Below are 55,726 nucleotides of genomic sequence, written 5' to 3'. Positions count from 1 at the left end.
AGTATGCCTTCGGAGGGGGGGCTCGGGAAAGGGGGCTAAAGGGATCTACGGTAGGTCGGCAAAACGACCTACCGTAGGTCGTCAAGGCGACCCACTGTAGGTCGTCAGTGCGACCTACAGTAGGTTTTATTTGGGGGCTCTCACTAGGCGGTCTCGAGGCGATCAGGTCAGAGGAAAATTTAGCAGGGAAGCACCCGTAGAAACGAGGTGATGAGCAAGCGCATTGCTTCTCCATGCTTTTCCTCCCCGAGGTTCCGCAAAACGAGGGCGGATGATCTGGTGTAGAAGGAGGCTTCTAAAGTACGAGATCTAGGGTCGAGCAAGGAGCGAATACGAAGCGAGACATCCATTCCGACGACGAAGCAAATCCTTCGGTTGGGAGCTCTTCTCTTCGGGGCTCAAGCGGCTCTCCCTATCGCCTCATTCGGTGGGAGAAATAGGATACAGCAAGTGGGCAAATACCTACCGCTCGGTATTTTGCTCTGGTCGGGGGTAAAGGCTTGTATTTCTTCGCCTTTCTTCGTACGTTTGCGTAGACACCGAGCAGACAATACGAGGTGTAGATCTGCTCCCTCAAGCCCAACGGCTAGCCCCATCCACAGCAACAAATAACAACCATTTAGCCATCCAATCGAAACAGCGAAAAACAAGGATAACTAGACTCTAGGACCAATTAAAGAAGTTTATCTATATTTGTAGCAGAGTAGTTCATTACTCAGCTATTAACCATCCTATAAGAAATGCTACAGGAATTCACCCTCAACCGTGGTCGAGCGATCATCAACTTCACCTCGAAGTACTGCGACAATCGCCGCAAGATCCTCACCAGCTACGCCTATGGGCGTGTCGTCGAGTCCTTCATCGCCTCGCTCCGTAAGGACAACCCTGTCATCTATGATGCCTTCATCCTAGGCTTCCGTGATGAAGACGAGCTCATCCGTGACTTCATGGAGGTCATCCGCCTAATAAGCGTCTGCGACGTCGACGAGATACTCGAGGTCAACAATAAGTATGCGCCCTTCTTCAAGGATCGTGACCTCTTCCTCGAAGTCGTCGAACTCCTCTACCACTACTGGCGTCGTATGGAGCGTATCGCCGTCGTCCACAACCAGCGTCAGGGCGATGGGGTGCAGAATGTACGCTTCGTCCAGGCTTACGAACTCTTCAATGAGCTCATCCTCTCCATCTACCGCCGCACGAAGGAAGTCGTCAATGGCTTCGCTAGCAACGTCTATCGTCAGACGACCGCAGGAGCCAACGCGGGGCTCATCCTCTTAGATGCCCCATGGAACTACCCCATGGAGTACAAGGGACTCTCCGCCATCCCCTTCATCAACTCCATCGTCATCAACCCTCCTTACGTCACCTATACGAAGAAGAATACCCGTGACGGTATCTTCCGTGAGCATACGATCAACCCCGTAGCGAACATGATCCTCAACGAGGATGAATGGTTCCTCTACCCAGCCAAGGTGGGTGACCTACTGGCCTTCGTCTACTTCCACAAGGACTTCATGTGCCACGGGCTCGGGCTAGCCAACCTCTTCGAGCTCGCCAAGGAAGATGAGTACGTCGGTAAGAAGCCCGATATGATCTACATCTTCGGCTACCCCGACGGACACGAAGAGAAGCGCACCTTCTACTACAAGGACAAGAAGAACGACATCCTCATCGGCTACGCCAACTACTGCGATGAGATCGACTACTTCGGCTACATGAAGAAGATGCTCCTCACGCTGCACAACCTCAAGCAGATGAGCCGTGGCAACCTCCCCATCCACGGCGCTATGGTCAATATCATCCTCAAGAATGGCCGTGAGGCGAACATCATCATCATGGGCGACAGCGGTGCAGGGAAGAGTGAAAGCCTCGAAGCCTTCCGTACGCTCAATGAGAAGTATATCCGCCACATGCGTGTCATCTTCGACGACATGGGCTTCCTCCGCCTCGGCGAAGATGGTGTCGTCCGTGCCTATGGGACAGAGATCGGTGCCTTCGTCCGTACCGACGACCTCGATCCTACCTATGCCTTCAGTCAGCTTGACCGAGGTATCTACACCAACCCCGACAAGGTCAATGCCCGCGTCACGATCCCCATCTCGACCTACGAACTGATCTCGAAGGGCTTCCCCGTGGACTACTTCCTCTATGCCAATAACTACGAGGATGCAGATAAGAAGATCAGCCTCTTCGATGATAAGGAAGAAGCGATCAAGATCTTCGAAGCGGGTGCTCGCCGTGCCAAGGGGACGACGACCGAGCAGGGACTAGTCACGTCGTACTTCGCCAACCCCTTCGGCCCCGTGCAGGAGCAGGAGCTGGCAGGTCAGCTGATCCGTCAGTTCTTCACAGCCCTCTTCGATAGCCATGTCAAGGTCGGGGAGATGCACACCGGTCTGGCTGTCGAAGGCCTGACGAAGACCGGTCCTCGTGCAGCTGCCGAAGAGCTCTTCAGCATGATCAACGAAGACTAACCCTCGGTGGGGTGAAGGGTCGGATACAGCCCTACCCTTAGCTCCTCAGCTTAGTCTCTAGCAACACATACAGAGAAGCCCCCCAGCATAGGACGACCTATGCTGGGGGGCTTCGTTATATCTAGCTATGCTTAGCCTGCGATGGGAGCGGGCTTATCCCGAAGAGCGGAGATAAGCAGGGAAAGGAGGAGAAGCAAGGTATAGTAGCTTAGCAGAGCACCCAGCGAGAGGGGAAGGTTCACTTGAAGCATGGGAAGCCCTTCTGCCCAGCCGACCCCTTCATACATAAGCCAAGCACCCTCGTCAATCAGCCAGAGGGTGGGCATCGGAGGTACGTAACCCAGCGAGACAACGACCCCAAGTAAGAGCCCTGCTGGGATGAGGAATGTCGCCAGCGGGAGCACCAAGAGCGTCGTCCAGAGATAAGCGATCGAACTGCCACCGAAGAGGTACAGGCACAGAGGGAAGAGTATGGGCTGGACAGCAAGTGTCAGCGCAAGACACCCCCAGAGATAGCGCATGAGTGGATGGTGAAGTTTCCCCAGCATTCCCCAGATCGGACGATAGAAGAGGCGAATACTCACCAGCGCTAAATACGTGAGGAGAAAGCTCGCCCCAAAGAGGCTCAGTGGGCTAAGGGCTAGCTGCAAGAGTGCTGGTAGAGCGATCACTTCAGCGAAGCTCATAGGGCGGCGAAGCATCCGTCCCCCTGCGTAGATCGTCAGCATCCCCGAGGCTCGCAGTGTCGGCACGCTACAGCCCGAGATGAGAGTGAAGCCCCAAGCGACAAGGAGCAGTAGTCCCCAGCGTAAGTGCTCCTTCCTTCGGAGCATCGGGATAGCACGTAGGAGCAAGGCAAATGCCCCAACGATGACAGCTAGATGGAAGCCACTGACCGCTAGAAGATGGGCGACACCGCCACGGACAAACGACTGCCGAAGAGCTCGACCCTCAGCATCGTGTGAGACCAACCCAAGCGTCATCCCAAGGAGGAGGCGCTTCGTCGCAGGGCGAAGAGGAGTCGCCATGAGGCGAGAGGCAAGTTGATCCCGAAGGCGAAGAGCTAACCCTCGAGGGCTAGAGCCAAGGAGCGCCATAGAAGTCGTGGGGCGAACATGAACTACTTCCCCCTCGCCCCTACCGACAGCGCCAAGACTCAAGAGATAGCGCCCATAGTTCGGCCTTCTCTCAAGGAGATCCCGAGTATAGCTCACCCAGCGGAGACGGAAGGCAAGCGTATCCCCCACTTGCAGGGCAGACACATCCTCCCCCGACTCAGAGCGAAGTGAGAGAAGTAGAAGAGACAACGGACCCGAGGCGGAGCATAGCCGAACATTTAGTAGGCGTGCACCCTGCTGACGGCTCATATCCACAGAGCCCCCTTGTGGCACACTCCCTTGTTGCTCACTTCCTTCTACTACACCTCCCGATACTGCGCTCTCGGAAGCTTTGCTGTGTACTTCACTTGTACCCCCGATCACCTCCGAAGGTGCATCTTGTGATTCGACAATAGCCGTGATACGCTCCCCGATAGGGAAGACCCCTTCCGTACTTTGCTCCAGCCTATGGGCATAGTAGAGACGAGATGAGAGCACGAGGAGAAGATAGAGCCCAAGGCGCAAGCCTCGAGTAAGCCGACGCTGTGCTCCAAGCTCCCCTAGAGCACCACCCAGCACACTCGCTAGTGCACCTAGGACAAAAGCACATCCCCCACCGATAGCTAAGCCGAAGCTTAGCCAGCGATGGGGGATGATTTCATACGAGAGGTAGCCCGTGATCAGGAGGGCTAAGAGGCGGACAATGGGGCTAGAGAGCCAATGATCTTGGATCTCTCTTAGCCGTCCTCGCTCGTAGCTTGCTCGGACTCTAGAGGCGAGCGAGCTCCTTGAGACTATGGATGGCCGCCTTGGGGTCTTCATGGGCGAAGACATAGCTCCCTGCCACGAGGACATCGGCACCTGCAGCGACGAGTTCGGCTCCGGTCTTAGCATTGACCCCGCCGTCCACTTCGATGAGCGTCTTGAGACCACGCTCGTCGATCATCTGACGCAGGCGACGCACCTTGTCTACGGTGCGGGGGATGAACTTCTGACCTCCAAAGCCAGGATTGACACTCATCAGTAGCACCATATCCAACTCATCAAGGACGTCGGTGAGGAGTTCTACGGGCGTATGTGGATTGAGTGTCACGGCAGCCTTCATGCCTGCGTCCTTGATCGCTCCGATGGAGCGGTGCAGGTGGGGGCTCACTTCGTAGTGGACATTCATCGTGTCTACCTCGAGGGCTGCGAGCTCACGGACGAACTTCATCGGCTCTACGATCATGAGATGCACATCCAGAGGCTTCTTGATCAAGGGGCGAATAGCCTCAAGGATAGGGAAACCAAAGGAAATGTTGGGTACGAAGACCCCGTCCATGACATCGATATGTAGCCAATCGGCTTCGCTCTCATTAATGAGGCGTACATCCTCCTCCAGACGCAGGAAGTTGGCCGAGAGGAGGGAAGGCGATACGATCGCCTGTCGCTTACTCATTGGGATAGGGAATGAGGGGGGTGAGGGGACTAGAGGAGCGCAGCTAAGAGGCGAAGCTGACGCAGCGTCTCTTGGTGCCGAGGCTGTGTGCGCTCGAAGGCTGTACGGGCAATAAGATCAAGTTTTTCTTTGTCTGTACGGGAGTAGGTTTGTGTCATAAGCAACTGGGGTTAGGGTAATGAATATCAGTGCTTCGAGTGCTCGAGGATGGAGCCTCTCGAAGCACTGATATAACGCTCTCGTGGGGAGCTCTATTGTTTGGCTTGGGGAGCGATCAGAGGGAAAGGAGGAGAGGGAAGGGAGGGGGAAGGAGCGAAAGCTGGAGGGCAAAACTAGCGAGCTAAGGAGCTGGACTAGCTAGTGCCTCACTACTTCAGCAGTTCCTTGATCCCGCCGAGCGAAGAGAGGACACCCGAAGCCTCGTAGGGGAGGTAGATGGTCTTGTTGTCCTTGCCCGAAGTCATCTCCTTCAGCGTCTCCAGATAGCGTACAGCGATGAGGTACTGTGCGGGATTAGCACCCGAGCCCTCGACAGCAAGGGCGATCTTGCGAATAGCTTGTGCTTCAGCTTCGGCAGTGAGCAGCTTAGCTTCAGCTTCTGCCTTAGCATGGAGTACCTGAGCTTGGCGCTCCCCTTCGGCATGGTTGATCGCCTGCTGCATGCGCCCTTCGGACTCACGGATCGTAGCTTCCTTCTGCCCTTCGGCGTTGAGGATCTGCGCACGCTTGTCACGCTCTGCACGCATCTGCTTCTCCATGGCATCACGGATATCGCGTGGAGGATTGATGTCCTGCAGTTCGACACGATTGACCTTGACTCCCCACTTGTTCGTGGCTTCGTCGAGGATGATGCGGAGCTTATTGTTGATGGTATCTCGGCTGGTGAGGGTCTCATCGAGGTCCATCTCACCAATGATATTACGTAGGCTCGTCTGGGTAAGCTTCTCGATCGCGTCGGGGAGGTTCTGGATCTCATACATCGCACGCATGGGATCGACGATCTGGAAGTAGAGGATCGCATTGATCTCCGTGACGACGTTATCCTTGGTGATCACGCTCTGGCGAGGGAAGTCATAGACGGTCTCACGCAGGTCGATGTTCGTGATCTCGGTGAAGCGAACGAAGGTCTGACCGTTGGGCCCAGGGAAGGTGTAGCGCCAACGCATGGGACGGGGACGGTCGATGAAGGGGATGATGATATTCACACCCGACGAAAGGGTGCGGTAGTAGCGCCCCAGACGCTCGATGATGACCGTCTGCGACTGCTGGACGATACAGAGCCCCTTGTAGATGGTGACGACCGCCAGAATGGCGAGGATGCCTGGGATGATCAGCTCGATAGGCATAGGTGTAGCGAGTATTTAAGGATGGAGAGTAGAGTGAATGCTGTGATGGACGGGCTCGACCTCAAGGATGACGCTCTTGTAGCCGACGATGCGCACTTCTTGTCCCACGGGTAGGTCTTGACCCGAGCGAGTGACGGCACGCCAGCTGTCGCCATCGACGGCGACACGTCCGCCAGCATCACCTGCAGGGATGGTCTCCGTGACAAAGACTTGCCTGCCGATGAGGGCATCCATGCCCGTCTTCGCATCGTGCGAGGAGAACCATCGGCACATCAGTGGCTGAAGGAGCCAAAGTGCCGCAAGGCTACCCACACAGAAGCAGATGATCTGCACCAGCCAGCTCCATTCAAAGAGGGCTGCAGGTATAGCCAGCAAGGCCCCCAGCCCAAAGCAGGCCAAGATAAAGCCTGGGGTAATGACCTCCAGTGCAAAGAGTAGCAATGCAGCGACGAGCCACAGCTGCCACACGGGGAAGAGTGAGAGGATCTCAAACATAGTATTTGCCTTAGACTAAAGGAGTAGAAGCAAAGTTAGCCAATCTCCGCTACTATTCCTAGAACACCAGAAGGTAAGGCTGGATGGTGAGAGAATGAAATAGAGAAAGATACTCCATCTATGCGTAGTCCTCAACCCTTAATATTGGAGCAATACCAGAAGGGGCAATATCCTTAAACTTAAATCCTATACATGCGGGCCCACCTTCTTCTCCTTCCATTCTCATATCTTCTTCAATCTTGATCCAACTTCGAAGAAACGCTTGAAACTCCTTGATAATAGGCGAAGAACTTCCATCTAGCTTCAAAATAAATTCAGGGAAGTAACCAATAGATGACGTCGGCCCCCCTCTATCGATATCCCAAATAGGATCTGGCGGCAGGAGCTTATATCCAGAGCGATATGGACGCACAAAATAAGGGATTAGCTGTTCCACATGCTTTTCTATGATAGCCTTCATCTCCTTGTCCATTCTATGATGACATACTGAAGAAATGGCCTGCTGAGGGAATCCAAATTCATCATCACTTCTCTCATAATAATAAGATCGACACTCTCTCCAAAGGAGATAGCAAGCAATGGGATCAAACGGATTCTTCATCTCCACATATCTTAAAAAGATATCCTCTTTTATAGTTCTTAATTCACGTGGAGAAAATGGCATGGGGTATGAGCCTTCCTCATCCTCCACATCCATTGTACTCATACTAAGATAGAGAAGTACCCCCACCTGAATATCGGTGCGACTAAAGACCTCCTCTAGCTTAACTTTTAGCGGCCCCTCATCTACAATATATTCCTTGAGTTCTCTGATCAATCCATCAATCTCTTTACGAGAAAAAAACAATCTAAAAGAATCCACGTAAAAAGCTACAAGAAGGAACCTCTCTACCTTCTCTTTGCTATCAATACGCTCTCGCCTAATCTTATGATAAAAGTCTTCCCCTTGCATATTCTTAAGCTTCTGATTAACATACTGCTTAAGCTCTTCAAAAGGTAAACCTATATATCTTTGAAACTCAGACTCATCGATTTCTCCTCCTAATAATGTCCCATAAAAATACCTATTAACACAAGACTTATGATTAGCCTGTCCATATTCGACCCTCCTTCCTATTCCCCATAGCACCCACATTAGATGTAGGGGGAGATCCACCCTTGCTATCATAAACTCTTTTTTATTATCAGACAAATACTGTTCTACCTTCCCGTACTTCAATATTACATGCACTTCATCTTTAACATCAACCTTCTCCCAAAATCTCTCTCTTAAATCATCATATAGACGAGGATATTGAATTCGTATTAACTCGAAAATAAACCAATCAAAGAGGTCAATATTTCCTTCAAGCTTTTTACGAACCGACAAAAGAGTATTTCTGATACGCTTGACAGCCCTAATCGTAGGGAGATAGTCGACAATTGCAATTGAAGATCTAATACGATTAGCTAAGGTAGCATACATGGGATCGAGCTTTGTAAGGTCATCCATGAAAGCCTTCTCTAATTGCTCGGGAGTAATCTTGGTCAGTGGATATTCGTCTTGCAGAATCTTCTCCATGTAGCTGACCGTTTGTTCGTCAAAGCCCTTTCTCTTGAGCTGAGAGATTACATACACCTTGTCATAGGCGAGGACATAGCTCATACTGGGGAAGGAGGAGATATTACGCACTAGACAAAAGAGTTCAATAATTTCTTCGCTTTCAAGGCGATCTACATCATCAATGAAGATGAATATCTTCCGTCCTAACCTACAGATCTCTTGACTTAAGGAGTCATACTGCTCAGTAATACTCTTCTCATTAGATTCCTGAGGCAAAAGACGTCCTACAAGCTGTAGCCAAGCATTACTCTCTTGCGCCAAGAGGCTCCTAACATAGCGGATAAAGGCCGACGCGAGATCTGAATTGTAGGGAGCAAGGGTGCGACTAAGTTCCTCGAAGAAGACTTGTGTCAGATTAGGAGCCTTACGGTACATCCAAGGATTAAAGGCCATCACAATCACTTCCTGAGAAGGCTTCTTCCTCAGATATTCCCTCATCACTAACATGAAGGAAGTTTTCCCCGCCCCCCATGGAGCCGTTAGCCCCAAAGTAAAGGCACCCTTTGACGTATCTGTTTTGAATATTTTCTCAGCAAGGGACTCAGCCTCACCTCATCTCCCTAATAAATCTTCATCTTCAGGCGTAATGGGCTGATCTATTTGGTAGCCCTCCTTGATAGCATCGATAGGCGCTTGCCTCATTCTTACTCTTAGCTCACGCTGTCTACCTCGCTCTTCTCGATAAGATCTCACTCTAACAATTAGCAGGCAACCAGATACGACTAAGAAAATATCCATGTAGTAGACACCGGGTATCGGAGTCGGGATTATCTCATAGTTTTCAACCTTACCCCAATGATAATAAGCCCATAGTCCAAACAAGATCGCCACAAACGACTTTGAATATTTTTGGCTAAAGAGGTACCACTCATATCCAAGGCTATGAGTACAAACTAGGGCTATAAGGATCCCTATAACACCTAGCCAGACAATAAAACTACCCCAACTAGGATCAAAAAATTGTAGAAGTGAAGCTAGCTTCTCCTCGAAAGTGGGGCGAAAGAAGATATAAAGGATGAGCAAAGCCAAAAGTCGCCAGTGTCTCCGAAGATAAGCCCATAGATTATCTTTTGTCAGCATCAAACGCATCCATCGAGCAACAATAGATAAGAGATGCCACGGTCTTTGGATGTAGGCTAAGAGTGTAGCTAGGGGGCTGGCTTGCTTTTCAGTCTTGCTGGAAGTAGGTGTAGGTATCATCAGTATGGGACGCTATATGTGGGTGGAGGAGCTAAGTATGATCGTGTTATTTTGGGTAAAGTTAGTGTTTTCATAGAGTAATTATGGGCGGAATAGGGGCGATCTAAAGCTGTGTCTGAACTTGACCCATTCATGGGTAACAAGAGGTACCCATAATGGGTAACCGAAGCGACCCATTCATGGGTCGTCGGAGCGACCTATGGTGGGTCGGTAAGACGACCTACCGTGGATCGCATCGACGACCTACAGTAGGTTTTAAGAGCGACCTACGGTAGGTCGCTTTTGGAGGGTTATTGGAGTGGGGGAAGGAGCGCAGGATGAGGGTGTAGAGGTCGGGGTTGTTGGGCTCCGTAGGTAAGCGAGGGAGAAGAGGAAAGTGAGCTGAGGTAAAGGGTGAGGAGGAGGGTGAGAGGAAGACGGGAAGGAACTAGGGAGAAGGATGAAAAAGAAAAAGGGTCGGCACCTTCCCGAGGAGAAGGGCCGACCCTTTGGTGAGGGAGGGGAGGCGGATTATTCGTAGGTCAAGAGGACATTCTCGTAGACCGAGGAGAGATCCTTCGCTAGACGCTTTGGGAAGAAGCGCTCGACATAGGTGCGCCCCTCTTCGATCATCTTACGGCGGAGGGAGATGTCGATCAGTACCCGATCGATGAGCCCTGCGAGCATCGTGGCATCGTTGGGATCGGTGTAGAGACTGCTGGGCCCACCTGCCTCCTCGAGACAGGAGCCCGTAGCGCCGATGACGGGGATACCTGCATTCAGCGCTTCGATCAGTGGGATACCAAAGCCTTCGAAGCGTGAAGGGTAGACGAAGACCTTCGCCCCAGCATAGACCCCAGGCAGAAGGAGACTTCCCACCCCATGCAGTAGATGGACACGGGAGAGCACCCCAAGGCGACGAGCTCGGTCGACGACGGTCTGCACGTAGGGAGTCTTACGTCCGATGGCTACGAGATGAATATCCTTGTCCTGGAGTTGGGCAAGGGCTTCGACGATGAGGGCTAAGTTCTTTCGCTCCTCAATACTACCGACGAAGAGGATGTAGCGCTCGGGGAGGTTGAGGGCTTGGCGTGCGAGTCGTTCGTCCTCGGGAGTCACACGAGCAAAGGCTTCGGAACACCCCTGATAGACGGTGGTCACACGATCTTCATCCACCCCGAAGATATCGATGACATCCCGACGGGTCTGATCGCTCACCGTGATCACGTGGTCCGCATGGCGAGCCGAAGCCCCATACTTCTTGCGGTAGAGCAGACGATCGATGGGCTTGTAGAACTGCGGGTAGCGGATGAACGCTAGATCATGGATGGTGACGACCGTGCCGATGCGCTGTGCCCGATAGAGCCCCACGGGGAGCTCGTTGGTGAGCCCGTGGAAGAGGTCGACCTGATGGGTGCGACATTGGCGAGGGACGGAGAAGTTGCGCCAGATATTCCCCCCAGCGAAGGCCAGCGCCCGATGCGGCGTGATGAGGCGTACCGAGCGATGGGAGAGGAGGGACTTGTAGAGCGCTGGATTGCCCGTGGAGGGAGAGAAGAGCAGGTAGCGATTCTCGGGGCGGAACTCCGTGAGCATGTCCAGCACGAAGCGACTGTAGTTCCCGAGTCCCGTAGCGTTGTGCGTGATACGCTTGGCATCAAAGGCGATATTCATCGACAGGAGGGAGATGAAGGGAGATTCGTGGGGGAGAGGGAGGGCGTTAGGCTTCGGTCTCCGTCTTGTAGCGGAAGAGGAGGGCGAAGAGCACAGTCACCACCGCAGCATAGGCGGCGAAGACATACCAGCTCATGCTCCAGCCAGCGAGGATCGCCGTCGTGTCGTGCTCGGAGTGGACGAAGTGATTGATCACCGCCTGAGCACCGAGCGAACCGAGCGTAGCCCCAATCCCATTGGTCATGATCATGAAGAGCCCCTGCGCACTAGAGCGGATGGAGGGGTCGGTCTCCTTGTCCACAAAGAGCGAACCCGAGACATTGAAGAAGTCGAAGGCTACCCCGTAGACGATCATACTCAGCAGGAAGAGCCAGACACCACTACCTGGGTCACCGAGACCGAGGAGGGCAAAGCGCAGTACCCAAGCCGTCATAGCGATGAGCATCACCCGACGGATACCGAAGCGACGCAGGGCAAATGGGATGAGCAGGATACAGAGCGTCTCAGAGAGCTGGGAGAGGGAGATGAGGATGTTTGCATGCTTCACCCCGAAGGTATCCGCATAGGCAGGTATCTCGCCGAAGGTGCTGATGAAGGGATTGGCAAAGCCATTGGTGATCTGCAGGCTCACACCGAGGAGCATCGAGAAGATGAAGAAGAGCGCCATCTTCCGCTCCTTGAAGAGGACAAAGGCACGTAGGCCGAGGGCTTCCACCAGACTCTTGCTCTGTCCCTTGGGAGCCGTAGGGCAGTGGGGGAGCGTCAGCGAATAGAGCGCTAGGAGGAGACCAATACCGCCGGAGACAGCGAACTGTCCGCTGGTAGCTTCAACACCTACAAGGCTTACAGCAATCATCGTACAGATGAAACCTACCGTCCCAAAGACACGGATCGGTGGGAAGCTCTTCACTAGATCTAGCCCCGCCTGCTCCAGAGAAGAATAGGCGACGGAGTTGCTCAGCGCTAGCGTAGGCATATAGAAGGCGACACTCAGCGAATAGATGGTGAAGAGGATAGGATATTCGGGCTGTGCTGTCTGTGTGTAGGCGAAGAGAGCTAGCATCAGAGCCCCAGCGATCGAGTGGCAGAGCCCTAGGAGACGCTGAGCTGGGATCCAGCGGTCAGCGACGATCCCCATGAGGGCGGGCATGAAGAGCGACACGAAGCCTTGCATGGCATAGAAGTTACCTATCTCGGAGCCGAAGCCTGCAGCGCCGAGATAGCGCCCCATAGAGGTTAGGTAAGCCCCCCAGATAGCGAACTGGAGGAAGTTCATCACCGTCAGGCGTAGCTTGATGGAGGTCTGCATGTGTGTAGTGTAGAGCTAGTGGTATAAAGGAGACGACGACGCCCACAGAGAGCAGGAGACTCTTCGCTGAGGAAGAACGCTGGCCTAATCTCTGTGGGCGGCTTGGATAGGAATTACTTCTGCTGGAGCTGTACGCTCACGAAGCTCACTCGGAGGTCCTTCGAAGCCTTCGAGAGGCGGACGAAGCTAGGACGGATGAGTTCGGAGATCCCCGTGATGGTATTCTGCTGAAGGGTGACCGCTACGGGCACGAGACTCAGCGTGAGGGGAGTCGAGATCGTCCAGCCACTCGCTTCGGTATAGGTCGCATGCTTAGCGAGGTGCTCCGTGACGATACGAGCGATGTTGTTGAACTGGTAGGCGTTGTCCTTCGCCTCGTACTTCTTCGACAGATAGGACTTACCTGCCTGCAGGGTCTGCACCTCAGCAGAGAAGTACGCCTTCACCTGATCTGCGGGCAAGAGGAGGAGGTAGTCGGGGAGGTTCGTCAGCTGACCTTCGGGGCTCTTGACTTGGATGGAGAAGTTGGCATCCGCCAGCATCCAAGAGCGACCGATGAAGCCCGAGGGGACAGGGAGTGTCGTGGGCTTAGGGGTGGTCTTGAGGAGCTTATTGAGCTGGTCTACCGTGAGGATGTACTGCGTCGTCACACCAGCAGGTCCCTTGACATAGGTGTATTCGGCAGAGCTCGCTGTGAGGGTCGACACATCACCACTGCTGAGGGCATTGAGACGAGCCGTAAGCTTGGTATCGACGAAGCTCTTGACATAGCGGACACGCTCGGTAGGCTTGTCCTTCTTGGGCACGCTGTAGTGAACGAGGAGGGCTACTTCGGCGATCTCGAGGAGGAAGCCCTTACCCGTAGCAGGAGCTACATAGAAGCCTGGGAAGATCTCCTTATCGAAGCGAGCCTGCGTAGCGAAGGCATCCTTCAGCGTCGGAGAGATAGAGGCTTCGTAGAGCTTCTTCCCTAGGTCAAGCGTGAGGGGGATGGAGAGGTAGTTGATCGAAGAACCCTTCTGCACGGGCTTCCCTTGCGAGGGTTGAAGGGTCGCAGAGCCAAGGAGGGTAGCCCCCTTGCGATAAGCTCCGAGGGTCTGGCTCGTCGTACCTTGGGCTGAGACGGGAGCAGCGAGCTGATAGACATTGACCTTTATCTCCGAGGTCTTCTCCCCCTCGACTCGGTCGTAGTAGATGCGGAAGTCTACGGAGTCGATGGTGAGCTGGGCATTGCCCGCTTCGGAGAAAGCGACGGGATTAGCCGTACGGATCTGCTTGATGAACTCCCCCGTGACTGTCGAGCCCGTGTGGTCGATCAGTGCTCCTAGGAGCGAACGAGTACCATCTGTATAGAGTGTAGGGGTAGCGATCGTTTGGCCATCAAACTCCAGAGTCGTAGCCTCACCCTCGATCTTGTCGTGTCCAGGCTGGATGCTCTCTCCGATGCGCGAGAGTGTGTCATCGCTACATGAGGAGCTAGCCAGCGTGCCTGCTAGAGCAAAGGCTCCGAAGAAGAGGGGACGGAGTAGTTGCTTCATGGAAGGATCTTTTTGTAGAATTCATTATGAGCCGCTGCACTCTCTTCGAGCGCTGTATAGGGCAGGAAGTGAGCGCCACTCTCCTCGATATGCTGGCGCAGTGTGGGGGAGAGCTCGGGGCTACCCTGCACGACACCATGGGCGTAGTGGATAGCTAGGCGGTTCAGTGCCTCGTAGTCTGTCTTACCGTCGAGGATGGAGAGGGCAGAAGGCTTGAACTTGTCGAACTTCAAGCTCTCGAAGAGCCCCTCTGGGATATCAACGGGAGCAGGCTCATCGTAGACCGAATAGACGATCTTAGCCTTCTTCAGGCAAGGGTCATCGTGGTAGAACTTCTTGAGGTACAGCATCCCCAGAGCAGTGAATGTCCCATGGCAATGGATGATATCTGGGATCCAGCGGAGCTTCTTGATCGCCTCGAGAGCACCTCGGACGAAGAAGATAGAGCGCTCGTCGTTGTCGTTGGTCTGCGCCTTGGGGTCAGCTTCGAAGAGGCTCTTACGCTTGAAGAAATCATCGTTGTCGATAAAGTACACCTGCATACGTGCTGTGGGGAGCGAAGCCACCTTGATGATCAGCGGATGATCATTGTTGTTGATGATCATATTGATCCCCGAGAGACGAATGACTTCATGCAGCTGATTGCGTCGCTCGTTGATCAGACCGAAGCGGGGCATGAAGATACGGATATCATTTCCTAACTCTTGAATCCCCTGCGACAGCTTGCGAGCCGTCATCGAGATGTCCGACTCGGGGAGGTAAGGGAAGATCTCCTGTGAGATGTACAATATTCGTCTTGATTTCATACGTCTATCGATTAAACATTGAGGTGCCTATCCGACATGGGATAGGGCTAAGATACCCGCCGTCTATGGGAGACGGAAGTTATACAAAGATACGGAATTTCCCTCTGAGCTAAGCCTATGCACCTGGAAGCTCCAGCACGAATGCCAAGAGTACAGCACCCCGATAATCTCCTTCGAGCACCAAGGGACAAGAGCGAGAGGAGAAGCGGAGAGCAAATGGCACGACTAATCGGCTCTACCCTAGAGGCGCACCTCGAAGCATTAGACCTCTACACTGCCCCACACGAGGGGACTAGCAGGCGAGCAAAAAGAAACCTACTGTAGGTCGCCTCTGCGACCCACGGTAGGTCGGTCAGGCGACCTACAGTAGGTTTTTTCAGCGACCTACCGTGGGTCGTTTTTCTACCCGTCTTGAGGGTGTACTGAAATGCGCCTAGCGAGCGAGCTCCATCCAGTAGACGGGCTCGTAGTCGGGGAGCAACTCGGGACGGGTCAGACGGATCAGATCCTTGAGGATGAGGTCAGGTCGGTAGACACCCGTCTGCCAGACATCATTACCCCCGAGGGCACTGACCCGCTTATTGGGAACAAGGATCTTCCCCGAGCGGGCTGCCTCGAAGTCCTTGTAGTGGGCATTCAGTGCGAGGAAGTCACTCAGCGTGCGGATCTGGGACATGGGCTGAGCGATCCAGATCTTGTCTCCTCGGTGATGAGCGAAGATGTACTCGAGGCTGACGGGCTTACCCGTGACTACGTCGGGAGTCACCTCGGCACGTAGCCCTGCATCCTGAAGCATATCTGCCACATAGCTATAAGCCCCAGGGAGATACCATGCGCCCTGATAGTCCTGCCCGTAGAGTGTGGGCAGAGCCTCTTCGGCGGAGGGGAGCAAGGCCTTGGCCGCAAGGTAGTCGCGCTCGATCTCGGCGAAGCGCTCTGCAGCAAGCTTATTCTTCCCCACAAGAAGACCGATGAACTTCAGCCACTCGGCACGCCCCAGCAGGGTGCGCTCCTTCCATTCATTGTCCTGCAGGATGTGGATCCCCGCCCCACGGAGCTCCTTGTCTTGATCCTGCTCCCCCATGAGGTCCTGCAGGAGCACTTCGGGGCGAAGGAGGGCGATCCGCTCAATGTCCTTCGCCATCCCCTTGGCGATGGTCTCTACCTTGCCCGCCTCGATGCGATCACGCAGTGGCTTCTCGGAGACATAGTCGGGATCGCCTACCCCCACGAGGAGGTCAACGGCATCAAGTAGTGGGAGAGCTCCGACCTGCGGGGTAGCTAGACAAGCAAGCGACTGGATGGGCACGGGCACGTACTCCGTCGGTTCGGCCGAGAGCTTAGGGCGCTCCTTCCCTCGAGGATAGAGGATGTAGGTCGCCAGCTCATGCCCTTCGTCGGGGTGAATGAGGGTGATACGCTTGTAGTCAGGATGATTCTCCACTCGGATGCCTTGAGCATGGGTGAAGGTGACAGCATAAGCAAAGTCTTCGGAGCTCTGCTGGCTGACGCTGTCGGTCTGGGTGGTCTGACTACCCTTGCCCTGACAAGCAGGGAGCGAAAAGAGAAGCAGAGCCGAGAGACCGACCAGAAGGGTACGGAAGTAAGACATGGGATAAGGCTTGGATAAGGTGAGGGTACTAAATGAGCAAAGCACTGATGCCATCCCTCTAGAGAGGTGTGCATCAGTGCTTCTGCGTGGTAGCCCATAGGGGAATCGAACCCCTCTTTCAAGAATGAAAATCTTGCGTCCTAACCGATAGACGAATGGGCCGCCTAGAGCTATCTACCCTACCGTGTGGTGAAGGCGACAGCGAATGAGTCGTGGCGGTTTAGCCCAGACGAGCGATCTGCTTAGCGAGCTTGCTCTTGAGGTTAGCAGCCTTGTTCTTGTGGATGATATTCTTCCCAGCAAGGCGGTCAAGCATAGAGCTCAGCTGAGGCAGAGCTGCGCGAGCTTCTGCAGCATCCGTCAGTGCACGGAAGCGACGCACTGCGTTACGAGCCGTCTTGGCATAGTAGCGGTTGTGCAAGCGACGTGCATTCGTCTGACGAATTCTCTTAATGGATGACTTATGATTTGCCATTTTGTATCTTCTTTTTTGTTGTTATCGTAGCCCATGGGGGAATCGAACCCCCCTTTCAAGAATGAAAATCTTGCGTCCTAACCGATAGACGAATGGGCCTCCCAAATATTCAACCGATCCACACAATGGGGTTCAGTTGCGAGTGCAAAGGTATAACAAATTCTTGATCCACCAAACATCCGAGACGAATTATCCACAACTCCCTATATAAATAGGTAGCCTACTTCTTCTCGCCCTCTGCCCTCCCAATGCGGCGCAGCGTGCAGACATCAGCCTCCGCCTCCTCCCCGAGGAGATAGTCGGGCACTGCGGGCTCATACGGATCAAAGGCCATCGAGAAGCTCCGATGTACCACGATCTCATCATGCGTCGGATTGATCCTGAGGATCATCTTCGACGCAGTCCCTCGATACTGCTCCTCCGCCCCTCGGTAGGAGAAGACAAAGGCATAGACATCGGGGTAAGCCTCTCGTTCGTCTAGGCCACAGACCAGCCTGTCGCCCATGAGGTAAGGGGTATTCGGGACAAAATCTTCCGTCGGGGTCACACACGCCTCTCCGTCCTTGGTGATCGAGAGCTCCAAGCCAAGGAGATCCATGTATTCTCCTCGATCATTCTTCACCTTCTTGAAGACAGCGATCCGAGCACGCCACTGGTGCCCTTGAGGCCCCACCCCCTTCCACTCTCCAGCGAACTTATCTAAGTCCTGATGCTGGTCCTCAAAGTAATAGTCTGGATAGGCACCGACAAGCCAACCTTCGACTGGAGGCATCTGGTCATAGCTACGCAGGGGGATGATCTGCTTCTGGGCATAACCCTCCGCCCCGAAAGAGAGGAGCGTGAAGAAAAAAAGCAGGAAGAGGGAGAAGCTCCGAGGACGGAGTCGAAGCGGCGAAAAAGTCTTGGAGCGGAGCATAGCTATTGATTGTATCAGACGGTCGTTCCCCTTGGACCTTTGCACTCATAGATCGGCTATGAAAACGCTTCGCCCTAGGGAGGCTCTAAGCACAAAGATAGCATGAGCAAAAAAACGACCTACGGTAGGTCGTCGAAAAAACCTACCGTAGGTCGCAAGGACGACCCACAGTGGGTCGCCTCGACGACCTACTGTGGGTTTCTAAATGGGGGTATCGAAGGCTACTGCATCACCTTGCGATCGGTGAAGAGATAGACCCGATCTCCAGGGCGCACCTTCTCAGGCACGGCGATGGAGCAGACTTGACCCTTGACGGCCTTCTCGACGGACTCCATCTCCACACGGATCTCTTCGATGGTGAGGCGCACGAGCCCCGTAGTGGGCCCCGTGATGATGATCTCATCACCGACCTTGATCTCACCACTCTCGACAGCGAACTCACCAACACCGATCTTGGAGAAGTACTTATTGGTCTTAGCGACATAGATCTTCTGTTTCGTAGCCGAAGAGCCGTAGTTGGAAGTCCATTCCCCTAGACGCTGCCCGAGGTAATAGCCATTCCAGAAGCCTCGGTTGAATACCTGCCCGAGGTGATTATCCCACTTCTCTACATTGGCTTCGGTGAAGTTGCCTGCGCAGTAGGTATCCACAGCCTCACGATAGGCACGCACGACGGTATCGACATACTCGGGACCACGGGCACGGCCTTCGATCTTGAGGACACGCACGCCAGCATCCAGCATCTTGTTGAGGAAGTGGATCGTCTTGAGATCCTTCGGAGACATGATGTATTGGTTGTCGACTTCCAGTTCGATCCCCGTCTCCTTATCCTTGACTTCGTAGGAGCGACGGCAGATCTGCGAGCACGAACCTCGGTTGGCACTCTTGCCCTGCTCATGCAGGCTGAGGTAGCACTTACCCGAGACGGCCATACAGAGCGCACCGTGAGCGAACATCTCGATGCGAATAGGCTGGCCTGCGGGACCTACGATGGGCTCCTCGAGGATCGCCCGATGGATCGCTGCGACTTGATCCATGTTCAGCTCACGAGCCAGCACGACGACATCAGCGAACTGCGCATAGAAGCGAAGGGCTTCGACATTGGTGATATTGAGCTGGGTGGAGAGGTGCACTTCGACACCAATGCTACGAGCATAGAGCATGGGAGCGACATCCGCTGCGATGATGGCAGATACCTTCGCTGCCTTCGCCTCATTGATGATCTCACGCATGAGCTCTAGGTCCTCGTCGTAGATGATGGTATTGACGGTGAGGTAGCTCTTGACATCGTGGTCACGACAGATCGAAGCAATCTTATGAAGGTCTTCGGTCGTGAAGTTATTCGCACTCTTCGAGCGCATATTGAGGCCTTCGATACCGAAGTAGATCGAGTCGGCACCCGCATTGATGGCCGCCATGAGTGACTCATACGACCCTACGGGAGCCATGATCTCGTAGTCTTTCCTATTCATAGGGGAGTAAATAGATGGATCAAGTGAAAGGGGGCCTTCCCACCCTAGGATAAGCTCCTCTCGGAGGATCACAAGGGACGGGACAGGCTAGTAAACCTAGATAAAAACCAACCCTCTGGCGCATCGTAGCGACACCGCTCAGAGGGCTGGTCTCTAGAGAAGGGGATGGATGGTGCCGAAGCTATCGGCGCAGGCGCTCCTCTACACGGGAGCGAAGGGTGCCGGCTAGCTCTTCGACAGGGATACGAGCTAGGACATCCGAAGCAAAGGCATTGCTGAGCATCAGGCGAGCTTCCTCAAGGGAGATGCCTCGCTGACGCATGTAGAAGAGCGCTTCCTCGCTGAGCTGACCCGTGGTCATCCCGTGGGAGCACTTCACATCGTCGGCATAGATCTCCAGCTGGGGCTTCGACTGCATGCGAGCCGAAGGAGAGAGGAGCAGGTTGCGGTTATTCTGATAGGCCTGCGTCTTCTGCGCATCTTGCGCTACGAGGATACGACCCGTGAAGACACCTCGGCTCTCGTCACGGAGGATATACTTGAAGAGCTCATCGGAGGTACAGTGCGGTACTGCGTGCTCGATGAAGGAGAAGTTATCCGTATGTGCACCTCCTGCCGTCAGAGAGAAGCCTGAGACCTTGAGGTCGGCCTCCTCTTCTGCTAGCTTGATGAAGAAGTTATTACGTGTCGTGCCATTAGCAAGCGTTAGCCCACTTAGATCGACGACACTCTGCTTCATCTGACGGACGTAGGTCGAAGTGATACGGATACGCTCTTCGCTAGACTCCTCTCGGTCGATGAGGGCAAAGCGAGCTCGACGCCCTACATAGACTTCGAGGGTGCGCAGTGCCATAGCTCGACCAGCCTCTTCGGGACAATCCTCGAAGTACAGCGTAGCTTCGGCATCATCTTCGACGATGATGAGCGCACGCTCTACGGAGATATGCCCAGCTCGGCTGGGTAGGATGGAACGGAGCTCGATATGCCCAGGCATCTTCGCTCCTCGAGGGATATAGACGACGAAGCCCTCAGCGGTGAAGAGCGTATTGAGTGCTACAAGGGGGTCCGTCTCTGCCGAGGCAATGCGTCCGTAGTACTCCTTGGCCACCTCGGGATAGAGGCGAATGAAGTCAGAGAGAGCACCGATGAAGATCCCTTCAGGGAAGGCTTGAGATGCCCAGTAGGGAGACCCTTCGGAGAGGAGGAACTTCCAGTCGCCAGCGAAGAGCTTCGCCAGATCTGTACGCTGGTAGTCTTCGCTCTTGAAGCGAGGGAGTCCTAGGCGAGCAAAGGTGTCGTAAGCCCCTTCTCGGTAGTGACCGAGGAGCTGGGGGCACTCTCGTAGCTCTTGGCTGTAGGCAGCGTAGAGATCGAGATACTGCTTGGTGATCGCTTCCATAGACCCTTATTCTCCTACCTCGTCCTTGATCCAGTCGTAGCCACGCTTCTCGAGCTCAAGCGCTAGCTCAGGCCCACCAGAGCGCACGATACGTCCCTTGTAGAGGACATGGACGAAGTCAGGGCGAATGTAGTCCAAGAGACGCTGGTAGTGCGTGATGACAATGGTCGAAGTCTCAGGGCTACGAAGCTCATTGACTCCCTTAGCGACGATACGCAGGGCATCGATATCCAGACCACTGTCCGTCTCGTCGAGGATCGCAAGCTTGGGCTCAAGCATCGCCATCTGGAAGATCTCGTTGCGCTTCTTCTCACCACCGGAGAAGCCCTCATTGACCGAGCGGCTAGCTAGCTTGCTATCCAGCTCGACGAGCTCACGCTTCTGCTTCATCAGCTTGAGGAACTCTGCTGCAGGCAGTGGGTCGAGGCCAGCAGCCTTGCGACGCTCGTTCAGGGCTGCACGCATGAAGTTCACCATGCTGACCCCTGGGATCTCCACGGGGTACTGGAAGCTGAGGAAGAGTCCTAGATGAGCACGCTCCTCTGGCTCGAGCTCGAGCAGATCCTGCCCTTCGAAGGTGACTGATCCTTCAGTGACTTCGAAGGTGGGATGCCCTACGAGGACCGAGGAGAGGGTACTCTTCCCCGAGCCGTTGGGTCCCATGATGGCATGGATCTCCCCCTTGCCGACGGTGAGGTTGATCCCCTTTAGTATCTCTTTATCTCCAATGGATGCATGGAGGTTCTCTATCTTAAGCATATATCTATGATATGGGTAGTAATAAGGATGGTGTGGGTATGCTCACCTAGAAGGACTAACCTACGGAGCCTTCAAGTGAGATGGAGAGTAGCTTCTGTGCTTCGACAGCGAACTCCATCGGGAGCTTGTTCATGACTTCCTTGGCGTAGCCATTGACGATGAGGCCTACTGCCTCTTCGACTCCGATACCACGCTGCTGGCAGTAGAAGATCTGATCTTCGCTGATCTTGCTCGTGGTAGCTTCATGCTCGACGATGGCGGTGTCATTATCTACGTGTACGTAGGGGAAGGTATGAGCGCCACAGCGGTCAGAGAGCAGAAGGCTATCGCACTGCGAATGGTTGCGGGCATTCTCTGCGTTCGGACCAGCATATACGAGGCCACGGTAGCTATTCTGACTCTGCCCTGCACTGATCCCCTTGGAGACGATACGGCTACGGGTATTCTTACCGAGGTGGATCATCTTCGTCCCCGTGTCGGCCTGCTGGAAGTTATTCGTCACCGCTACGGAGTAGAACTCTGCTACGGAGTCATCCCCCTCGAGCACACAGCTGGGGTACTTCCAAGTGATCGCCGAACCCGTCTCCACTTGTGTCCAAGAGAGCTTAGAGCGAGCACCACGGCAATGGCCTCGCTTGGTGACGAAGTTGTAGACCCCACCCTTGCCCTCCTTATCACCAGGATACCAGTTCTGCACGGTCGAATACTTCACCTCAGCATCCTGCTCGACGATGATCTCGACGATAGCGGCATGAAGCTGATTCTCATCACGCTGGGGAGCGGTACAACCCTCGAGGTAGGAGACGTAAGCACCTTCGTCGGCGACGATGAGCGTACGCTCAAACTGCCCCGTGTTGATGGCGTTGATACGGAAATAAGTGGAGAGCTCCATCGGACAGCGTGTCCCCTTGGGGATGTAGACGAAGGAGCCGTCACTGAAGACTGCGGAGTTCAGCGCTGCGAAGTAATTGTCAGTGTAGGGTACGACCGCACCTAGATATTTCTTGACGAGGTCGGGGTACTCACGGACGGCTTCGCTGAAGGAGCAGAAGATGATGCCCTTCTCGGCGAGTGTCTCACGGAAGGTCGTCTTGACGGAGACAGAGTCCATCACAGCATCTACGGCGATCCCACTGAGGATCTTCTGCTCCTCTAGGGGAATACCCAGCTTCTCGAAGGTACGCAGGAGCTCGGGATCTACCTCATCGAGGCTCTTGGGTCCCTGCTTCTTCTTCGGAGCAGCGTAATAGATGATGTCTTGGTAATCGATAGGGGGGATCTTCAGCAGGGCCCAGTCGGGTTGCTGAAGCGTCAGCCAGTGACGGAAAGCCTCTAGACGGAATTCGAGGAGCCACTCTGGCTCTTCCTTCTTCGCCGAGATCAGGCGTACGGTCTCTTCGCTGAGTCCCTTGCCGATGGTCTCGGTGTCGATGTCCGTCGTGAAGCCATATTTATAATCGCTCGAGGTGACCTCGTCGATGATCTGATCGTTATCTTGCATGCAATGAATATGGATGGTTATTCCTCTTGATCTGTAAACACGGAGCGAGGGAATTTAGTTGCCACATATCATCTTCGGGTGAGCGAGGAGCAAGAGTCTACCCCTCACATCCCCCTTAGCTACTTGGCGTAGCTGACGCTGCGGGTCTCGCGGATGACGGTGATCTTGACCTGCCCAGGGTAGGTCATCTCATCCTGAATACGCTTAGCGATCTCAGCCGAAAGGGTAGCGATGCTGCTGTCGTCGGTGTTCTCTGCCCCGACGATGACACGTAGCTCACGACCTGCCTGAATAGCGTAGGTCTTCACCACCCCAGGGTAAGAGAGGGCAAGCTGCTCTAGATCATTGAGACGTTTGATATAGGCCTCTACGATCTCACGGCGAGCCCCTGGACGAGCGCCACTGATGGCATCACAGACTTGTACAATAGGAGCGATAAGGCTCTCCATCTCGATCTCGTCGTGGTGAGCGCCGACGGCATTGCAGATATTGGCTTTCTCCTTGTACTTCTCGCAGAGCTTCATCCCAAGGAGAGCGTGTGGGAGTTCGGGCTCGTCATCGGGCACCTTACCTATGTCATGGAGAAGACCTGCACGCTTAGCATGCTTGGGGTTAAGGCCGAGTTCGCTGGCCATGACGGCGCAGAGGTTGGCGGTCTCACGGGAGTGCTGCAGGAGATTCTGCCCGTAGGAGGAGCGATACTTCATCTTCCCGATGAGGCGAATGAGCTCGGGGTGCATGCCATGGATCCCAAGGTCGATGACAGTACGCTTCCCCGTCTCGATGATCTCTTCTTCTATTTGCTTACGCACCTTAGATACCACTTCTTCGATGCGGGCGGGGTGGATACGACCATCCTGCACGAGCTGATGAAGGGCAAGACGTGCCACCTCACGGCGCACGGGGTCGAAGCTAGAGAGGACGATGGCTTCGGGAGTATCGTCGACGATGATCTCGATGCCAGTAGCGGCCTCAAGAGCACGGATATTACGCCCCTCACGGCCGATGATACGGCCCTTGATCTCATCGCTCTCGATGTGGAAGACGGTGACGGAGTTCTCGATCGCCGTCTCGGTAGCGACACGCTGGATGGACTGGATGACGATCTTCTTCGCCTCCTTGTTTGCGGTCATCTTTGCCTCTTCGACGATCTCATTGATATAGCCCTGAGCCTGATCCTTAGCTTCGGCACGCAGGCTCTCGATGAGACGCTCACGAGCTTCGTCGGCGGACAGTTCGCCGAGGGCTTCGAGACGCTTCTGTTCGCTCTGACGGAGCAGCTCCAGTTCGGCCTTCTTCTCTTCGAATTCCGCCTTCTTCACTTCGTACTCTTCCTTCTTGAGCTCGACACCTTCGCTCTGCAGGGCGAGCTTCTCCTTGAGGACATCGATCTCTTGGTTGCGCTTCTCCACGTCGCTCTGACGCTGGGAGAGCTCTTGCTCACGAGCTTTGAGGCGACCCTCGATCTGCTTGAGTTTATTATTGCGCTGAGCGACCTGTTGCTCTAGATCACCCTTGAGCTGGAGGAACTTCTCCTTGACTTCAAGTAGCTTCTTCTGCTTCAGGACCTCGGCTTCGCGCTGCGCTTCGGCGAGTATAGATCGGGTCTTCTGACCGAGCACACGCTCCGTCAGAAGCCACGAGAGGGCAGCGCCGAGCAGGAGCGCGGCGATGCAAATGATGATGATGGTAATTGTTCCCATTCCTTGTCGATAATAAAAGTAGTGCTGAAGGAGAGGGACGCTGTGGCGATCAGGGCGAAGCGAGGGGCGAATCAATAAGCTCGCGAGCCTGGCGGATCAGCTTCTCAAGTTGGCCGTTGAGCTTCTGGAGCTTCGGGGTCAACTCTTGGGTGTGCGCCTCGAGAGAGGCGTGCACCTGCTTGTAGCGGGTAGCGATATCGATAGCAGCCATCGCTAGGTAGCCTTCGTTAGGCACCTCGGAGCGATTGGGATACTTCCGGCGGTAGATACGCAGCGTATTGGCAAGCTCTTCCCCAGCCTCTCGGTAAAGGCGTTCCTCGGAGCGAGGGACACGGAGCGAGAGGCGGGCATGCTCGACAGCGAGGGTAATGCGCTGCTGAGCCTCTAGGCTGGTATCGGGTTCCATATATCGGGAGCAGGGCTCATAGAGTCCCTAGCTATTCGGTCTCTTACTTGATCTCGGGTTCAGACTCGTGTATCGTCTCCGGCTCGGTAGCGAGCTGGCTGATACAGCGATCCAACTGACTGATGATCCCATCGAGGAGCTTCCGAGCCTCCTGTCGGCGATCGTCCTCTGCACGAGGTGTACTGAGGGCCGAGGCAAGGGCTACGGTAGCTTCGTGTCGTCGCGCTGACTGAAGCTCTTCCTGCATCGCACGAAGAGCTTCGTCCCGTTGCAGGAGAAGCTCCTTGAGCTGAGCGATCTTCTCGTTCTGCTCTGCGACAATCCCAACGAGACGTTGGATATTGACTTCTAGGCGCTGGAGCTCTGCGTCTTCTGCTTGGGTCATAGCGTCGTCATTCCTTGTAGGCGCAAAGGTACGTTTTTTTACTGGGAGGAGGGCTAAAAGCGTCTAAGCGAGTGGGATTATCTGCACGCTACCCGAAGTGCGGGAGACACCATCCTACCAGACCCGCTGTAGCGAGGGACTAAAAAGTGACCTACGGTGGGTCGCTCTGAAAACCCACTGTGGGTCGGTCGACCGACCTACCGTGGGTCGCCGAGACGACCTACAGTAGGTTTTTTCGGCGACCCACGGTAGGGTTGTTTTGGGGGCTGCGGGAGAGCAGTCTCAGAGCGGATAGCGAAAATGTACAATCGGCTACCGTCCTCTGCCCCTTCGATAGGTAGAAATCCCCCCTTTTAGGTATTGATGCTCCCCGCAAAAAGCCGTAACATTGTAGTCGATACACCGAGCCCCGCATTCACCCCAAAAGTGTGCGTCGCCCATTCACTCAACTACAAATACAGAAAGACATGGAACAGGAAAACCTCCGACAGCCGTCCACCGACCGCTACCCCTCCGAATGCACCACCATCATCGTCGGTGGTAAGCACACCGCTGATGGCTCCATGATCGTCGCCCGTAGCGAAGACTGGAACGCTGTCCTAGCGAAGAACCTAGAGCTCTATCGAGATACCGAGCAGGGCCCCGAGCGCTTCGTCGCCCTCGATAGCCCCTTCCGCTGCGACCTACCCAAGGAAGCGCTCGGCTACTCCGCCCTTGCCCCCTACCACCTGCACGGACACTGGGGAAGTGCGGGCTTCAATACCGCTGGTGTGGGGATGAGTGCTACCGAAAGTATCTTCAGCAGTGACCGAGCCCTCCAAGCCGACCCCCTCGTCCCCGAAGGTGTGGCTGAGAACTCGGTCTTCAACATCGTCCTGCCCTACATCCGCTCCGCCCGTGAGGGTGTCGAGCGTCTGGGCGCTCTGATCACCGAGCACGGTGTGGCCGAAGGCTTCGGTGTCGGCTTCGTCGACAGTCACGAGATCTGGTATCTGGAGACCGCCTCTGGACACCGCTGGCTCGCTACACGTATGCCCGAAGATCAGTACTTCGTCACGGGCAATCAGAGCCGCTTCCGTCAGTACGATCCTCTGGACAAGGCGAACTACCTCGCCTCGGAGGATCTCATCGAGTTCGCTATCCAGCACGGGCTCTATGACCCCAACCGAGGAGCCTTTGACTTCCACGAAGCCTATATCCGAGATGTAGAGCTCGACACGACTTACAACTATCCTCGTGTCTGGGGCTTGCAGGGGAAGCTCAGCCCATCCATCCCCAACGATGTCACACGGAATACCTTCCCCGTCTTCGCCCAAGCTTCCGAACCCATCTCTCTCTGTAAGCTCCGCGAACTCTTCCGCTTCCACTACGACGGCACCGACCACGACCCCTACCTCCATCAGAATCCCAAGGAGGTCTATCGCCCCGTCTCCATCTTCCGCACGACGCAGACACATATCCTGCAGGTGCGCTCCGAGCTACCACAGGCCATCGGCCGAGTGAACTATGTCGCCCTAGGGATGGCTGACCTCGGTGTCTTCCTCCCCCTCTATCAGGGTGTCCACTCCTATCCCAAGGCATACACCAAGGGCACCAACCACTCGTCGCACGAGTCCGCCTACTGGAAGTTCCGCAAGGTGCAAGCCCTCGGCATGGTGAACTACAACCGCTATGCCCCGCTGATCAAGGAGACCTATGCCGCCTTCGAAGCCGAAGCCGACCAGCGTCAGCGTGAGATGGAAGAGCAGTATCTGGCCATCTACAAGACCCAGCCTCTACGGGCGCAAGACCTACTTCAGGCCTTCTCTGACCAGCTCCTTCGCTCCGCTCTAGATGTCACGGACGAACTGATCGAAACGCTCTTCACTCGCCTAACGGAAGACATCCAAGCCGAGTACGAGTTCCACGGCGCTTAGCCCCTCCTCCCTCCAAAAACCAGAGAGCCGAGACCCTCAGTAGAGTGGGGATCTCGGCTCTGATATTTCAGTACTTAGGCGGGGCGACTACCACAGCTCATGCCAGTGGCGGAAGTGGCTGAGGAGATAGTGAGCACCTCGCTCGATGAGGGTGAAGGGCACCCCTTGCTCCCGCCAATAGGTCTCTTGACTTAGGGGTGGGATGACTCGATCATCGTCGCCGATGAAGGCATGAGACCAGAGACCCTGCGCCTGAGGCTTGGGCACGGGACGAGGGCGGTCACGCTCGATGGTGTAGGGACGAAGGAGTTCGTCGTAGATGACATCCGTGGGGCGCTCACGCACATCTTCGTAGAGGTGACGATAGGTCTTCCCTCCGAGCATACGTCTATCGAAGCGCACCCGATTCTCTTCGGTAATACTCCCGAGCGTCGCCTGATAGATCGTCTCGGGGATACCGTAGACATCATCCATAGGGTAACCCGTCCCAGCTACCGCCGTGCCCGAGACAAGGTGCTCTCTTAGGCGGGGATGCTCCGAGAAGAAGCGGTCGGCCGCCCATACACCCATTGACCATGCCACGAGACGAAGCTCCCTATAAGGGTGGAAGTCAAAGTCCAGCGCATCATCCCGATAGTCCCAGAGGACAAGCAGATCATAGCCCTGCTCCTCGGTCAAATGCTCGATAGCTACGGGACCCAATGCCCAGCCATTGAAGTAGAGGATGAGCCGGCGGGAAGAGGCGGAGGAAGAGCTTGGGATAAAGAGTTGCTTCATGACGGGTTAGGCTTCGCCGTCTTCGTCCTCGGGCTGCTCGAGTGCCAGCATTTCCGCATAGTCTTCCCAGTCGGGATCCTCTTCGCAGTGAATATCCAGAGGAAGGGTAGGATAGGGCTCAAGGCAAGCATTCAGTCGCTCGCCGAAGGTGGGGAGGTGACGTGTGTAGAAGGTCCAATCCTTCTGCCCGCCGCCTGTATAGTTCCCCGTGAGGATGGCGAGCTTGTCCCGCTCCATGATCCGTCGGAGCTTGGGCTCGATGTCTTCGATGAGTCGGGCGGTCTCTTCGTCGGGCATTCCATCGGCCTCGGCGGGATACGGCCAACTAATATCTACACGCACACGGAGCTTCCCGCTGGAGCGGAAGCCTTCGATCCCCTTGCGCACAGTCACGAAGACGAGTGCCCCCGCCTCGGTATGGCTCAGTGTCGTGAACCAGTCATCAGTCAGTATCATAGTTCTTCTCTTTTTGTCAATCTAGCCTAGGGTCTGAAGCCTTCCCTTAGAGGGCTCATCCCGAGGACTTTGCTCGCAAAGATACAGAGAAGCTGGGGAAGTCTCGGGACTGGTGAGCGAAGCCTCGGGAGGAGAGGCTCGGGGAGGGGCAAAATAAAACCTACTGTAGGTCGCCTCGACGACCCACGGTAGGTCGGTCAACCGACCCACAGTAGGTTTTTTCGACGACCTACCGTGGGTCGTTTTTGGGGGGCTTAGAAGAGCCGTATCTACAGGGCTTGGAGCAGCCCTAATTTTGGCTCAGGGACTTCCGCCGCCAGAGAGCAACACTTTCCTTTAGGATCTCGGGGAGGATATTCGGATATTTTTTAGGATCTGAGGCTTAACCATCCAGATATTGTAAGAAAAGCGGTATATTTGCTCATAACTCAATCAGAGACTATGTATTTCGACGAACTAGATCTTGAGGACGAGGTGCTCGATGGCCTAGAGGCCATGAACTTCTTTGAAACGACTCCCGTACAAGAAGCTACGATCCCCCTCCTCCTCGAAGGTCGTGATATGATCGCCTGCGCACAGACAGGCACCGGCAAGACCGCCGCTTACCTCCTACCGATCATCAACCGCCTCAGCCGTGGCGAAGGTGACCCGAGCAAGGTCAACGCCGTCATCATGGCTCCTACCCGTGAGCTCGCTATCCAGATCGAGCAGCAGGTAGAGGGCTTTGCCTACTTCCTCCCCGTCTCTTCCGTGGCTATCTACGGCGGTACCGACGGGATCGCTTGGGAGCAGCAGCGGCGAGGGATGGCGCTAGGTGCTGAGATCGTCATCGCTACCCCTGGGCGACTCCTTGCGCTGATGAACCTCCAGCAGGCAGACCTCTCGGGCGTGTCTTACTTCGTGCTTGACGAGGCGGACCGCATGCTGGATATGGGCTTCCAAGAGGATATCCTCCAGATCCACAATGCCCTGCCGAAGGAGTGCCAGCGGGTGATGTTCTCCGCCACGATGCCCCCCAAGATCAAGAAGTTCGCTCGCACCATCCTCAGAGATCCCGCAGAGGTGGAGCTAGCCATCTCCCGCCCTCCCGAGAGCATCGTCCAGTCAGCCTATGTCTGCTACGAGCGACAGAAGCTCCCCATCCTCACCCAGCTCTTCAAGGAGACCCCTCCCACCCGTACGATCATCTTCTCCAGCTCCAAGCTCAAGGTCAAGGAGCTGGCAGCTGCCCTCTCCCGCCTCAATATCCGTGTCGAGCAGATGCACTCTGACTTGACGCAGGAGAAGCGTGAGGAAGTGATGCGTAGCTTTAAGGCGGGCAATGTCGACCTCCTCGTCGCTACCGATGTCGTAGCCCGAGGCATCGATATCGACAGCATCCGCATGGTCATCAACTACGATATCCCACATGACCCCGAGGACTACGTGCACCGCATCGGTCGTACCGCCCGTGGGGGGAATGACGAGGGTCTGGCGATCACCTTCGTTAGTGAGAAGGAGCAACCCGGCTTTGGACGTATCGAAGAGTTCCTCGAGAAGACCATCTACAAGATCCCCATCGACGCTGACTTTGGCCCCACACCTGCCTATGAGCCTCACCGTCGCCCCGAGCGTGGTCGAGGAGGCCCCTCCCGCCACGGCGGAGGCAGAGGCAAGGGCGGTGGACGCTCCAGCCAGCATGCACCCAAGGACGGCCATCAGCAATCTGGGCAAGAGCAACAGAAGCACCAAAGCCGTAACAAGCGCCCAGGACGTGGCAAACCTCGGCTCCAAGGTTCCTCTGGAAAGAAAGAGCCTCAGCAGTAGTCCTCACCCTCACCTCTAGCATCTATCATCCTTATGACATCCAAACTACTCGATGACCTGAGCCAGGAGACCAAGAAGGGGCTGCACAAGCTCCGTGTCATCAATTACCTCCTCCAGCACAAGACGGCGACGATGACTGACATCGCCAAGGAGCTCTATGTCAGCGTGCCTACTGCCTCCAAGATCCTTCAAGAGCTGCAGGATGGTGGTTGCATTCAGGAGCAAGGGAAGCTCGAGATCGGTGTCGGACGCTTCCCCCTACTCTTCGGGCTCGATCCCGAGGGAGGCTACTTCATCGGCGTGGATATCAAGCGCTCCTGCATCCACATCGGGCTGATCAACCTGCAGAGCGAACTGATCTGTGCCGACTACGACATCCCTTACAGCCTAGAGAATACCCCCGAGGCTCTCGAGGCGATCTGCAAGGAGATCCGTGGCTTCATCACCCGCCATGGCATCCAGCCCAAGGAGATCCTCAACATCAACGTCAACCTCCCTGGGCGTATCAACCCCGTCACTGGTCACAGCTATAGTCTCTTCAACTTCTTCGGCGATCGCCCCCTGTCGGAGATCCTAAGCAGCAAGCTCGCTCTGAGGGTATCTATCGACAACGATACCCGAGGCATAGCGTTCGGCGAATTCACAGCCGGCTGTACTAAGGATAGCAACATCAGCTCCGCTCTCTATGTCAATATCAGCTGGGGGCTAGGGCTCGGGATCATCCTCGACAAGCAGATCTATTTCGGGAAGTCAGGCTTCTCTGGGGAATTTGGTCACATCTCCGCCTTCGACAATCAGATCCTCTGCCACTGCGGTAAGAAGGGCTGTCTCGAGACAGAAGTCAGCGGTCAAGCCATGTGCCGCAAGGTGCAGGAGCGCATCCGTGCTGGTGAGAGCTCCGTGCTCTCTTCGATCGTCGCCTCAGGGCGCCAGCTGAAGATGTCCGACCTCATCAGCGCTTGCGCCCAAGAGGATATGCTCTGCCTACAGGTCCTTAGTGAACTGGGCAGAGAGCTCGGCAAGCAGGTAGCAAACCTCATCAATGTCTTCAACCCCGAGCTCGTCATCATCGGGGGAAGTCTCGCCGATGCAGGAGGCTACTTCACCCAGCAGATCGAGGCTTCCATCCGTATCTATTCGATGAGTGTCGTCACCCGAGATACGCAGATACGCACAGCGACCCTCGGCGACCGAGCAGGGCTCATCGGAGCGTGTATGCTCGCCCGCTCCCGTCGCTTTGCAGAGCCCGCTAAGTAGCTGACTCAACCGCCCTATCTTCGACCGCCTTATAGTCCGACCGCTAAGCTGAGGACTAGGAGAAGGAAAGGCCAACCTAGGGCACGCATAAAAGAGAAGCCCCTTCGTAAGCACAGATGCTTACGAAGGGGCTTTTTCATTCCTTCCCGAGGAGCAAAAAAACGACCTACGGTAGGTCGCTGAAAAAACCTACTGTAGGTCGTCGAGACGACCCACAGTGGGTCGTCTCGACGACCTACTGTGGGTTTTATTTGGATGCTTTAGTAGCCCCCTCTAGGAGGGGATGATTCTGCGGGGAAGAACCCCAAGGAAAAGAGGACTCGGGAGGAGCGGTCTTTTCCCGCTTGTTTTCGCTATCATCCTTCGTCGTGAGGGAAGGCAGTAGAGCGGGGGAATGTAAGGAGAGGAAACGAAGGCTAGCGACGTGGATGCGTGATGAGCTGCATGAATTCCTCGCGGGTCTTCGCCTCACGGAAAGCACCGGTGAAGTCACTTGTCGTCGTGAAGGAATTCTGCTTCTCTACCCCACGCATCTGCATGCACATGTGCTGGGCTTCGATGACGACGATCACCCCAAGAGGATTAAGCGCCTCCTGAATGCAGTCCTTGATCTGCGTCGTCAGACGCTCCTGTACCTGCAGGCGACGTGCGAAGACATCGACGATGCGGGGGAGCTTGGAGAGTCCCGTGATATAGCCGTTAGGGATGTAGCCGATATGTACCTTACCGAAGAAGGGTAGGATATGGTGCTCACAGAGCGAATAGAAGTCAATGTCCTTGACGATGACCATCTGACGGTATTCCTCACGGAACATCGCCGAGCGGAGGATCTCCTTAGGGTCTTGCCGCATCCCTGACGTAAGGAACTCCATCGCCTTGGCTACACGCTCTGGAGTCTTGATGAGCCCTTCACGCTCGGGGTCTTCCCCTAGGAGGCGAAGGATCTCCTGATAGTGGTGACGCAGGGCCTCTTCCCTTGCTTCATCCTGTGGACTACGTAGAGAGAGAGTGGTGGGATCAGGGAGGCTATTCTTCTGGGGCATGAGGTGCTGTATAGTTGAGGATACGGACTTTTTCACGGACGACATACGACTCACGACCCCAAGCAGGAAGGACGGTCACCAGACGAGCACGTGCTTGGCGTGCTTCCTCCTGCGTAGCGAAGTTCCCTACCGTCAGTCGCCAGAAGGGAGCTCGGAAGGTAATGTAGCTGCTGAGCGTAGGAGCGACCTGACGGACAGCCTCTGCACGGGCATAGGCTTCGCTCTTAGCATTGGGGAGGTTGCTATTGAAGACCTGCACTCGATAGCCGTAGAGGATGGAGTAGTTGCCATCTCGACCAAGGATGCCAGGAGTGCGAGGCGCAGGTGCACTGCCGATGATGCTACGAAGCTCCGGATCCTGCAGGATCGTCACAAAGCCTTCGCCGGGATTGATCTGCTCAAGAGCCTCTAGTATATTGCGTGGGCGCATCTTCTCGGGTGAGGTCTGAGCAGATGCGACATGGATAAGAGAGACGGCCAAGAGGAGGAACATCAGTGACCGCAGATATCGTCTTGCCATAGCGTGCTGAGGTTGCGGGTGGTATCTAGGAGAGGGGATAGACTCGGTGCCTACCGTAGAGGATGGTCTAGCAGCAATAGTCCCTCGAGGAAGCTAGCAGTGTAGCCTCCTCGGGGGATATACTGTAGACTCGAGGCTAGTTGAAAGCTTCGATGATGGGGAGGAACTTGTCCACGGCGAGCGAAGCACCACCGATCAGACCGCCATCGACGTCGGGCTGAGAGAAGAGCTCCTTAGCGTTGCCCCCGTTGCAGCTACCGCCATAGAGGATGGTGGTGTTCTCAGCGATCTCAGCACCGTACTTCTTAGCGATGAGGCTACGGATGTGTGCGTGGATCTCCTGAGCCTGAGCCGAAGTAGCGGTGAGACCGGTACCGATAGCCCAAACAGGTTCGTAAGCGAGGACGACCTTCTTGAAGTCCTCTGCAGAGAGGCTGAAGACAGCTTCTTCGAGCTGAGCTTCTACGACTTCGAAGTGCTTAGCAGCTTCACGCTCTTCCTTGACTTCGCCGATGCAGAAGATAGGAGCAAGACCATTGTCTAGAGCTAGACGTACCTTCTCGGTGAGGATAGCGCCATCTTCGTGGTAGTAAGCACGACGCTCGCTGTGACCGAGGATGACGTAGCGAGCACCCGTAGAGGCGACCATCGCTGCAGACACTTCACCGGTATAAGCACCTTCGGCCTTGTTGGCACAGTTCTCTGCAGCGATAGCTACAGGGCTACCTTCAGCTTCCTTAGCGATAGATGCTAGATGGATGAAAGGTGCGCCGATGATGACATCACAAGCGAGGCTCTTGCCTGCGAGTGCTGCCTTGAGTTCGTTGATGAAGGAGACACCTTCGGTGAGGGTCTTGTTCATCTTCCAATTCCCAGCTACGATATTCTTTCTCATTGCTTAGTAATAGAGATTTATTGAGGTAAATGTAAACGTTTCTTCAGGTGAAGATGGATCGTCAGATGAAGCTTCCTAGCCCAGAAGCGGAGGAAGCCTAGGAGGAGAAGCCCAGCCCACGCCCAGAGGAGGTAGGTACGTGTCGCTCGGGGCGAAGGGAGGGGAGCTTCGGTATCTTGAAGCCCCTTGAGATAGCGGCTTACGTTCTCCACTGAGGGGAAGTCTGCGTAAGCACGCTTGTCGATGATCCGCCCATCACGAAGGACGAGAAGTCCAGGCTGTGAGCGGATGATGGTACGGATAGGAGTGGCATCCAGCTGGAGCATCGGATAGGAGGCTCCCGTCTGATAGCGCCATTCGGCGATCTCTTCGCTCGTGGAGGCACTGACTCCGTAGAAGCGATACCCCAGAGCAAGGCTCTCTTGGTAGAGCTCTGCCATCTCATCGAGGACACTCTGGCTAGCGGTACGCCACGAAGGAGCAAGGAGGAGGAGCGTAATGCCCTCCCAATCGAGGAGCTCCTGAGTGACGGACTGCCCCGTGCTATCGATGGGGGAGAAGTCGTACTTCGGCTGATAGTCTGCTAGACGTGTGTCCTGCTGAGCTTCGACAAAGGTCCAGCTACTATCGGGGAGATTAGCGGCGTCAAATGCCTTCGTCTTCCCATCCTTCTTATAGAGATACTTCGTCGAGCCGATCAGCGCCTTCTGGAGCTCTTCCTCTTCGCTGACAATGGCTCGACGTAGGTCCGTACCTATAGTATAAGGGCGGAAGTCTCGGTAGGGTAGATGACGATAGTTCTCCGCCATGAAGTAGATGATCCCGACGATGGCAAGGATAGCAGGTACCCAGCGCTCTCGTCGAGAGTACAGATGCCTTAGAGCACGAGCATCTCTGAGGACAAGGAAGGAGAGGGGGAGGAGGACGATGTTCTTCAGGAAGGTCTCCAGCGGAGTCAGGTGAATGGCATCCCCGAAGCAACCGCAGTCGGAGACAGGATGAGCCAGTACCGAGTAGAGCGACACCGCCGTCATCACCACCATGAAGAGCAGGGAGAGACGGGCGCAGAGCTTACGGTAGACACCCATAAGCAGGAAAGCTCCGAGCAGGAACTCGGAGCCACAGAGGATGAAGGATAAGGCTAAGGTGAAGACTTCACCCTTAGGTCCGTGCACATCGAGGATAGGGGTAATGTACTGTCCTATCTTCAGTGCTGTGCCCACGGGATCTACGGCCTTGAGGAGTCCAGAGAGGACAAAGACCAGACCAACGATCACTCGGGCGACCTCTGCAAGGGTATATCTTGGATGGATCACGCTTCGGAGCTATTGAGCTTAATCAGGCAGAAGAGGGCATAGTTCACCATATCCATATAGTTGGCTTCGATGCCCTCGGAGACGAAGGTCTCCCCTCGTAGGTCTTCGATCTGCTTCGTGCGGTGCACCTTCGAGAGGATGAGGTCGGTCATGGAGGTGACACGCATGTTGCGCCAGACCTCGCCGTAGTCGTGGTTCTTAGCAAGCATGAGCTGGAGGGTCTTCTCCGCATAACGGTCGTACTCACGGAGAGCCTCCTCGGGAGACAAATCTGGAGAAGATACTGCGCCTCGCTCCAGCTGGATCATACCGATGATCCCATAATTGACGATCCCGACGAACTCGGGCTCTACCCCTTCGTCGACAGCTGCATAGCCGTTGACCTGCAGGCTACGTATGCGCTCAGCCTTGATATAGATCTGATCGGTCAAGGACTCTGGGCGCAGGATACGCCAAGCGGAGCCATAGTCGTGGAGCTTCTTCTCGAAGAGCTCCCGACAGTGGCTAAGGATGGCACGGCATTCTTGCTCCGTATTGTGCTTGCTTAGTTCCATAGAACTACAAAGTTAGTCTACTTCGCGCTATTTGTCCCATTCGCATGGAGGGAGTGCCCTAAGACCTCCCAGCGAATGCGAGATTATCAGCCCGTGGATCTATTCGATCACCTCATCGAGGAGGGCAAAGGCGAGCACCTCTGTGATCTCATCGACGTAGTGGAAGGTCAAGCCTTCGAGGTAATTGTCCTTGATCTCAAGGATGTCCTTCTCATTCTCACGGCAGAGGATGATGTCGGTGATCCCCGAGCGCTTAGCGGCGAGGATCTTCTCCTTGATCCCTCCGACGGGAAGGACCTTACCTCTCAGGGTGATCTCACCCGTCATAGCCAGATGAGCACGCACCCTGCGACGGGTGATCGCCGACACAAGCGAAGTGACCATCGTGATCCCTGCGCTAGGGCCGTCCTTGGGGATAGCTCCTTCGGGCACGTGGATATGGATCTCCTTATCCTTGAGTTGCTCCAGATCAATGCCTAGCTGGGGAGCGTGGGCACGGATATAGCTGAGGGCGATCGTCGCAGACTCCTTCATGACATCACCGAGGCTACCGGTGAGGATGAGCTTGCCATTCTGTCCAGGCTGAAGGCTACTCTCGATGAAGAGGATCTCTCCACCAACGCTGGTCCAAGCAAGCCCTACGACGACACCGGGGTGCTCGTTGCCTTGGTACTTGTCTCGTGAATAGATGGTCTTCCCTAGGTACTCACGGACGAGCTCGGGGGTGATCTCTGCGGGGAGCTGCTCTTCGGCAGCGACAGCCCAAGCGAGCTTACGCATGACTGCGGCGATCTTCTTCGTCAAGGAGCGGACACCACTCTCACGGGTGTACTCCTCGATGATGAGGTCAAGCGCACCAGGGGCGAAGTGAATATCCTCGAGCTTCAGACCATGCTCCTTCGCTTCCTTGGGGACAAGGTGCTGCTCGGCGATCTTCAGCTTCTCTTCGGCGATGTATCCCGTGACTTCGATGAGCTCCATACGGTCACGCAGCGCCTGTGGGATGGTCGAGATGTTGTTCGCCGTAGCGATGAAGAGCACCTTCGACAGGTCATAGTCGATGTCGAGGTAATTATCATGGAAGGTCGTGTTCTGCTCGGGGTCGAGGACTTCAAGCAGGGCCGAAGCTGGGTCACCCTTGTAGTCGCTCGAGAGCTTGTCGATCTCGTCGAGGACAAAGACGGGGTTGGAAGTACCTGCCTTCTGCAGGCTCTGGATGATACGTCCGCTCATCGCACCGATGTAGGTACGGCGATGCCCACGTATCTCCGCCTCGTCATGTACCCCACCGAGGGAGATACGCACATACTGACGGCCGAGGCTCTCTGCGACGCTTCGACCAAGGGAGGTCTTACCCACCCCTGGAGGGCCGTAGAGGCAAAGGATGGGCGACTTCATATCGCCCTTGAGCTTGAGGACAGCTAGGTGCTCGAGGATACGCTCCTTGACACGGTCGAGGCCGTAGTGCTCTCGGTCAAGGATCTCCTTAGCCCCCTTGAGGTCAAAGTTGTCCTGACTGTAGACACCCCAAGGGAGGTCTACGATCGTACGCAGGTACTGCATCTGTACGGAGAAGTCAGGGCTCTGAGGGTTGAGGCGCTCTGCCTTGCGCAGCTCCTTCTCGAAGGTCTCAGCTACCGCTTCACTCCAGAGCTTATCTGCGCCCTTCTTACGAAGCTCTTCGATCTCATCATCAGCACTAGCACCCGTACCAAGCTCATCCTGAATGGTACGCATCTGCTGCTGGAGGAAGTACTCACGCTGCTGCTGATCCATCTCCTGACGGGTACGAGAGAGGATGGACTCCTTGATATCGCTCTCTTGGATATGTGCTTCGAGCTGGGCGAGCACACGAAGGCCTCGTGTGGAGAGGTCCTCTGCCTCGAGCATCTCCTGACGGATCTCGGTAGATACCTGCAGGAGCGAAGCGGAGAGGTGGATGATATAGGTCTTGTTCTTGATCGAACGGATCGTCTCAAGGAAGCCCGCAGGCGCACTCGGAGCGATCTTCTCGAGGAAGCCAAGGGTACGCTCATGGATCAGATCCGTAAGCGCCTTGAACTCCTCTTCGCTCGACACTCCGATGGAAGTATCGTCGAGGAGCTTGATCTTCCCCGATAGGAAGGGATCTTCCTGCGTGAGGCTCTCGAGGGTGAAGCGCTGGCGACCTCTGAGGATGGCCGAGATCTCACCTGAGGGGAGCTCGATGATCTGCGAGACCTCGACGACGGTACCGACGGTATAGAGGTCTTCGAGCTTGGGATCTTCGATACCGGCATCACGCTGGGTGACTACACCGAAGTACTTGTTATCCTTCTCTGCCTGACGGATGACCTGCATGGACTTCTTGCGTCCCACGAGGATGGGCACAAGGGTACCAGGGAAGATCGACATGTTGCGCAGTGCGATCAAGGGAAGTTCGTCTACTTGCTCTTCGGCAGGAAGGGCAAAGCTATCTTCCTCGCCATAGGTAGCGAGGACGGGGATAGCGAGTACGTGTTGCTGGTCCTCTGCTGTCATTTCGTCAGTTCTATATTTCTTTCTCATTATATCACATGAAGGGGATAAGGGGGCTGGGTCGGGGTGACTATGAAGGCATGACCCGAGGGAAGCCGAGCCACGAGGATGACCCGACAGTAGCCTAATCCGCTTTGTTGTAGCTGTTTATTTTCGTTCACCCGTAAGCTCTACGAGATGTAGACCCACAGACTCTACTCCGCTTAGGGGGAGGGAATCGAGGAGGGAGACCTCTAGGACAAAGAGTCCTGCATAGGGCACGTGCAAAGGCTGTGCCAAGGGGGCGACGAACTCATGATAGACGACCCCAGGTCGATACCACTGCCCGACCCCAGAGGCGAAGTTCATCTGCAAGGTATCTTGCCTTAGGATCGCTTCGTCACGGCGTAGTGTAGCCAGCAGGCGCACCCGTCCTCGGTCAAGGCGACTATCCAGACGCAGGATCACTTCCGCAGAGATGCGTGTAGTCTGCTCAGGGAATAGAAGCTCGAAGGAAAAGGGCTTCGCAGGCGACCATCCTCCCGCAGGTGCCTCTTGGAAGGAGAAGTACTCCCCCTCCCCTTGCTCCTTGGCACAACTGCCGAGGAGGAAGAGGCACACACAAGCTGCTAGGCAGAGGCGTATCCTAAGGAAGAATGAGGGCTGGCACTTCATCGACTACTCAGTATCGTCCTGAGACTTCGTGCGGGGTCTACGAGGGCTTGGTGTGCCCTGATTTCCCTCTTGCGCTCTGGGGCGAGGAGTACGGAACTGGCGCACCTGCATGCGCTCTGACCCAGCCTGCCCCTGAGGCTCTGCCGTGCGCTGTGGACGCTCACGACGAGCGCCCCCTTCACGGCGGGCAGGGCGGGGCTCTCCTCTGCGACCTCCTCGACGCTCTCGGTCGAAGCGTGTCAAGCTATTGTCCGCAAGGATATCGCTGGTACGGCCACCTCGACGCTCTTCACCCTCCTGGGGCTCTAGGCTCTCGGGTCGCTCCCCTCTACGGTTCATACTGATGACTTCGAAGGCTCGCTCGGCGGAGATCGTCACCAGACGAACGGGTGCCGAGCGTACGGTGCTATAAGTCACCTGACGCTGGAAGTGATCGGTCTTGAAGTGGTAGTAGCTATCGGAAGCTGTCTCTAGGACGGCATCTCTGTCGGGCAGGCTACGCTGTGCCTCGGCATAGGCATTGACCTCGAAGTTCATGCAGCACTTGATCTTGCCACACTGACCCGTCAGCTTCTGAGGGTTCATGGTGATGTCCTGCACACGTGCCGCCCCCGTGCTCACCGAGGAGAAGGAGCTCATCCACGAGGAGCAGCAGAGCTGTCGACCACAAGGGCCTATACCTCCGATGCGTCCAGCCTCTTGGCGAGCACCGATCTGCTTCATCTCGATGCGCACATGGAAGGTGTCAGCCAGCACACGGATGAGCTGACGGAAGTCCACACGTCCATCTGCGATGTAGTAGAAGATGGCCTTATTCCCATCGCCTTGATACTCCACATCTCCGATCTTCATCTCTAGCCCGAGGGCTGAGGCGATCTGTCGAGCCTGGATCATCGTCGGCTCCTCACGAAGCTTAGCTTCTCGCCAAGCCTCTAGGTCGCTGGGGCGTGCTATACGGTAGACACGCATGAACTCACCCTTATCTGGGCGATAGCGATGATTCTTCATCGCCAGCTCGGCGAGCTTGCCCGTGAGGGTCACCTCGCCGATATCGTGACCCGTAGCGGACTCTACGGCGACGAGATCCCCTTTGTGGAGATCGAGCTTTGCGCTATTGAGGTAGTAGCCTTTACGAGTATTTTTGAATTGCACCTCGACTAGGTCGGAGCTCTGCAGCGACTCGGGGATATCGCTCAGCCAGTCATAGGTACTCATCTGATTCCTATCACAGCCTTCGCATCCCCCTGGGTTCATCGCACAGCAACCGAGGTTAGCCGTCGTGGTCTTATAGTCCATTGGGGTGTATCGTCTCTTGGGGAGCTGGGATCGAAGGAAGATCTCAGCTCTTATATATATGTATATCGGAGCTCGGGGGAGGCTAAGGCCTTCGCTCGGCATCCTACGGGGAAGGGATCGTCAGTCGCCCAGTACCTCTGCATCCCTGAGCAAGGCTCTAGGGAAAGCTTCTCTAGAGGAGCAACTACCGCTCCCGAAGCACATGGAGACTGTGTACACGAATCCAAGCAAAGGTACGCATTTTCTCAGCGCTAAGGCTTTACGAAGGCGCACCCTACCCTTGAGCGAGCTACAGACACACCTCCAAGGGGGTGCCCACGACAGCTCTCGGAGCACCCCTCCGAAAGGCGCTCTACAAGGGACTTTCGCACACCCCCGAAAAAACCTACTGTGGGTCGCCTCGACGACCTACGGTAGGTCGGTCGACCGACCCACAGTAGGTCGCAGAAGCGATCTACCATAGGTCTCTCAAGCACCCCATGACCCAGCCACCGAAAATCCCCCAAATCTTCCGCCCCCGAGTTTCCTTTGATTCAAGAATCTTTGTACCTTTGCTCCATCCTTCTTATACTCTGATTTACTCCTAGAAATCCGGCCAATGAACGAACCACAGCTCAGGCGGTATCGCCATCGAGATCTATCCCTCGTACTCGCCCTGATCTCCCTTGCCCTCTTTGTCCTCCTACAGTTGGTCTGCCGAGCCATCACCCCCTCCCATCGCTGGCTCTTCATGCTCTCCTTCTTCACCCCTACGTTCATAGGTCTGACCCTCGGAGCCTACTGCGCCCAGCGCCATGGCCTAGATAAGGCGATCATCGCTCTTGGCACCGCTGGGATCGCACTTATTGGGATCGCCCTCCTAGGGATGATCGACCTGCTCTTCTCGCCCCTAGGGTAAGTACGGTAGTGCACCTTCCCACCTAAAGGCTGAGTCAGCTCAAGGGAAAGGAAAAGATCGGTACGAGACGACCCCCACGAAGCCCCCTTAGAGTCGAGATTATTTGTAACTTGGCTCTGTACTTCTCACGCACTGACTATCCTCAAGTCCTCCGCCCTATGAACGAAGCACAGCTCAAGCGATACCGCCATCGGGAGCTTATCCTGATGCTTACCCTAGTCTCTCTGGGCATCTTCGTCCTCATCCAGCTACTCAGCCAAGCCCTCCCTTCGTGCGAAGGCTTCCTCTTCTCCTTCTCTTTCTCCGTCCCCACCTTCGTCTATCTGACACTGGGGACATACTATGCTAAGCGCCGAGGCCTCGAGAGAGGGATCGTCGCCGTAGGCATGATCGCATTGTCAGCCCTAGGGATGCTCCTTCTGGGGATGCTGTTCTTCTTCTCTCTGAGCTAAGGTCAGCTAGATACCTTTTCTTCTCTACTCTTCATCACCCCCTTCCCCCGCTCTCCTCACCCCAAGGAGGGAAGGCTGTCGTATGCCTTGACAAAGCGTACGGAGCCCATCCCCACGCAGTCTGTCGTCAAGATGCGTGCGAAATGTGTAAATTTGTAGTTCGTGTGGAGCTCGCTCAGCCACAGAGCCCTCCCCCGAAGACAAGCAACAGAAACAACAATCATAGATACGTCACGAATCAAGCTATTATGGAGTTAGCTACCAAGTACAGCCCCGAGGCTGTGGAGAACAAATGGTATCAGTATTGGATGGAGCACAAGCTCTTCCATTCTACACCAGACAAGCGTCCCGCTTATACCATCGTCATCCCACCACCTAACGTCACGGGTGTGCTGCACATGGGGCACATGCTCAACAATAGTATCCAAGATATCCTCGTGCGCCGTGCCCGTCAGCAGGGCTTCAACGCCTGCTGGGTACCTGGTACCGACCATGCCTCCATCGCTACCGAAGCGAAGGTCGTCGGACGACTCGCTTCACAGGGCATCCAGAAGCACGACCTCACCCGTGAAGCCTTCCTCGAGCACGCTTGGGACTGGACACGTGAGCACGGAGGTATCATCCTCGAGCAGCTCAAGCGCCTTGGTGCCTCCTGCGACTGGGATCGTACCGCCTTCACCATGGACGAGGAGCGCAGTCAGAGCGTCCTCGATGTCTTCGTAGACCTCTACCGCAAGGGATTGATCTACCGTGGTGTCCGTGTCGTCAACTGGGACCCCAAGGCACAGACCGCCCTCAGTGATGAGGAGGTCATCTATCAGGAGCAGCAGGGGAAGCTCTACTACCTCCGCTACTTCGTCGAAGGGGAAGCAGATAAGTATGTCGTTGTAGCGACGACTCGCCCCGAGACCATCATGGGCGACACCGCTGTCTGTATCAACCCCAATGACGAGCGCTACCACTTCCTCCGTGGCAAGAAGCTCATCGTGCCTATCGTCGGCCGAGCTGTGCCCGTGATCGAAGACGAGTATGTAGATATTGAGTTCGGTACTGGCTGTCTCAAGGTCACCCCTGCACACGACATCAATGACTATGTCCTCGGGGAGAAGCACCAGCTTCAGACCATCGACATCTTCAACAACGATGGGTCGCTCAACGAGCATGGCGGTATCTACGCTGGCATGGATCGCTTCGATGTCCGTAAGAAGATCGAAGCTGACCTCGAAGAAGCAGGGCTCATGGAGAAGGTCGAGGCCTATACCAACAAGGTCGGGCACTCTGAGCGCACCTTCGTACCCATCGAGCCTAAGCTCTCGATGCAGTGGTTCCTCAAGATGGAGGGACTGGCTAAGCCCGCCCTCGATGCAGTGATGAATGACGAGATCCGTCTGCACCCAGCGAAGTTCAAGAACACCTACCGTCACTGGATGGAGAACATCAAGGACTGGTGCATCAGCCGTCAGCTCTGGTGGGGACACCGCATCCCTGCGTACTACCTCCCCGATGGTACCTTCGTCGTCGCTTCGACGGAAGAGGAGGCACTTCGCCTCGCTCAGGAGAAGGATGCTAGCCTCACCGCTGCCGACCTTCGTCAGGAGAGCGACTGCCTAGATACGTGGTTCTCCTCTTGGCTTTGGCCGATCACCGTCTTCGCTCCTGCGCTGAGCAAGGGTAATGAAGAGCTTGAATACTACTACCCGACTTCTGACCTCGTCACCGGTCCAGATATTCTCTTCTTCTGGGTCGCACGTATGATCATGGCTGGGTATGAGTTCCAGGGGAAGAAGCCCTTCGAGAACGTCTACCTCACCGGTATCGTCCGAGACAACCAAGGACGCAAGATGTCCAAGACCCTCGGCAACTCCCCCGATCCACTAGATCTCATCGACAAGTATGGGGCGGATGGTGTCCGTATGGGGCTCATCATGAGCGCACCTGCGGGGAACGATATTCTCTTCGATGAGTCACTCTGCGAGCAGGGGCGTAACTTCTGTAATAAGATCTGGAATGCCTTCCGTCTCGTCAAGGGATGGACAGCCGAGGTCTCCGAAGAGAAGCAACCCGAGGCTTCGCGCCTAGCTTCCTACTGGATGCGTCAGGTGCTCAATAAGGCCGCTGGCGAGCTGAATGACCTCTTCGCCAAGTACCGTATCAGCGAGGCGCTGACCCTCGTCTACAAGCTCATCCGTGACGACTTCTCGTCCTCTTATCTAGAGCTGATCAAGCCTGCCTACGGCACACCTATTGATGCGACGACTTGTCAGGAAGCCCTCGACTTCTTCGACGAGATCCTTCGTATCCTGCACCCCTTCATGCCCTTCATCACCGAAGAGCTGTGGCAGAACCTTGCCCAGCGCTCCGAGGGTGAGAGCATCATGAATGCCCAGCAGCGTCCTGCCTCTCCAGCAGACGAGGCCTTCCTCCAGCGCTTCGCTTCCGCTCAGGAGATCATCACGACCGTGCGTAGCCTCCGCACAAGCAAGAACCTCTCCCCCCGTGAGGCTCTTGTCCTCGAGGCTAACCCTAGCTTCCCCACCGAGCTAGATGAAGTGCTGGTGAAGATGGCTGGTCTCTCTACGATCGACCGTAGCGGTGTTCGTAGCGAGGGAGCAGTGAGCTTCGTCATCGGGACGGATGAGTTCGCTGTGCCTATGGCTGCCTATATCGACGTCGAGGAAGAGCTGAAGAAGCTCCGTGCCGATCTCGAGTACCAGCAGAAGTTCCTCGCTGGTGTAGCGAAGAAGCTGAGCAACGAGAGCTTCGTCAGCAAGGCACCCGAGGCCGTCATCGCCCTCGAGCGTAAGAAGCAGTCTGACGCTGAGAGCCGCATCGCCACACTCGAGCAGAGCATCCGCCAGCTGGAAGCCCAAGCTAAGTAGATGGAGCTCTTCGATAAAAGCCAGTACACCTCCCAGAATCACCCGCTCGCGATCAATATCGGGCGGGTGCTTCGGGAAAAGGTAGGGAAGAACCTCCCCCGCCCCGTCATCGCCCTCCTAGAGCGCATCATCCATCAGCGGGATATCAACGATGTGCTCTATCGACATGGACATCTAGCAGGTAGGGACTTCCTCCGTGCGCTGGTAGGAGAGTTTCAGCTAGACATCGACTGGGTGCATCCCGAGCGTCTCCCCGAATCGGGGCGGTGCCTCTTCGTCTCGAACCACCCGCTGGGAGGACTCGACGGCATCAGTCTAGCGCACATGCTCGCAGAGCGCTATGGCGATGTACGCTATATCGTCTCCGACCTGCTCTACTATCTCAAGCCTCTTCAGCCTGTATTCCTCCCCGTGAACAACCGTCAGGGGACTCAGGCACGCCATCAGATAGAGATGCTCCAGCAGGCACTGCAGACAGATGTCCCCATCGGCAGCTTCCCAGCAGGCTCTTGCTCCCGCATCTTCGATGGGAAGCTTCAAGACCGACCTTGGCGCAAGACCTTCGTCTCCCAAGCCATCGCCTCGGAGCGAGACATCGTACCCCTCCACTTCGTCGGACGCAATAGCCGACACTTCTATTGGGTCTGGCACCTGAAGAACTTCCTCCGAATGAAGTTCGATCCTGGGCAAGCACTCCTACCCGACGAGCTCTTCCGAGCACGTGGTAGCCGCTACCGAGTCATCGTCGGTGAGCCCATCCCTTGGCAGAGCCTTCTATCCGACGGACGCACTCCCGACGATGAAGCTCAACGCATCCGTGCGATTAGCTACCAGCTACGAGAAGACTACGACAAGCACCACGGCTAGCATGTACACCACTACGCTCATCCCCCCACAAGACAAAGAACAAATCCAAGCAGAGCTCACCCCAGACAAGCTCCTGCGGAAGACAAACAAAGGGGGCAACGAGATCTATGTCTTCCATGCCTCGACAGCCCCTGTTACGATGCAGGAGGTAGGTCGCCTTCGTGAGGAAGCCTTCCGTTTCTACGGCGGGGGGACAGGCAAGGCTTGTGATGTGGATGAGTTTGACCTCGCCGAAGACGGCTACCGACAGCTCATCGTCTGGGATCCCGTAGAGGGAGCGATCCTCGGAGGGTACCGCTTCATCTTCGGGGACGAGGTGCAGGTAGATAAGCAGACGGGTAAGCCTCGACTGGCTACGTCGGAGATGTTCGACTTCAGTCCTACCTTCCTCCAGAAGTATCTCCCCTATACCATCGAGCTCGGACGCTCCTTCGTCTCCTTGGCCTACCAGTCTACCCGTATGGGGACGAAGAGCCTCTTCGCCCTAGACAACCTCTGGGACGGTCTCGGTGCCCTCACCGTGCTGAACCCTCGTATGAAGTACTTCTATGGCAAGGTGACCATGTACAAGGACTACGACGAGCATGCACGCAACCTCATCCTCTACTTCCTCGGCAAGCACTTCCCCGACCGCGAGGGACTAGTCACTCCGACAGAACCGCTACCTATCGAGGTAGATGCCGAAGAGGTGGCTCAGCTCTTCTGCTACGAAGACTTCCGCACCGACTATAAGGCCTTGAACCAAGCCATACGAGCTCTGGGTCTGAATATCCCTCCTCTGGTCAGTGCGTACATGGCTCTCTCCCCCGAGATGCGGGTATTCGGTACGGCGATCAACTATGAGTTTGGCCTCGTCCAAGAGACGGGTATCCTCATCGCCATCGAAGATATCATCCCCGACAAGCGCAGCCGCCACATCGAGACCTTCGATGCTGATGCTGCGCAGACCGAGCTACTATGGACCAACATCTCCAGACAGGTGCGCTTGGTGAAGAACTAGCCTGCCGCTATCTGGAGCGCAAAGGCTATCGTATCCTCGAACGCAACTGGCGCTTCGGGCACAAAGAGGTAGACATCATCGCCCAATGGGGGGAGACGCTTATCATCGCCGAAGTAAAGACCCGAGGCATAGGGAGCCATATCTCCGCTCGAGACTCCGTAGCCCAAGAGAAGCAAGAGCATCTGATCCGAGCTACCAATGCCTACGTCCGTAAGCATGCCCTTGACCTAGAAGTACGCTACGACATCCTTGCCCTCGACCTAAAGGCAGACGGAGGCTATACGATCGAGCACATCCCCTCAGCCTTCTATCCACAGCTCCGCTCCTCGAGAAGATCTAGAGCCACATCTCGCCGCTCTCACCGCTAGCATCTTCGCATGATCCAGCTATCCACTCCTATTCAACTTCCTCCCTCACCTCCTCGTCTCAGCTATGGGATGAGTGGGCTCAGCTTGGGCTCATGCTTCAGTGAGCACATAGGCACGTATCTGAGAGAAGGGGGGCTATCCCTAGAGATCAATCCCTTCGGCATCCAGTACAACCCCCTCTCGATAGCTGAGGGGCTAAACCAGCTACTGAAGGGGAAAGACTTCGAGGAGCAAGACCTCTTCGAGTATGAGGGGCTCTACCATTCCTTCCTACATCATGGGAGCTTCTCCTCCATAGATCCAGAGGGAGCGCTCCTGAGGATGAATGAGGCAAGACGCTCTGCCCTTGAGCTACTTCCACACCTGAGCTTCCTCCTCGTGACTTGGGGGACAGCCTATGTCTACCGCCTCGCCACAGAGGACTATGGCGGAGGGCTCGGTCAAGTGGTGAGCAACTGTCATAAGCTCCCCGAGCGCACCTTCCGACGAGACAGAGCCTCCCTCAGCGAACTTCTCTCCGTCTGGTGCCCACTGATCGAAGAGCTACGTGGACGCTATCCCGACCTCATCATCGTGCAGGCCGTAAGCCCCGTGCGCCACCTCCGAGATGGAGCCCATGGCAATGCCCTCAGCAAGGCGACACTCCTCCTCTTCGCCGAGGAGCTCACCCGCCTCTACCCACAGAACTGCTTCTACTTCCCCTCCTACGAACTGGTGCTGGACGAACTGCGAGATTATCGCTACTACGCCGATGACCTTGTCCATCCGAGCACCCTCACACAGCGCATCGTCCAAGAGCGCTTCTCCTCGTGGCTCCTCGATGAAGAGTCTCAGCGTGGTCTCCCACTAGCCCATCGCCTTCGACGAGAGCTCAGCCATCGTCCCCTACACGAAGAGGGGAAGGCTCATGCCCAGCGTCTCCAGACGCTCCGTGGGCGAATCCAAGCCTTCCGCACCCAATATCCCCTTGCTCAGCTGTACGATTTACCTTCATGGATCGACTAGTTTCTCCCGCCTTCTCTCCGAAGGCTCTTGCCAGCATCTTCTCAATTGAGCCCCAACTAGGGCACAGCTCTTCGGTCAGCCACATCCTCACGGATAGCCGTTCGCTCATCCAGCCCGAAGCGACCCTCTTCTTCGCTATTCGCACGGAGTCGGGTGATGGTCATCAGTACATAGGTGCGCTCTACGGTGCTGGTGTAAGGAGCTTTGTCGTCGAGCGACTGACGGGCGAAGAGTCCACCAGCTACCCCGAGGCGAACTGGTACGTCGTCCCCTCATCGATCACGGCACTACAGCAGCTGGCTCGGGCTCATCGGGAGCGTTTCCCCCAGCTCCAAGCGCTAGGCATCACGGGGAGCAATGGCAAGACGATCGTGAAGGAACTCCTCTACCAACTCCTCGCTACCCGCTATACGACCGTGCGCTCTCCCCGTAGCTACAATTCGCAGATCGGCGTACCCCTCTCGGTACTGAGCATCACGGAGGAGGACGAACTAGGACTCTTCGAAGCGGGGATCTCCCGCACTGGGGAGATGGTCGCTCTCGAGCCTGTGATCCGTCCGAAGTATGGGGTCTTCACCTCGCTAGGCAGTGCTCATCAGGAAGGCTTCTCTAGCCTAGAGGAGAAGCTCGAAGAGAAGCTCCTCCTCTTCCGTCACTCTGAGACTCTTTTCTACAGCCTCGATGATGCGCTCGTACGGGAAGCGATGCGGGAGAAGTACCCCGACTGCAAGCACATCACTTGGAGCCGCAGAGATCCTAAGGCCACCATCTATATAGCTGAATGCACGACGAAGCTTGAGCAAAGCAAACTCACCATCACGCATGAGGGGAAGAGCTACCAGCTGACCGTTCCCTTCGCCGACCAAGCCTATCTCGAGGATGTCTACTGCTGTCTCGCCGTCGTCTCCGCCCTTGCCCCCGAGCTACTCCTAGAGCCCTCCGCTTGGCGCTCCCTCGCCAGCGTCTCGATGCGCCTCGAGGTGAAGGACGGCCTCCAAGGCAATACCCTCATCGATGATGCCTACAGCTGTGACCTCCAGTCGCTCTCTATTGCGCTGGACTTCCTCAGAAGGCGCTCCTCGGCGACCTCCTCACGTCCTGTGCTCCTCCTCTCCGATATCGAAGGGAGCGGACGGAGGGATGCCGACCTCTATGCCGAAGTAGCGGAACTCCTCCGAGGCTACGGGATCGCCGAGATCTTCGCCGTAGGGCCTCACCTCTCCGCCTCTCAAGCCTTCTTCGAGGGGATGAATATCCACTTCTTCGCTTCCACTGAGGAGCTCCTCGCTTCTTCCCTGCTACGAGGCCTGCATGACTCCTGCATCCTGATCAAGGGCGCTCGTAGCTTCGCTCTGGATGAGGTCTACCGCAGACTCTCCTCACGGGAGCATCAGACCGTGCTGGATATCGACCTCAGTGCCGTCGTGCACAATCTCAACCTCTACCGCTCGCTCCTCCCTGCCCACCACCCGCTGATCTGCATGATCAAGGCTGATGGCTATGGCACGGGGGCCTTCGAGCTGGCACGCACCCTACAGGAGCATCGGGTCGAATATCTAGCCGTCGCCGTAGCGGACGAAGGGCGAGAACTGCGAGATAGGGGCATCCGCACGCACATCATGATCATGAACCCCGAGCTGTCGGTGGCCGATACCCTCTTCTCACATCACCTCGAGCCCGAGGTCTATAGCTTTGAGCTCCTCGAAGGGCTAGCTGAAAGGGCTCGGTCAGCAGGGCTCTCCGCCTTCCCCATCCACATCAAGGTCGATAGTGGGATGCACCGTCTGGGCTTTGCCCCCTCTGAGCTAAGCGCCGTAGGAGCGTTCCTCAGGGAGCATCCTGAGCTTCGTGTCAGTTCGGTCTTCTCGCACCTTGCTTCGGCAGACGAACCTGAGCTGCGAGCCTTCACCGAGGGGCAGGCTAAGGCCTTCCTCTCGGCTACGGAGCTCCTCACCGAATCTCTGGGCTACCAGCCCAAGCGCCATCTACTCAATACCGCGGGGATCGAGCGCTTCCCCGAGTATGCCCTCGACATGGCTCGTCTGGGGATCGGGCTCTATGGCATCAGCCCGACGAACTATCCCAGCATCGAGCCCATCGCCCGCCTCTCCACCGTCATCCTACAGACCCGTGAGCTCCCCGAGGGCGAAGCAGTGGGCTATGGCTGTCGGGGACTGACGACCCGCCCTTCACGCATCGCCGTCATCCCTATTGGCTATGCAGATGGCTTCTCCCGCAGGCTCAGCCGAGGGGCTTACTCGGTGCTCGTGCATGGCAAGCTCTGCCCTACGATCGGCAATGTCTGCATGGATGCCTGCATGATCGACATCACCGAAGTGCCCGAAGCCCGCTCGGGAGACCCCGTCCTGATCTTCGGGGGAGAAGAGCGTCCGCTCACCGTCCTTGCCGAGGCCTGCGACACCATCCCCTATGAGATCCTCACAGGGCTCTCGGGACGCATCCAGCGCCGCTATTGGCGGGAGTAAGCTACGAGGAGGGGAAGAGCGGTAGATCCGTCTAGATCGTACTTTCACTAGGGTGGAAAGTGCGAATTTTCCCTTTCCCAATTCCTATTTTATGATCAGGGAAGTCCGCTCAAAACTGAGCGACTTCCCTTATTTTATGCGCCCTTGCGCCTCGTTCGCCTAGCTCTATGCAGCGAAGAAGGATCTTGGGGCAAGCGGGCATTCTCTCTACTTTTGACTCGGTAAGTTAAACCTCTAATCTAAATCACTCCAATGAAGAAGATCTTTGCACTCGCAGCCCTCGCTGCGCTCGTCCTCGGTACACCCGCATGTAGCAAGCAGGACACTCCCCGCAAACCCAAGCAAGGTCAGAATCAAAATCTCAAGCCCGATCCTAAGGCCGTGATGCTCGACGGAGTATATACCGCAAGCATGGCCATGGGGGATGCTATGGAAAAGAGCCTCACCTTCACCAAGGCAGGTATGGTCACCTACAAGATGATGCCTAAGGCTAAGCCCGCCGATGCCACCGAGTCTCTCGCCGACAAGCAGGACAAGGGTATGGCTCAGATGGAGACCTTCATGGGCAAGTATACCATCTCGGGCACCATGGTCACCTTCACCGACATGAAGGACGACAAGGGCAAGGCCATCTCCAAGGAGAAGATGGCGGAGTTCGCTCGTATGACCTACGACAAGGCTAAGGATGAACTCACCCAACAACTCGGCGACAAAACCAAGGTCGTCTACAAAAAAATGAAAGACAAGAAATAGTCTTTGTTTTATCTGGGTCTCTATTCGGGGGGCTACCGCTTTGCTCATCGCAGCAAGGGGGTAGCCCCTCGGCTTATCCCCCCTTCGTGAACCCGCACCCAGAGCGGGATAGAAGCCCCTCAGCGCTACCCCCCAAAAGAAACCTACTGTGGGTCGCCTTGACGACCCACGGTAGGTCGGTCGACCGATCTACAGTAGGTCGTCAAGGCGACCTACCGTAGGGTCCTCAGAGGGTACTCCAGAAGCCTTCCCCAAGTTCCCCGATCAGAGAGCAAGGAGTAGAAGGAAAGAGGAGGGGGAAGCGAAATCAGAGGAATAGCTATATTTGCGCTGAGTAAATCCCTGTACGACGTGATGCAGACAGAGAGCAAACATCGGCGACTGGCGACCCTCTTCTTAGGGCTATTTCTAAGCCTGCTAGCGATGGTCAGCCTACACGATCTCAGCCACCGTGCTGAGGTGGTGTCGGGGGACGTGTACTCTCAGACCGAGGGCTACACGACCCATCTTGAGCAGGCCGATTGCTCGATCTGTCACTTCATCCACACCCCCTTCCTCGCCCTCACCATGGGCACGATGCTCGTGGCGATGGCCCTCGGGGTACAAGTACTTGGGGTGCGCCTTGTGCACCTAGTTCGCTCGATCCGCAGGGATGCGGTACAGCTACGGGCTCCCCCTACGCTCTGTTAATCCTCTCTATATCCCCCCATCTTAGGGCAAGCTACATCCTCATACGTGCTACGTATGCGCCTAGTCATGCCCTTCCCAGCCTCTTATAGCGTAGAGATCAGCCTCTGCAAGCACTCGTCCTGATGGGACGGGAGCTGGTACGTGGGTTCCTAGTGCTATATGAGTGCCGTGACTCGACCTTTACTCTCCTTTTCCTTTTTACCTATGTGCTATCTACACCTCCAGAGGTGGAGAAGGGCTGGTTTCTTCATGAGCCTACTCTTCCTCCTCTTCCTTGGGAGCGCTGACCTCATGGCCCAGAGCCAGAGTGTCCGCATTCAGGTCCTCGATGAGCATACGGGCGATCCACTGGTCGCTGCCGTAGCCCACATCGGGAAGAAGACCATGCAGACCGACCTAAAGGGACAGCTCACCCTCACCCTCGATGCCGAAGAGACCGATGGGCTCCACGTCCACCTCGTCGGCTATCACGAAGGCTTCATCCCCCTCAAGCAGCTAAGAGCGACGACGGGGATCTATACCCTCCATCTTCACCCCGAAGAGCGAAGCCTCTCTTCGGTCACCGTCGTCGGCTCTCGTAGTACCCGACTCGTCAATAGCGTCTCTTCCAAAGTCTCCTCCATCCAGCTGGAGCGCAACCTCGGACGAAGCCTCGCTTCGCTCCTGACCGACATCAGTGGCGTGACGAGCCTACAGACGGGGACGACCACGGCCAAGCCCGTCATCCACGGGATGTACGGCACACGTGTCTTGCTCGTGAACAACGGGGTGCGCCTCTCGGGTCAGCAGTGGGGCGACGACCATGCCCCAGAGGTCGATGCCGAGAGCAACGGTAGCGTCCAAGTCATCAAGGGCGCAGAAGCCGTACGCTATGGCGCAGAGGCCATCGCTGGAGCTATCGTCATGGATCAGCTCCCCTTGCCCTACGGCGAAGAGGGCCTCCGTGGTGCAGTGGCAGGAGTTTATGCCTCGAATGGGCATCGTCTGAGCTCCTCCGTCCGACTCGAAGGCACCCTCCCAGGTTACTCCCCCTTAGCCTACCGCCTGCAGACCTCCTACACCAATGCAGGGGATAGATCCTCCGCCCATTACCTCCTGATGAATACGGGCGTTCGTGAGCTGAACAATGCGCTCACCCTAGGCTGGAGGAAGGATCGTCTGACCCTCGAAGGGCTCTTCAGTCGCTATCAGAATAAGACTGGCCTTCTTCCCTCGGGGCACCTACGTAGCCGTGAGGGGATGGCCGAACTCCTCGAGCGAGGCAAGCCCGACCTCTTCCGTCCCTTCTCCCGAGAGATCGGCAGTCCTTACCATAGCGTCGTCCACTATCTAGCCCGCCTCAAAGGGACGTGGCACGATGAGCGCCTTGGGCTCTTCACCCTGCAGAGCTCCCTCCAGCAAGACCGCCGAGAGGAATATGCCATCCGTAGGAATAGCGCCTACTCCGCCGTGCCTACTCTCTCCCTCTCGCTGAGCTCCCTCCAGCTGGATGCCTCGTGGCGCAAGCACTACCACCGCTGGGATAGCGAGGTCGGTCTACACGGCGAATACCTCGACAACTACAGCAATGCTGGTACGGGCTTCACCCCACCGATCCCCAACTACACCCAACTCTCTTGGGGTGGCTATGCCCTCCAGCGCTACCAAGCCGACCGCTTCGGTCTGGAGGCGGGGCTTCGTCTGGATCGGATGACGATGAGCGTAGCAGGCTACGACATCGCAGGGGAGTACTTCTCGGGAGACCATGCCTTCACCAACCTCACCTACACCCTCGGCGGGCACCTGCATCTCTGGCGAGGGGGTAAGGTCACGAGCAATGTAGGCCTTGCCTTCCGTGCCCCACATGTGCAGGAGCTCTACAGTCTCGGCAGTCAGCATGGCTCGGCGATCTTCGTCTACGGCGACCGTACCCTCCGCTCGGAGCGTGGCTATAAGTGGGTCACTTCGCTCTCGCACCATTCTGACCGCTGGGATATGACCCTCGACGGGTACCTGCAGTGGATGGACGGCTATATCTACGAAGAGCCCTCGAATGAATATGCCCAGACGCTCGCTGGGGAATACCCGATCTTCCGCTACCGACAGCGGGATGCCTTCTTCCGAGGCTTCGACCTAGATACCCGCTACTATGTACTGCCCCAGCGCCTCTATGCCCGCCTCAAGGGCTCTATGGTTTGGGCAGAGGAGCTGAAGACAGGTCGCTACTTCCCTTACATCCCTGCCCTACGTCTGACGGAGGAAGTAGGACTGCGCCTGGACCTGCCGAAGCACTGGGAGAGTGAACTCTCAGTGAGCCATCTCTTCGTCGACCGACAGCACCGCTTCGATAGGAGCACCGACCTCACCGATAGCCCCGCTCCCTACCATCTCTTCGGGCTCGAGGCAAGCCTCTCCAAGCCCCTTCGTGGCCGTCAGTCCCTACGCCTTACGCTCAGTGTAGACAACCTCTTCAATACCGAGTACAAGGAGTACACTAACCGTGCTCGCTACTATGCCCACGACGCAGGTCGAGACATCCGACTAGCGCTCCGCTGGCACTTCTAATCCCCTTCTACTAAGAAGACTTCCACCTTTAATTCCCTCATAAGACAATGAACCGATTTCCTCTGGGTCTCCGCTTCGGAGCACTCGCCTTCAGCCTCATGGCTATCCTCGCCAGCTGCGGTAAGACCACCCCAAAGCCACCTACCGACGAACGAAAGAATAAGGGTCATGACCAGCCCACCATCGCCCAGCTCACCCTCACCCAAGGGACACTGAAGGCAGGCAAGACCTTCACTGCCCTGATGAACCCCGATGATGTCGAGCTTGACCGCGTACATCAGACCATCGAGCTCGACCAGAGCAGTGGTCAGATCAAGTACACCGAGGGGCCTGGCTACGTGCGTCGCTTCTCTGTCGAGAGCACGACCAAGGTACCTAACCGAGTCTACCTCCTCACGATCAACTACAAGACCGCTACGGGCGAAGCTATGGATGCCCAGCTTGTCTCCGATGAGCAGATCAACCGTCATCAGCACTTCTTCAAGCAGATCATCGGCTATTCGGACGACGGGAGAAATACTCCCCTCTTTGCCCGGTTCAAGGAAGCGCTGAGCTATGACTATGCCTACTGCGACCGCATCCCTCGCAAGCAAAGTGACGGGTCAGAGTATCTGGATGCTAACCCTGTCGGGCTGTCGGGCTTCCTGCAGTTCGTCAAGCCCGTGACCCGTGCCGAGACGAAGGAAGTGACGATGGTCATCACGCTGGGGCACTTCTTCAATACGAAGTTCACCTATGCGGGTTCGAAGGCTATCCGCCCCTTCTACTCCACGGTCCTGCCCGGTGCAGACGCTGATATCAACATGACCATTCACTTCGACGTAGCTACCAACTAATCCCCCGATTTCACCCATTATGAAACTATCCTTCATCAAGACCCTCTCCTTCGGTCTCCTCGCTACCTTAGCGCTCGGTCTCTCGGCCTGCACGAGCGACGACGAACCCACGCCTCCCCCCACTCCCAACCCTGGCGGAGGCACCGTCTCCCCTGCTGGTGAGATCGCTCGTGTCACGCTCACCCTGAGCATGGGCCACCTACATGGGCGCAAGGACTTCCACTTCGTCCCCTCGTCGGGGAAGTATGAGTTCCGCAACATCTACGACACGCAGGAGTTCACCTTCGTCAAGAAGGGCAAGACGTGGACCCTCGCTGAGGGCGCTCCTTATGCAGACTTCATCGCCTTCCAGCT

45 protein-coding genes, 2 tRNA genes and 2 pseudogenes are annotated in these 55,726 nt (G+C 56.0%); 17 read left to right on the top strand and 32 right to left on the bottom strand.

All coding sequences use genetic code 11. From position 1 onward, the window contains the following. Nucleotides 1-740: 740 nt before the first annotated feature. Nucleotides 741-2,474: a phosphoenolpyruvate carboxykinase gene (locus Q0336_RS06630; RefSeq protein ID WP_298526871.1), complete on the top strand. Its 1,734-nt coding sequence runs from the start codon at nt 741-743 to the stop codon at nt 2,472-2,474. Nucleotides 2,475-2,605: 131 nt separating this feature from the next. Here the strand turns inward: Q0336_RS06630 and Q0336_RS06625 are convergent, their stop codons facing one another. The 22 genes and pseudogenes from Q0336_RS06625 to Q0336_RS06520 all read right to left on the bottom strand — a co-directional run bounded on the left by Q0336_RS06625 (nt 2,606) and on the right by Q0336_RS06520 (nt 25,587). Further along, complete coding sequence (locus tag Q0336_RS06625) at nt 2,606-4,393, bottom strand: ComEC/Rec2 family competence protein (protein ID WP_298526869.1); 1,788 nt, start codon at nt 4,391-4,393, stop codon at nt 2,606-2,608. Then, a complete protein-coding gene (gene rpe / locus Q0336_RS06620; protein ID WP_298526866.1) occupies nt 4,341-5,009 on the bottom strand; it encodes a ribulose-phosphate 3-epimerase in 669 nt (222 codons plus the stop codon). Before rpe ends, Q0336_RS06625 begins: the two co-directional genes overlap by 53 nt. A 29-nt stretch (nt 5,010-5,038) precedes the next feature. Further along, nucleotides 5,039-5,167 carry a hypothetical protein gene (locus Q0336_RS06615; RefSeq protein ID WP_298526863.1) on the bottom strand — a complete coding sequence of 43 codons (129 nt, stop codon included), beginning with the start codon at nt 5,165-5,167 and terminating at the stop codon, nt 5,039-5,041. Between the two features lie 210 nt (nt 5,168-5,377). Further along, entirely contained in the window at nt 5,378-6,355 is a 978-nt protein-coding gene (locus Q0336_RS06610) for an SPFH domain-containing protein (protein ID WP_298526861.1), read from the bottom strand. Between the two features lie 15 nt (nt 6,356-6,370). Continuing rightward, on the bottom strand, nt 6,371-6,850 hold the full coding sequence (locus tag Q0336_RS06605) for an NfeD family protein (RefSeq protein ID WP_298526858.1): 480 nt from the start codon (nt 6,848-6,850) through the stop codon (nt 6,371-6,373). 118 nt (nt 6,851-6,968) lie between these two features. Next, a pseudogene (locus Q0336_RS06600) lies at nt 6,969-8,987 on the bottom strand (P-loop NTPase fold protein); the annotation flags it as partial. Between the two features lie 1,176 nt (nt 8,988-10,163). Then, nucleotides 10,164-11,306, bottom strand: coding sequence for a glycosyltransferase family 1 protein (locus Q0336_RS06595; protein ID WP_298526856.1), 1,143 nt, complete (start codon nt 11,304-11,306; stop codon nt 10,164-10,166). Nucleotides 11,307-11,352: 46 nt separating this feature from the next. Then, nucleotides 11,353-12,615, bottom strand: coding sequence for an MFS transporter (locus Q0336_RS06590; RefSeq protein ID WP_298526853.1), 1,263 nt, complete (start codon nt 12,613-12,615; stop codon nt 11,353-11,355). Nucleotides 12,616-12,728: 113 nt separating this feature from the next. After that, on the bottom strand, nt 12,729-14,153 hold the full coding sequence (locus Q0336_RS06585; RefSeq protein ID WP_298526850.1) for a DUF4270 family protein: 1,425 nt from the start codon (nt 14,151-14,153) through the stop codon (nt 12,729-12,731). Next, the gene (locus Q0336_RS06580) at nt 14,150-14,959 is read right to left on the bottom strand and encodes a glycogen/starch synthase (protein WP_298526848.1); all 810 of its coding nucleotides are present in this window, start codon (nt 14,957-14,959) and stop codon (nt 14,150-14,152) included. The genes Q0336_RS06585 and Q0336_RS06580 overlap by 4 nt, the downstream gene beginning before the upstream one ends. Nucleotides 14,960-15,392: 433 nt before the next feature. Then, the gene (locus Q0336_RS06575) at nt 15,393-16,571 is read right to left on the bottom strand and encodes an ABC transporter substrate-binding protein (RefSeq protein WP_298526844.1); all 1,179 of its coding nucleotides are present in this window, start codon (nt 16,569-16,571) and stop codon (nt 15,393-15,395) included. Nucleotides 16,572-16,658: 87 nt separating this feature from the next. Then, nucleotides 16,659-16,733 (bottom strand) — tRNA-Glu (locus Q0336_RS06570). Between the two features lie 58 nt (nt 16,734-16,791). Beyond that, nucleotides 16,792-17,046 (bottom strand): 30S ribosomal protein S20, encoded by a 255-nt coding sequence (gene rpsT, locus Q0336_RS06565; RefSeq protein WP_021667695.1) that lies wholly within the window; start codon nt 17,044-17,046, stop codon nt 16,792-16,794. Nucleotides 17,047-17,073: 27 nt separating this feature from the next. Further along, a tRNA-Glu gene (locus tag Q0336_RS06560) sits at nt 17,074-17,145 on the bottom strand. A gap of 121 nt (nt 17,146-17,266) precedes the next feature. Next, a complete protein-coding gene (locus Q0336_RS06555) occupies nt 17,267-17,962 on the bottom strand; it encodes a hypothetical protein (RefSeq protein WP_298526841.1) in 696 nt (231 codons plus the stop codon). A gap of 221 nt (nt 17,963-18,183) precedes the next feature. Further along, on the bottom strand, nt 18,184-19,434 hold the full coding sequence (locus Q0336_RS06550) for a U32 family peptidase (RefSeq protein WP_298526838.1): 1,251 nt from the start codon (nt 19,432-19,434) through the stop codon (nt 18,184-18,186). A gap of 181 nt (nt 19,435-19,615) precedes the next feature. Continuing rightward, nucleotides 19,616-20,833, bottom strand: a complete 1,218-nt coding sequence (gene sufD / locus Q0336_RS06545) for a Fe-S cluster assembly protein SufD (RefSeq protein ID WP_298526835.1) — start codon at nt 20,831-20,833, stop codon at nt 19,616-19,618. Nucleotides 20,834-20,839: 6 nt separating this feature from the next. Continuing rightward, nucleotides 20,840-21,592 (bottom strand): Fe-S cluster assembly ATPase SufC, encoded by a 753-nt coding sequence (gene sufC / locus Q0336_RS06540; protein ID WP_298526832.1) that lies wholly within the window; start codon nt 21,590-21,592, stop codon nt 20,840-20,842. Nucleotides 21,593-21,647: 55 nt separating this feature from the next. Beyond that, the gene (sufB, locus tag Q0336_RS06535) at nt 21,648-23,093 is read right to left on the bottom strand and encodes a Fe-S cluster assembly protein SufB (protein ID WP_298526829.1); all 1,446 of its coding nucleotides are present in this window, start codon (nt 23,091-23,093) and stop codon (nt 21,648-21,650) included. 119 nt (nt 23,094-23,212) lie between these two features. Then, nucleotides 23,213-24,796: a ribonuclease Y gene (rny, locus tag Q0336_RS06530; protein ID WP_298526826.1), complete on the bottom strand. Its 1,584-nt coding sequence runs from the start codon at nt 24,794-24,796 to the stop codon at nt 23,213-23,215. 49 nt (nt 24,797-24,845) lie between these two features. Further along, nucleotides 24,846-25,202, bottom strand: coding sequence for a cell division protein ZapA (locus Q0336_RS06525; RefSeq protein WP_298526823.1), 357 nt, complete (start codon nt 25,200-25,202; stop codon nt 24,846-24,848). Between the two features lie 43 nt (nt 25,203-25,245). After that, a complete protein-coding gene (locus Q0336_RS06520; protein WP_298526820.1) occupies nt 25,246-25,587 on the bottom strand; it encodes a hypothetical protein in 342 nt (113 codons plus the stop codon). Nucleotides 25,588-26,054: 467 nt separating this feature from the next. Here Q0336_RS06520 and Q0336_RS06515 point away from each other — a divergent pair, with 467 nt between their 5' ends. Further along, complete coding sequence (locus Q0336_RS06515) at nt 26,055-27,503, top strand: C69 family dipeptidase (RefSeq protein WP_298526818.1); 1,449 nt, start codon at nt 26,055-26,057, stop codon at nt 27,501-27,503. A gap of 87 nt (nt 27,504-27,590) precedes the next feature. Here Q0336_RS06515 and Q0336_RS06510 read toward each other — a convergent pair whose 3' ends face one another. Both Q0336_RS06510 and Q0336_RS06505 read right to left on the bottom strand, forming a co-directional pair. Beyond that, nucleotides 27,591-28,280: a pimeloyl-ACP methyl esterase BioG family protein gene (locus Q0336_RS06510; protein WP_298526816.1), complete on the bottom strand. Its 690-nt coding sequence runs from the start codon at nt 28,278-28,280 to the stop codon at nt 27,591-27,593. 6 nt (nt 28,281-28,286) lie between these two features. Beyond that, a complete protein-coding gene (locus Q0336_RS06505; RefSeq protein ID WP_298526814.1) occupies nt 28,287-28,736 on the bottom strand; it encodes a DUF695 domain-containing protein in 450 nt (149 codons plus the stop codon). Between the two features lie 441 nt (nt 28,737-29,177). Here Q0336_RS06505 and Q0336_RS06500 point away from each other — a divergent pair, with 441 nt between their 5' ends. Beyond that, nucleotides 29,178-30,542 carry a DEAD/DEAH box helicase gene (locus Q0336_RS06500; protein WP_298526812.1) on the top strand — a complete coding sequence of 455 codons (1,365 nt, stop codon included), beginning with the start codon at nt 29,178-29,180 and terminating at the stop codon, nt 30,540-30,542. Nucleotides 30,543-30,575: 33 nt separating this feature from the next. Continuing rightward, on the top strand, nt 30,576-31,799 hold the full coding sequence (locus tag Q0336_RS06495; RefSeq protein WP_298526810.1) for an ROK family transcriptional regulator: 1,224 nt from the start codon (nt 30,576-30,578) through the stop codon (nt 31,797-31,799). A gap of 416 nt (nt 31,800-32,215) precedes the next feature. On the opposite strand, the gene folE is transcribed toward Q0336_RS06495, so the two are convergent. The 8 genes from folE to ricT form a co-directional block, all read right to left on the bottom strand. Continuing rightward, entirely contained in the window at nt 32,216-32,842 is a 627-nt protein-coding gene (folE, locus tag Q0336_RS06490; RefSeq protein WP_298526808.1) for a GTP cyclohydrolase I FolE, read from the bottom strand. Then, nucleotides 32,826-33,362: an SPOR domain-containing protein gene (locus Q0336_RS06485; protein ID WP_298526806.1), complete on the bottom strand. Its 537-nt coding sequence runs from the start codon at nt 33,360-33,362 to the stop codon at nt 32,826-32,828. Before Q0336_RS06485 ends, folE begins: the two co-directional genes overlap by 17 nt. Nucleotides 33,363-33,498: 136 nt before the next feature. Continuing rightward, a complete protein-coding gene (tpiA, locus tag Q0336_RS06480; RefSeq protein WP_298526804.1) occupies nt 33,499-34,257 on the bottom strand; it encodes a triose-phosphate isomerase in 759 nt (252 codons plus the stop codon). Between the two features lie 17 nt (nt 34,258-34,274). Further along, on the bottom strand, nt 34,275-35,573 hold the full coding sequence (locus Q0336_RS06475; protein WP_298526802.1) for a BT_3928 family protein: 1,299 nt from the start codon (nt 35,571-35,573) through the stop codon (nt 34,275-34,277). After that, nucleotides 35,570-36,127: a DUF1599 domain-containing protein gene (locus Q0336_RS06470; RefSeq protein WP_298526800.1), complete on the bottom strand. Its 558-nt coding sequence runs from the start codon at nt 36,125-36,127 to the stop codon at nt 35,570-35,572. Before Q0336_RS06470 ends, Q0336_RS06475 begins: the two co-directional genes overlap by 4 nt. A 99-nt stretch (nt 36,128-36,226) precedes the next feature. Next, on the bottom strand, nt 36,227-38,647 hold the full coding sequence (gene lon / locus Q0336_RS06465) for an endopeptidase La (RefSeq protein ID WP_298526798.1): 2,421 nt from the start codon (nt 38,645-38,647) through the stop codon (nt 36,227-36,229). A 144-nt stretch (nt 38,648-38,791) separates the two neighbouring features. Further along, a complete protein-coding gene (locus tag Q0336_RS06460; protein WP_298526796.1) occupies nt 38,792-39,298 on the bottom strand; it encodes a hypothetical protein in 507 nt (168 codons plus the stop codon). 3 nt (nt 39,299-39,301) lie between these two features. Beyond that, complete coding sequence (ricT, locus tag Q0336_RS06455) at nt 39,302-40,513, bottom strand: regulatory iron-sulfur-containing complex subunit RicT (RefSeq protein WP_366139533.1); 1,212 nt, start codon at nt 40,511-40,513, stop codon at nt 39,302-39,304. A 679-nt stretch (nt 40,514-41,192) separates the two neighbouring features. On the opposite strand from ricT, the gene Q0336_RS06450 reads away from it, so the two are divergent. The 13 genes and pseudogenes from Q0336_RS06450 to Q0336_RS06390 form a co-directional block, all read left to right on the top strand. Next, nucleotides 41,193-41,492, top strand: a complete 300-nt coding sequence (locus tag Q0336_RS06450) for a hypothetical protein (RefSeq protein ID WP_298526794.1) — start codon at nt 41,193-41,195, stop codon at nt 41,490-41,492. 158 nt (nt 41,493-41,650) lie between these two features. Continuing rightward, nucleotides 41,651-41,944, top strand: a complete 294-nt coding sequence (locus Q0336_RS06445) for a hypothetical protein (protein WP_298526793.1) — start codon at nt 41,651-41,653, stop codon at nt 41,942-41,944. Nucleotides 41,945-42,192: 248 nt separating this feature from the next. Further along, on the top strand, nt 42,193-44,823 hold the full coding sequence (locus Q0336_RS06440; protein ID WP_298526791.1) for a valine--tRNA ligase: 2,631 nt from the start codon (nt 42,193-42,195) through the stop codon (nt 44,821-44,823). Continuing rightward, nucleotides 44,824-45,690, top strand: coding sequence for a 1-acyl-sn-glycerol-3-phosphate acyltransferase (locus Q0336_RS06435; RefSeq protein WP_298526789.1), 867 nt, complete (start codon nt 44,824-44,826; stop codon nt 45,688-45,690). A gap of 1 nt (nt 45,691) precedes the next feature. Continuing rightward, entirely contained in the window at nt 45,692-46,690 is a 999-nt protein-coding gene (locus tag Q0336_RS06430) for a GNAT family N-acetyltransferase (RefSeq protein ID WP_298526874.1), read from the top strand. Continuing rightward, the gene (locus Q0336_RS06425; protein WP_298526787.1) at nt 46,648-47,058 is read left to right on the top strand and encodes a YraN family protein; all 411 of its coding nucleotides are present in this window, start codon (nt 46,648-46,650) and stop codon (nt 47,056-47,058) included. The genes Q0336_RS06430 and Q0336_RS06425 overlap by 43 nt, the downstream gene beginning before the upstream one ends. Before the next feature lie 9 nt (nt 47,059-47,067). Beyond that, entirely contained in the window at nt 47,068-48,063 is a 996-nt protein-coding gene (locus Q0336_RS06420; RefSeq protein WP_298526785.1) for a GSCFA domain-containing protein, read from the top strand. Further along, the gene (locus Q0336_RS06415) at nt 48,051-50,549 is read left to right on the top strand and encodes a bifunctional UDP-N-acetylmuramoyl-tripeptide:D-alanyl-D-alanine ligase/alanine racemase (protein WP_298526783.1); all 2,499 of its coding nucleotides are present in this window, start codon (nt 48,051-48,053) and stop codon (nt 50,547-50,549) included. The genes Q0336_RS06420 and Q0336_RS06415 overlap by 13 nt, the downstream gene beginning before the upstream one ends. Before the next feature lie 252 nt (nt 50,550-50,801). Then, entirely contained in the window at nt 50,802-51,302 is a 501-nt protein-coding gene (locus Q0336_RS06410; RefSeq protein ID WP_298526781.1) for a hypothetical protein, read from the top strand. A gap of 354 nt (nt 51,303-51,656) precedes the next feature. Further along, on the top strand, nt 51,657-51,992 hold the full coding sequence (locus Q0336_RS06405; RefSeq protein WP_298526779.1) for a hypothetical protein: 336 nt from the start codon (nt 51,657-51,659) through the stop codon (nt 51,990-51,992). Nucleotides 51,993-52,241: 249 nt separating this feature from the next. Beyond that, nucleotides 52,242-54,536, top strand: coding sequence for a TonB-dependent receptor plug domain-containing protein (locus tag Q0336_RS06400; protein WP_298526777.1), 2,295 nt, complete (start codon nt 52,242-52,244; stop codon nt 54,534-54,536). Nucleotides 54,537-54,583: 47 nt separating this feature from the next. Continuing rightward, nucleotides 54,584-55,372, top strand: a complete 789-nt coding sequence (locus Q0336_RS06395; protein ID WP_298526775.1) for a hypothetical protein — start codon at nt 54,584-54,586, stop codon at nt 55,370-55,372. Between the two features lie 19 nt (nt 55,373-55,391). Then, nucleotides 55,392-55,726, top strand: a pseudogene (locus Q0336_RS06390) (hypothetical protein); the annotation flags it as partial.

Origin of the sequence: uncultured Porphyromonas sp., from assembly GCF_938039215.1 — a bacterium.
Classification (GTDB): domain Bacteria; phylum Bacteroidota; class Bacteroidia; order Bacteroidales; family Porphyromonadaceae; genus Porphyromonas.
This window is presented reverse-complemented; position numbering and strand designations above follow the sequence as displayed.

Coding starts and splice junctions, on each gene's coding strand:
- Q0336_RS06630 (WP_298526871.1), top strand. CDS start 741: ATGCTACAGGAATTCACCCTCAACCGTGGTCGAGCGATCATCAACTTC.
- Q0336_RS06605 (WP_298526858.1), bottom strand. CDS start 6,850: ATGTTTGAGATCCTCTCACTCTTCCCCGTGTGGCAGCTGTGGCTCGTC.
- Q0336_RS06495 (WP_298526810.1), top strand. CDS start 30,576: ATGACATCCAAACTACTCGATGACCTGAGCCAGGAGACCAAGAAGGGG.
- sufB (WP_298526829.1), bottom strand. CDS start 23,093: ATGCAAGATAACGATCAGATCATCGACGAGGTCACCTCGAGCGATTAT.
- Q0336_RS06525 (WP_298526823.1), bottom strand. CDS start 25,202: ATGGAACCCGATACCAGCCTAGAGGCTCAGCAGCGCATTACCCTCGCT.
- Q0336_RS06425 (WP_298526787.1), top strand. CDS start 46,648: ATGGACCAACATCTCCAGACAGGTGCGCTTGGTGAAGAACTAGCCTGC.
- Q0336_RS06400 (WP_298526777.1), top strand. CDS start 52,242: ATGAGCCTACTCTTCCTCCTCTTCCTTGGGAGCGCTGACCTCATGGCC.
- Q0336_RS06595 (WP_298526856.1), bottom strand. CDS start 11,306: ATGAATATCGCCTTTGATGCCAAGCGTATCACGCACAACGCTACGGGA.
- tpiA (WP_298526804.1), bottom strand. CDS start 34,257: ATGAGAAAGAATATCGTAGCTGGGAATTGGAAGATGAACAAGACCCTC.
- Q0336_RS06575 (WP_298526844.1), bottom strand. CDS start 16,571: ATGTCTTACTTCCGTACCCTTCTGGTCGGTCTCTCGGCTCTGCTTCTC.
- Q0336_RS06435 (WP_298526789.1), top strand. CDS start 44,824: ATGGAGCTCTTCGATAAAAGCCAGTACACCTCCCAGAATCACCCGCTC.
- Q0336_RS06555 (WP_298526841.1), bottom strand. CDS start 17,962: ATGCTCCGCTCCAAGACTTTTTCGCCGCTTCGACTCCGTCCTCGGAGC.
- Q0336_RS06470 (WP_298526800.1), bottom strand. CDS start 36,127: ATGGAACTAAGCAAGCACAATACGGAGCAAGAATGCCGTGCCATCCTT.
- Q0336_RS06515 (WP_298526818.1), top strand. CDS start 26,055: ATGGAACAGGAAAACCTCCGACAGCCGTCCACCGACCGCTACCCCTCC.
- Q0336_RS06615 (WP_298526863.1), bottom strand. CDS start 5,167: ATGACACAAACCTACTCCCGTACAGACAAAGAAAAACTTGATCTTATT.
- rpe (WP_298526866.1), bottom strand. CDS start 5,009: ATGAGTAAGCGACAGGCGATCGTATCGCCTTCCCTCCTCTCGGCCAAC.
- Q0336_RS06450 (WP_298526794.1), top strand. CDS start 41,193: ATGAACGAACCACAGCTCAGGCGGTATCGCCATCGAGATCTATCCCTC.
- Q0336_RS06585 (WP_298526850.1), bottom strand. CDS start 14,153: ATGAAGCAACTACTCCGTCCCCTCTTCTTCGGAGCCTTTGCTCTAGCA.
- ricT (WP_366139533.1), bottom strand. CDS start 40,513: ATGAGTACCTATGACTGGCTGAGCGATATCCCCGAGTCGCTGCAGAGC.
- rpsT (WP_021667695.1), bottom strand. CDS start 17,046: ATGGCAAATCATAAGTCATCCATTAAGAGAATTCGTCAGACGAATGCA.
- folE (WP_298526808.1), bottom strand. CDS start 32,842: ATGCCCCAGAAGAATAGCCTCCCTGATCCCACCACTCTCTCTCTACGT.
- Q0336_RS06415 (WP_298526783.1), top strand. CDS start 48,051: ATGGATCGACTAGTTTCTCCCGCCTTCTCTCCGAAGGCTCTTGCCAGC.
- Q0336_RS06520 (WP_298526820.1), bottom strand. CDS start 25,587: ATGACCCAAGCAGAAGACGCAGAGCTCCAGCGCCTAGAAGTCAATATC.
- Q0336_RS06625 (WP_298526869.1), bottom strand. CDS start 4,393: ATGAAGACCCCAAGGCGGCCATCCATAGTCTCAAGGAGCTCGCTCGCC.
- Q0336_RS06510 (WP_298526816.1), bottom strand. CDS start 28,280: ATGAAGCAACTCTTTATCCCAAGCTCTTCCTCCGCCTCTTCCCGCCGG.
- Q0336_RS06460 (WP_298526796.1), bottom strand. CDS start 39,298: ATGAAGTGCCAGCCCTCATTCTTCCTTAGGATACGCCTCTGCCTAGCA.
- Q0336_RS06445 (WP_298526793.1), top strand. CDS start 41,651: ATGAACGAAGCACAGCTCAAGCGATACCGCCATCGGGAGCTTATCCTG.
- Q0336_RS06405 (WP_298526779.1), top strand. CDS start 51,657: ATGCAGACAGAGAGCAAACATCGGCGACTGGCGACCCTCTTCTTAGGG.
- sufD (WP_298526835.1), bottom strand. CDS start 20,833: ATGGAAGCGATCACCAAGCAGTATCTCGATCTCTACGCTGCCTACAGC.
- Q0336_RS06550 (WP_298526838.1), bottom strand. CDS start 19,434: ATGAATAGGAAAGACTACGAGATCATGGCTCCCGTAGGGTCGTATGAG.
- Q0336_RS06580 (WP_298526848.1), bottom strand. CDS start 14,959: ATGAAATCAAGACGAATATTGTACATCTCACAGGAGATCTTCCCTTAC.
- Q0336_RS06590 (WP_298526853.1), bottom strand. CDS start 12,615: ATGCAGACCTCCATCAAGCTACGCCTGACGGTGATGAACTTCCTCCAG.
- Q0336_RS06410 (WP_298526781.1), top strand. CDS start 50,802: ATGAAGAAGATCTTTGCACTCGCAGCCCTCGCTGCGCTCGTCCTCGGT.
- Q0336_RS06420 (WP_298526785.1), top strand. CDS start 47,068: ATGATCCAGCTATCCACTCCTATTCAACTTCCTCCCTCACCTCCTCGT.
- Q0336_RS06395 (WP_298526775.1), top strand. CDS start 54,584: ATGAACCGATTTCCTCTGGGTCTCCGCTTCGGAGCACTCGCCTTCAGC.
- Q0336_RS06430 (WP_298526874.1), top strand. CDS start 45,692: ATGTACACCACTACGCTCATCCCCCCACAAGACAAAGAACAAATCCAA.
- Q0336_RS06505 (WP_298526814.1), bottom strand. CDS start 28,736: ATGATACTGACTGATGACTGGTTCACGACACTGAGCCATACCGAGGCG.
- sufC (WP_298526832.1), bottom strand. CDS start 21,592: ATGCTTAAGATAGAGAACCTCCATGCATCCATTGGAGATAAAGAGATA.
- lon (WP_298526798.1), bottom strand. CDS start 38,647: ATGACAGCAGAGGACCAGCAACACGTACTCGCTATCCCCGTCCTCGCT.
- Q0336_RS06610 (WP_298526861.1), bottom strand. CDS start 6,355: ATGCCTATCGAGCTGATCATCCCAGGCATCCTCGCCATTCTGGCGGTC.
- Q0336_RS06500 (WP_298526812.1), top strand. CDS start 29,178: ATGTATTTCGACGAACTAGATCTTGAGGACGAGGTGCTCGATGGCCTA.
- Q0336_RS06440 (WP_298526791.1), top strand. CDS start 42,193: ATGGAGTTAGCTACCAAGTACAGCCCCGAGGCTGTGGAGAACAAATGG.
- rny (WP_298526826.1), bottom strand. CDS start 24,796: ATGGGAACAATTACCATCATCATCATTTGCATCGCCGCGCTCCTGCTC.
- Q0336_RS06485 (WP_298526806.1), bottom strand. CDS start 33,362: ATGGCAAGACGATATCTGCGGTCACTGATGTTCCTCCTCTTGGCCGTC.